43 protein-coding genes are annotated in these 46993 nt (G+C 45.8%); 27 read left to right on the top strand and 16 right to left on the bottom strand.

Going from position 1 to position 46993, the window contains the following annotated elements:
• Window positions 1–413 precede the first annotated feature (413 nt).
• Genes H8706_RS09690 through rsmA form a run of 7 tightly spaced genes read left to right on the top strand, consistent with a single transcriptional unit; the run spans window position 414 to window position 4926 of the window.
• Window positions 414–812: a SoxR reducing system RseC family protein gene (locus tag H8706_RS09690; RefSeq protein WP_262432452.1), complete on the top strand. Its 399-nt coding sequence runs from the start codon at window positions 414–416 to the stop codon at window positions 810–812.
• Window positions 805–1452: an ATP-binding protein gene (locus H8706_RS09685; protein ID WP_178347436.1), complete on the top strand. Its 648-nt coding sequence runs from the start codon at window positions 805–807 to the stop codon at window positions 1450–1452. The genes H8706_RS09690 and H8706_RS09685 overlap by 8 nt, the downstream gene beginning before the upstream one ends.
• A 48-nt stretch (window positions 1453–1500) precedes the next feature.
• On the top strand, window positions 1501–1707 hold the full coding sequence (locus H8706_RS09680) for a 4Fe-4S dicluster domain-containing protein (RefSeq protein ID WP_178347437.1): 207 nt from the start codon (window positions 1501–1503) through the stop codon (window positions 1705–1707).
• Between the two features lie 10 nt (window positions 1708–1717).
• Entirely contained in the window at window positions 1718–2782 is a 1065-nt protein-coding gene (locus H8706_RS09675) for a 3-methyl-2-oxobutanoate dehydrogenase subunit VorB (RefSeq protein ID WP_178347438.1), read from the top strand.
• Complete coding sequence (locus H8706_RS09670) at window positions 2782–3537, top strand: thiamine pyrophosphate-dependent enzyme (protein WP_178347439.1); 756 nt, start codon at window positions 2782–2784, stop codon at window positions 3535–3537. The genes H8706_RS09675 and H8706_RS09670 overlap by 1 nt, the downstream gene beginning before the upstream one ends.
• Before the next feature lies 1 nt (window position 3538).
• Entirely contained in the window at window positions 3539–4069 is a 531-nt protein-coding gene (locus H8706_RS09665) for a 2-oxoacid:acceptor oxidoreductase family protein (RefSeq protein ID WP_178347440.1), read from the top strand.
• Window positions 4066–4926, top strand: a complete 861-nt coding sequence (gene rsmA, locus H8706_RS09660) for a 16S rRNA (adenine(1518)-N(6)/adenine(1519)-N(6))-dimethyltransferase RsmA (RefSeq protein WP_262432451.1) — start codon at window positions 4066–4068, stop codon at window positions 4924–4926. The genes H8706_RS09665 and rsmA overlap by 4 nt, the downstream gene beginning before the upstream one ends.
• Before the next feature lie 45 nt (window positions 4927–4971).
• Here the strand turns inward: rsmA and H8706_RS09655 are convergent, their stop codons facing one another.
• Window positions 4972–5199 carry a hypothetical protein gene (locus H8706_RS09655; RefSeq protein ID WP_178347442.1) on the bottom strand — a complete coding sequence of 76 codons (228 nt, stop codon included), beginning with the start codon at window positions 5197–5199 and terminating at the stop codon, window positions 4972–4974.
• Window positions 5200–5649: 450 nt separating this feature from the next.
• Between H8706_RS09655 and H8706_RS09650 the strand changes: the two genes are divergently transcribed.
• From H8706_RS09650 to H8706_RS09575, 16 genes are all read left to right on the top strand, one after another.
• Window positions 5650–8013, top strand: coding sequence for an endonuclease MutS2 (locus tag H8706_RS09650; RefSeq protein ID WP_262432450.1), 2364 nt, complete (start codon window positions 5650–5652; stop codon window positions 8011–8013).
• A gap of 50 nt (window positions 8014–8063) precedes the next feature.
• Window positions 8064–9056: a helix-turn-helix transcriptional regulator gene (locus H8706_RS09645; protein ID WP_262432449.1), complete on the top strand. Its 993-nt coding sequence runs from the start codon at window positions 8064–8066 to the stop codon at window positions 9054–9056.
• A gap of 18 nt (window positions 9057–9074) precedes the next feature.
• On the top strand, window positions 9075–9743 hold the full coding sequence (locus tag H8706_RS09640) for an HAD family hydrolase (RefSeq protein WP_178347444.1): 669 nt from the start codon (window positions 9075–9077) through the stop codon (window positions 9741–9743).
• A 109-nt stretch (window positions 9744–9852) separates the two neighbouring features.
• Window positions 9853–10557, top strand: a complete 705-nt coding sequence (pyrH, locus tag H8706_RS09635) for a UMP kinase (protein ID WP_178347445.1) — start codon at window positions 9853–9855, stop codon at window positions 10555–10557.
• Window positions 10558–10692: 135 nt separating this feature from the next.
• Window positions 10693–11244, top strand: a complete 552-nt coding sequence (gene frr / locus H8706_RS09630; protein ID WP_262432448.1) for a ribosome recycling factor — start codon at window positions 10693–10695, stop codon at window positions 11242–11244.
• 50 nt (window positions 11245–11294) lie between these two features.
• Window positions 11295–12032 carry an isoprenyl transferase gene (locus H8706_RS09625; protein WP_262432447.1) on the top strand — a complete coding sequence of 246 codons (738 nt, stop codon included), beginning with the start codon at window positions 11295–11297 and terminating at the stop codon, window positions 12030–12032.
• A 3-nt stretch (window positions 12033–12035) separates the two neighbouring features.
• Window positions 12036–12875, top strand: a complete 840-nt coding sequence (locus H8706_RS09620; protein WP_262432446.1) for a phosphatidate cytidylyltransferase — start codon at window positions 12036–12038, stop codon at window positions 12873–12875.
• A gap of 27 nt (window positions 12876–12902) precedes the next feature.
• Window positions 12903–14057 carry a 1-deoxy-D-xylulose-5-phosphate reductoisomerase gene (locus tag H8706_RS09615; RefSeq protein ID WP_262432445.1) on the top strand — a complete coding sequence of 385 codons (1155 nt, stop codon included), beginning with the start codon at window positions 12903–12905 and terminating at the stop codon, window positions 14055–14057.
• Window positions 14051–15082: a M50 family metallopeptidase gene (locus tag H8706_RS09610; RefSeq protein WP_262432444.1), complete on the top strand. Its 1032-nt coding sequence runs from the start codon at window positions 14051–14053 to the stop codon at window positions 15080–15082. Before H8706_RS09615 ends, H8706_RS09610 begins: the two co-directional genes overlap by 7 nt.
• 65 nt (window positions 15083–15147) lie before the next feature.
• Entirely contained in the window at window positions 15148–16044 is an 897-nt protein-coding gene (locus tag H8706_RS09605) for a M14 family metallopeptidase (protein ID WP_262432443.1), read from the top strand.
• On the top strand, window positions 16041–17024 hold the full coding sequence (locus H8706_RS09600; protein WP_262432442.1) for an FAD:protein FMN transferase: 984 nt from the start codon (window positions 16041–16043) through the stop codon (window positions 17022–17024). Before H8706_RS09605 ends, H8706_RS09600 begins: the two co-directional genes overlap by 4 nt.
• A gap of 1 nt (window position 17025) precedes the next feature.
• The gene (trxB, locus tag H8706_RS09595) at window positions 17026–17931 is read left to right on the top strand and encodes a thioredoxin-disulfide reductase (RefSeq protein ID WP_262432441.1); all 906 of its coding nucleotides are present in this window, start codon (window positions 17026–17028) and stop codon (window positions 17929–17931) included.
• Window positions 17932–18166: 235 nt separating this feature from the next.
• A complete protein-coding gene (locus H8706_RS09590) occupies window positions 18167–19222 on the top strand; it encodes a hypothetical protein (RefSeq protein ID WP_262432440.1) in 1056 nt (351 codons plus the stop codon).
• 147 nt (window positions 19223–19369) lie between these two features.
• Complete coding sequence (locus H8706_RS09585) at window positions 19370–22402, top strand: hypothetical protein (protein ID WP_262432439.1); 3033 nt, start codon at window positions 19370–19372, stop codon at window positions 22400–22402.
• Between the two features lie 150 nt (window positions 22403–22552).
• On the top strand, window positions 22553–24112 hold the full coding sequence (locus H8706_RS09580) for an S-layer homology domain-containing protein (RefSeq protein ID WP_262432438.1): 1560 nt from the start codon (window positions 22553–22555) through the stop codon (window positions 24110–24112).
• 90 nt (window positions 24113–24202) lie between these two features.
• The gene (locus H8706_RS09575; protein ID WP_262432437.1) at window positions 24203–25510 is read left to right on the top strand and encodes an S-layer homology domain-containing protein; all 1308 of its coding nucleotides are present in this window, start codon (window positions 24203–24205) and stop codon (window positions 25508–25510) included.
• A gap of 125 nt (window positions 25511–25635) precedes the next feature.
• Here H8706_RS09575 and H8706_RS09570 read toward each other — a convergent pair whose 3' ends face one another.
• From H8706_RS09570 to H8706_RS09560, 3 genes are read right to left on the bottom strand one after another with little or no spacing between them, the layout of a single operon-like run.
• A complete protein-coding gene (locus H8706_RS09570; protein WP_262432436.1) occupies window positions 25636–27027 on the bottom strand; it encodes an FAD-binding oxidoreductase in 1392 nt (463 codons plus the stop codon).
• A gap of 1 nt (window position 27028) precedes the next feature.
• Complete coding sequence (locus H8706_RS09565; protein ID WP_262432435.1) at window positions 27029–28216, bottom strand: electron transfer flavoprotein subunit alpha/FixB family protein; 1188 nt, start codon at window positions 28214–28216, stop codon at window positions 27029–27031.
• Window positions 28217–28228: 12 nt separating this feature from the next.
• Window positions 28229–29017 (bottom strand): electron transfer flavoprotein subunit beta/FixA family protein, encoded by a 789-nt coding sequence (locus tag H8706_RS09560; RefSeq protein WP_262432434.1) that lies wholly within the window; start codon window positions 29015–29017, stop codon window positions 28229–28231.
• Between the two features lie 515 nt (window positions 29018–29532).
• On the opposite strand from H8706_RS09560, the gene yajC reads away from it, so the two are divergent.
• Both yajC and H8706_RS09550 read left to right on the top strand, forming a co-directional pair.
• The gene (gene yajC, locus H8706_RS09555; RefSeq protein ID WP_178347461.1) at window positions 29533–29877 is read left to right on the top strand and encodes a preprotein translocase subunit YajC; all 345 of its coding nucleotides are present in this window, start codon (window positions 29533–29535) and stop codon (window positions 29875–29877) included.
• A 67-nt stretch (window positions 29878–29944) separates the two neighbouring features.
• Window positions 29945–30352 (top strand): TIGR04086 family membrane protein, encoded by a 408-nt coding sequence (locus H8706_RS09550; protein ID WP_262432433.1) that lies wholly within the window; start codon window positions 29945–29947, stop codon window positions 30350–30352.
• A 343-nt stretch (window positions 30353–30695) separates the two neighbouring features.
• Here H8706_RS09550 and H8706_RS09545 read toward each other — a convergent pair whose 3' ends face one another.
• The 7 genes from H8706_RS09545 to H8706_RS09515 form a co-directional block, all read right to left on the bottom strand.
• Window positions 30696–32060: a TrpB-like pyridoxal phosphate-dependent enzyme gene (locus tag H8706_RS09545; RefSeq protein WP_262432432.1), complete on the bottom strand. Its 1365-nt coding sequence runs from the start codon at window positions 32058–32060 to the stop codon at window positions 30696–30698.
• A gap of 236 nt (window positions 32061–32296) precedes the next feature.
• A complete protein-coding gene (locus H8706_RS09540; protein ID WP_178347752.1) occupies window positions 32297–33040 on the bottom strand; it encodes an acyl-[acyl-carrier-protein] thioesterase in 744 nt (247 codons plus the stop codon).
• Window positions 33041–33073: 33 nt separating this feature from the next.
• Complete coding sequence (locus tag H8706_RS09535) at window positions 33074–34330, bottom strand: hypothetical protein (protein WP_262432431.1); 1257 nt, start codon at window positions 34328–34330, stop codon at window positions 33074–33076.
• Window positions 34331–34333: 3 nt separating this feature from the next.
• Window positions 34334–35998 carry an AMP-binding protein gene (locus tag H8706_RS09530; RefSeq protein WP_262432430.1) on the bottom strand — a complete coding sequence of 555 codons (1665 nt, stop codon included), beginning with the start codon at window positions 35996–35998 and terminating at the stop codon, window positions 34334–34336.
• An 18-nt stretch (window positions 35999–36016) separates the two neighbouring features.
• Window positions 36017–36562 (bottom strand): helix-turn-helix domain-containing protein, encoded by a 546-nt coding sequence (locus tag H8706_RS09525; RefSeq protein WP_178347755.1) that lies wholly within the window; start codon window positions 36560–36562, stop codon window positions 36017–36019.
• Window positions 36563–36586: 24 nt separating this feature from the next.
• The gene (locus H8706_RS09520) at window positions 36587–37363 is read right to left on the bottom strand and encodes an MBL fold metallo-hydrolase (RefSeq protein WP_178347756.1); all 777 of its coding nucleotides are present in this window, start codon (window positions 37361–37363) and stop codon (window positions 36587–36589) included.
• Entirely contained in the window at window positions 37356–38612 is a 1257-nt protein-coding gene (locus H8706_RS09515; protein WP_262432429.1) for a UDP-N-acetylglucosamine 1-carboxyvinyltransferase, read from the bottom strand. Before H8706_RS09515 ends, H8706_RS09520 begins: the two co-directional genes overlap by 8 nt.
• 334 nt (window positions 38613–38946) lie before the next feature.
• Here H8706_RS09515 and H8706_RS09510 point away from each other — a divergent pair, with 334 nt between their 5' ends.
• Window positions 38947–39687 carry a YoaK family protein gene (locus H8706_RS09510; RefSeq protein WP_178347759.1) on the top strand — a complete coding sequence of 247 codons (741 nt, stop codon included), beginning with the start codon at window positions 38947–38949 and terminating at the stop codon, window positions 39685–39687.
• Window positions 39688–39870: 183 nt separating this feature from the next.
• Here the strand turns inward: H8706_RS09510 and H8706_RS09505 are convergent, their stop codons facing one another.
• The 5 genes from H8706_RS09505 to H8706_RS09485 all read right to left on the bottom strand — a co-directional run bounded on the left by H8706_RS09505 (window position 39871) and on the right by H8706_RS09485 (window position 44712).
• On the bottom strand, window positions 39871–40578 hold the full coding sequence (locus H8706_RS09505) for an ABC transporter ATP-binding protein (RefSeq protein WP_178347760.1): 708 nt from the start codon (window positions 40576–40578) through the stop codon (window positions 39871–39873).
• A complete protein-coding gene (locus H8706_RS09500) occupies window positions 40571–41413 on the bottom strand; it encodes an ABC transporter ATP-binding protein (RefSeq protein WP_262432428.1) in 843 nt (280 codons plus the stop codon). The genes H8706_RS09505 and H8706_RS09500 overlap by 8 nt, the downstream gene beginning before the upstream one ends.
• The gene (locus tag H8706_RS09495) at window positions 41413–42498 is read right to left on the bottom strand and encodes a branched-chain amino acid ABC transporter permease (RefSeq protein ID WP_178347762.1); all 1086 of its coding nucleotides are present in this window, start codon (window positions 42496–42498) and stop codon (window positions 41413–41415) included. The genes H8706_RS09500 and H8706_RS09495 overlap by 1 nt, the downstream gene beginning before the upstream one ends.
• Before the next feature lie 3 nt (window positions 42499–42501).
• The gene (locus H8706_RS09490) at window positions 42502–43383 is read right to left on the bottom strand and encodes a branched-chain amino acid ABC transporter permease (protein ID WP_449421275.1); all 882 of its coding nucleotides are present in this window, start codon (window positions 43381–43383) and stop codon (window positions 42502–42504) included.
• 135 nt (window positions 43384–43518) lie between these two features.
• Complete coding sequence (locus tag H8706_RS09485) at window positions 43519–44712, bottom strand: ABC transporter substrate-binding protein (RefSeq protein WP_178347763.1); 1194 nt, start codon at window positions 44710–44712, stop codon at window positions 43519–43521.
• Between the two features lie 217 nt (window positions 44713–44929).
• Here H8706_RS09485 and H8706_RS09480 point away from each other — a divergent pair, with 217 nt between their 5' ends.
• Window positions 44930–46648: a hypothetical protein gene (locus H8706_RS09480; RefSeq protein WP_262432427.1), complete on the top strand. Its 1719-nt coding sequence runs from the start codon at window positions 44930–44932 to the stop codon at window positions 46646–46648.
• Window positions 46649–46993: the final 345 nt, after the last annotated feature.

Genomic DNA, 46993 nt, shown 5'->3' with positions numbered 1-46993 from the left:
CAACAGGTTATCGAAATATTTCTCAAACAATAACAGAAAACAAACCGTTCGCTAAAAATTAACATTTACAGAACGGGTCAAGGGCATAGCCCTTGTCGTTTAGGGGTGTGGGGGAATCGAAACCCCCACGTTTTCCCTCTGCTTTTGCGCCAAAAGCAGAGCCTGCGGAGCAACCAAAAAATTACGATAACCTATTTTTGATATAGAAGAAAAAATTTAAAGTTTCAGCAAAATCGAGGGGGCGAGGGGAAACATCACCTTCCTTTTTCCCTCCCTTTTGGTTAAATTTGCATAAACGCTTATTTTTCTGCTTTACAAACTCAAAAAAATTTGCTATACTATACGTTAACAAAAAATATGACAAAAACCGACAGGGCAATGCAAAAACCGGCCGGACGGTTTAAGGTGAAAATATGACGGGTCAGGGACGTGTTACAAAAACAGACGGTAAATTCGCGTACGTTTTATGCGTGCGCAAATCCGCGTGCGGTGAAAGCTGTGTGCACTGCAAAATCTGTGAAAACCGCGGTGTGCAGGTGCTTGCCGAAAACAGTATCGGCGCGTCGGAGGGCGACACGGTGAGCGTCACCGCAAGCACAAAAAGCGTGCTTTTTTCGTCGTTTATTCTCTACATTCTGCCCGTGATTTTGTTTATTGTATCGCTTATCCTCGGCGGTGCGGTGTTTAAAAGCGAAAAATTAAGCCTTATTTTCACCGCGGTTTCGCTCGCGGTGTGGCTTATTGTCATAAAATTTTTGGGTAAAAAAGAAATAACTCACACAATTTCGGAGGTGATATATCACCGTGATTAGCATAGTAACAGGTCACTACGGAAGCGGAAAAACCGAGTTTGCGCTAAATCTTGCGCTGAAGAAAAAAGCGGAGGGAGAGCGCGTCACAATCTGCGACCTTGACATTGTAAATCCGTATTTCCGCACGAGCGACGTTAAAAATTTTCTGTCCGAAAAGGGTATAAACGTTGTCGCGTCGGAGTTTGCAAGCTCAAACGTCGACATTCCCGTTTTGCCGAGCGAAATTTTATCGGTGTTTGCGGACGGCGGAACCGAGGCGGTTTTCGACGTCGGGGGCGACGAGGACGGAGCGGTGGCTCTTGGCGGATTTTTTAACTACATCAAAAACAAGGAATACAAAATGTATTTTGTGATAAACGCAATGCGTCCTATGACGGCAAACGAGGACGATATTCTGGAGCTTGCGCACAAAATCGAAGAAACATCGCGCCTTAAAATCACCGACGTGGTAAATAACACAAATCTTGCGTATCTCACCGAACCGAGCCACATTTTAAACAGCGCGGAGCTGATAGAAAAATGCGCTGAAAAGCTCGGAACGGGTGTGACATATATATCGGGAAAAAAGGAAATTCTCGATAAAATTCCGCAAAAGAACAAGCATTTTGAGCTTGAAACATTTATGAATTTACCGTTTTAATTTAAAAATTTACTAATTTTCGATAAACGTAATAAGGAGGTGCCGTAAATGGCAAAGGTAGTGTTCAACGAGGACAAATGCAAGGGTTGTATGCTTTGCGTGTCCGCCTGTCCGAAAAAAATTGTGGTAATCGCAAAAGACAGGATTAACAAAAAAGGCTTCAATCCGGCAACCGTGATTGAGCAGGACAAATGTATAGGCTGTGCCTTTTGCGCAACAATTTGTCCCGACGTGGTAATTGAGGTAGAAAGGTAGGTTGAGAAAAATGGCAAAAGTATTGGTTAAAGGTAACGAAGCGCTTGCGGAGGCCGCAATAAGGTCGGGCTGCCGTTTGTTTTTCGGATACCCGATAACGCCTCAAACAGAGGTATCGGCTTATATGGCTAAAAAAATGCCGAAAATCGGCGGAACTTTCCTCCAGGCGGAGAGCGAAGTTGCGGCGATAAATATGGTTTACGGCGCAGGCGGTGCCGGAAAAAGGGTTATGACAAGCTCGTCCAGCCCCGGAATAAGCTTAAAACAGGAGGGACTTTCCTACATTGCCGGTGCAAACGTTCCGTGCGTTGTGGTTAATATCGTCCGCGGCGGCCCGGGACTCGGCGGTATTCAGCCGGCGCAGTCCGACTATTTCCAGGCGGTAAAGGGCGGCGGCCACGGTGATTATCACCTTATCGTTTTGGCTCCGTCGTCAATTCAGGAAATGGTAGACTTGACAAGCGAGGCGTTTAATCTTGCGGATGAATACAGAATGCCCGTAATGCTTATGGGCGACGGTATGCTCGGTCAGATGATGGAACCCGTTGAGTTCCCCGAGGAGGACGAAAACGCGGTTTATGCGGAAAAAGGCTGGGCGGCGTGCGGTACGCAGATGAAACGCAAACACAACATTATAAATTCGCTCTACATTAACGCAAAAGACCTTGAAGATACAATTATCGAACGTCAGAAACGCTACGACATTATCGAGCAGAACGAGGTTCGTTTCGAAGAAGAAGGCACGTCCGACGCGGATATAGTCCTTGTTGCATACGGCACAACGGCGCGTATCGCGAAAACCGCAATGGCAAAGGCGCGCGCAAAAGGCATAAAAGTCGGTTTAATCCGTCCGATTACGCTTTGGCCGTTCCCGAAAGACGTTTTTGCACGCGTTGCGGACGGCAAAAAGAAATTTTTGTCGGTTGAAATGAGTACGGGTCAGATGGTCGAGGACGTAAAACTTGCGGTAAACGGCAAGGGCGAGGTTCATTTCTTCGGCAGAACGGGCGGCATTGTGCCCACTCCGACCGAAATTTTGACAAAAATCGAAGAATTAAACGGAGGTGCGTTTTAATGGAAAAGGTTTTCACAAAACCGCACGCTTTGTGCGATGTTAATTTTCACTACTGCCCCGGCTGTACGCACGGCATTGTGCACCGTTTGGTTGCCGAGGTTATAGACGAGCTGGGTATCGAGGGCAAGGCGGTAGGCGTTGCGTCGGTAGGATGCAGTGTTTTTTCGTATAACTATTTTGAGTGCGATATGCAGCAGGCGGCTCACGGCAGAGCGCCGGCGGTTGCAACGGGCATAAAAAGAGCGCTTCCCGAGTCGTTCGTTTTCACCTATCAGGGTGACGGCGACCTTGCCGCTATAGGCACGGCGGAAACCGTTCACGCGGCGGCGCGAGGCGAAAATATTTCGATTATATTTATAAACAACGCAATCTACGGTATGACGGGCGGTCAGATGGCGCCGACAACGCTTGTCGGCCAGGTTACGCAAACCTCGCCGTACGGACGTAATGCGGCAACACAGGGATACCCCATAAGAGTGAGCGAAATGCTTTCAACTCTCGAGGGTCCGGCGTATATCGAGCGTGTTGCGGTAGACAGCGTTGCGCACATCAAAAAAGCAAAAGAAGCTATTAAAAAGTCGTTCCAAACCCAGCTTGACGGCAAGGGATTTTCGCTTGTCGAGGTTGTTTCGACCTGTCCCACAAACTGGGGAATGTCACCGCTTGAGGCTATGGACTGGCTCAGAGATAATATGATTCCTCACTATCCTTTGGGAGTTTATAAGGATATTACGGCAGAAAAGGGGGATAAATAAGATGACACAGGAAATAATTTTTGCAGGCTTCGGCGGTCAGGGTATTCTGTTTGCCGGAAAGGTTGTGGCATATGCCGGAATGAACGAGGGCAAAAACGTTTCGCATCTTCCCTCATACGGCCCCGAAATGCGCGGAGGTACGGCAAACTGCTCGGTTATAGTGTCGGACGAGCCGGTAGCGTCGCCCGTTATCACCGACCCCACAAGCCTTGTGGTTATGAACGGCCCGTCGCTTGACAAATTTGAAAATTCGGTTGTTAAAGGCGGTAAAATTTTTATCGACTCGACTCTTATTTCGCGCGATGTTGAAAGAAATGACGTTGAAGTTTTCAAAATCGACGCAACAAATCTTGCGAATAAAATGGGACTTCCCAAGCTTGCAAACATCATTATGGTGGGCAAGCTTGTAAAAGAAACGGGACTTTTCACGTACGATGAAATCAAAAAGGCAGTTACAAAAATGGTTCCGCCCTCAAAGCCTGAACTTCTGGAAAATAATATGAAAGCGTTTGACACAGGTTACAATTTATGAGAAATTTAGCGTCACCGCGCGTGATTAAAGAAATTTTATCGGAATATGAGTTTAGATTTTCAAAGTCGCTCGGCCAGAATTTTCTGGTAGACGAGGGCGCGCTTGCAGGCATTTTGTCCGGCGCGGATATTTCGGAGGACGACTGCGTTCTTGAAATCGGCCCCGGCTTCGGCACGCTTACACAGCGCCTTTGCGGTGCGGCGAAAAAAGTCGTGTGCGTTGAAATCGACAAAACGGTTATCCCCATTCTTGAGGAAAATTTAAAGGATTTTGACAATTTTGAAATTATAAACGACGACGTTATGAAAATCGGCATAAAAAGCCTTGCCGAGGAAAAATTCGGCACGGAAAACGTGAAAGTTGCGGCAAATCTGCCGTATTACATCACAACGCCGATAATTATGATGCTTTTGGAAAGCAAGGTGAAATTCAAAAGCATAACGGTTATGGTGCAGAAAGAGGTCGCAAAGCGCCTTTGCGCAAGCGAGGGAACGAAAGATTTCGGCGCAATCAGCCTTGCGGTGCAGTATTTTTGCAATGCAAACTATCTTTTCGACGTTCCGAACACCTCGTTTATGCCCCCTCCGAAAGTCACGTCAACGGTGGTACGGCTCGATTTGCTCGATAAACCGCGCGTCAGCGTGAAAAAAGAAGAAATGTTTTTCAAAACGGTGAAAGCGTCGTTCGCACAGCGCAGAAAAACGCTTTTAAACGCACTTTCAAACGCGGGATTTTCGGGATTTTCAAAAGCGGAAATTTCAGAAATTCTTAAAAATATCGGCATAGACGAAAAACGCAGAGGCGAAACACTTTCGATAGACGAATTTGCGCGCCTTGCGGACGCACTTACAAAATAAACAAAATGAGCGGAAGATTTTCTCCTCCGCTCATTTTTTGCGTTTTTACGCGGTTTTGCAGTGCGCGTATTCGCGCAGAACCTTTCTTACCACGCATTTTTTCAAAAATTCAAACGTTCTTTTCAAAATCACTCCGCAAAACACAAGTTTTACCGAGAAAAACGCCTGTGACAAAATCTGCGAAAAGCTTATGCCGTCAAAATCCGACGCGCCTGCCGTTCCGATAAGTGTTATTATTCCCGCGATAATCAAAAGATTAAAAATGTTTTTCATAGTTTTTCTTCCTTTCGTTTTGTTTATTGCTTAGGCATCAGAGGATCGAACCCCGTATGCCTTGCATTTTAAAAATTTCATGCCTTTTCGGCTTGTCGTCCTCGAAAGGCGTCAGCCTATCTTCGTCCTCCGTACCGAAAATTCAAATAATTTTTAAAACGGAAGGTCGAAGAGTTTAAATAGAGCAAATTTTTAAAAAGACAAGGCGAAAAGCTGGGTTAATACTGACGTATAACATAGCTTTTCAACGCAGTATTTTGGAAAATTTGCCTATTTAAGCCACACGGGGTTCGCTCCTCTGATGCCTATAAGTCTATTATAAAGTTTTATCTGTCCAAAAAACCGTACAATAAAACATTTGCAAAATTGAATATTATGTGATATAATGCCTATGAATATATAATAAGCTAAAATTTCAGGATTTTTCGGCAAATTACGGAGGTTTGGCATATGGAAACAAAAGCCTTGAAAACACTTGAATTTGATAAAATATTAAAACGTTTGTCCGACTTTGCGGTTATGGAAAGCACAAAAGACGAAATAATGCGCATAATGCCGGCAAAAACGCTTAAATCGGCGCAGAAAATGCAGGACGAAACCAAAGAGGCGTCGCGTATTCTTACAAAATGCGGAAGTCTGCCCATCACCTGTGCAAGCGACGTCACAGCGTCGTTAAAACGTGCGGATATGGGCGGAACGCTCACAATGTCCGAGCTTTTAAACATTGCAAAGGTGCTTGAAACGGCGCGCAGAATTAAAATGCACACAAAAGACGCGGAATGTGAAATTCTCGCCGAGCATATAGACGCGCTCTATGAGGACAAGCGCCTTGAAACTGACATCACGGGCGCGGTTATCGACGCGGAAACAATGGCGGACGACGCGAGCAGTACGCTTTTGGATATAAGGCGCAAAATCCGCGCGGCGAACAATAAAGTTAAAGATATTCTGCAAAAAATCATCACGTCGCCGTCGCACCAAAAGCACCTTCAGGAACAGCTTATAACGCTTCGCGGCGACCGATACGTTATTCCGCTCAAAAGCGAATACAAAGGCGCAATCCCCGGCGTTGTGCACGATGTTTCCGCCACCGGTTCGACCATATTTTTAGAGCCTATGAGCGTTGTTGAAACAAACAACGAAATCCGCCGTCTTTTGGGCGAGGAAAAAGACGAAATCGAAAAAATTCTTGCAAATCTCACAAACGAAGTTGCGCTTGTTTCAAAGCTTATAAAAATGAGCTATGACACAATTTCGTGCATAGATTTGATTTTCGCAAAGGGCAAATACGCTCTTGCGACCGACGCTTTTGCGCCGAACATCAACGATAAAGGGCACATAAATCTGCGCCGTGCGCGCCACCCGTTAATCGACCCGAAAAAGGTGGTTGCAACCGATATTTATCTTGGAAAAAATTTCGACACGCTGGTTATCACGGGTCCGAACACGGGCGGTAAAACGGTAACGCTTAAAACAATCGGACTTTTGACGGTTATGGCGCTTTCGGGCTTGCATATCACCGCGGAGGAGGGCTCGGAAATCGCGGTGTTTGAGGACGTTTTTGCCGACATCGGCGACGAACAGAGCATTGAGCAGAGTTTGAGCACATTTTCCGCGCATATGGTTAACATCGTGGATATTTTGTCGAAAATCAGCGAAAAAAGTCTTTGCCTTTTCGACGAACTCGGCGCCGGCACAGACCCCACCGAGGGCGCGGCGCTTGCAATCAGCATTTTGGAATATGTGAAAAACACGGGCGCGAAATGCGCCGCAACCACGCATTACAGCGAACTTAAAGTGTATGCGCTTTCAAACAACAGGGTAGAGAACGCGTCGTGTGAATTTGACGTTGAAACCCTTGCGCCGACGTACAGACTTCTTATCGGTATTCCCGGAAAGAGCAACGCGTTTGCAATTTCAAAACGGCTCGGACTTTCGCAGTTTATCATTGACAACGCGAAAAAGCATATCGACACCGAGAGCGTGAAATTTGAGGACGTTATATCCGAGCTTGAAAAGAACAGAATTTTGAGCGAGCGCGAAAAGGACAAAGCGCAGAGCATTAAGCAAGAGGCGGAAAATATCAAAAAGGAAATGGCAAAGCGCAACAAAATTCTGGACGAAAAAACCGAGAAAATCCTTGAAAAAGCGCGCGCCGAGGCGAAGAAAATCATTGAGGACGCAAAGCGCGAAACCGAGGACGCGTTAAAGCAGATTAAAAAAGCGCAGAAAATGAAAGATTTGACCGAGGCGAACCGCGAAATGGAGCGCGCACGCCAGAAGATAAACAAAAAAAGCAAGGAAAATGCCGATAACAAGTACGAGAAACCGAGCGTAAACACCAAAGCGCCCAAGAGCGTAAAGCTGGGCGACAGCGTGGAAATTGTGAGTATGGGGCAGAAAGGCACGGTGGTGACCCTCCCCGACAGGAGCGGTGCGCTGACGGTAAAAGTCGGCATTATGAAATTAAAATCGAATTTGTCGGATTTACGGCTTATTAAAGAGGAAAAACCCAAGCAGAAACAAAAACGCGCGTCCGGCGGAATGGGTGACGGCGCAAAATATATGAACGTTTCGGCCGAGCTTGATTTGCGCGGAGAAAATATCGAAGATTCGATATATATTCTTGAAAAATTCCTTGACGACGCGGTTTTGTCGTCGCTCACACAGGTGAGAATTATCCACGGCAAAGGCACGGGTGCACTGCGTCAGGGCATACATCAGTATCTGCGCAAACAGCCAAGGGTGGAAAGCTTTGCGCTTGCGTCCTACGGCGAGGGCGACAGCGGTGTGACAATCGTTAAGCTTAAATAAGCCTTGCAAAGACGACAATGCGAAGAATATCCGAATAACGGGGGTGCGGTGTGGCAAAAGAGAGCAATCAGAAGTTAAAAATTTTATATCTTTTAAAATTTCTGTACGAGGAAAGCGACGATACGAATTTTGTTTCTATGACGCAAATTCTCGATTATCTCGCGTTGTGCGGAATTTATGCCGAGCGCAAGTCGGTGTATTCCGACATCTGCGAACTGGAGCATTTCGGGCTTGACATTATCAGCCGAAAGGGCAAAAATGCAGGCTACGCGCTTGCGTCGCGTACGTTTGAAACAGCACAGTTAAAGCTATTGTGCGACGCGGTGAATGCGTCGCGGTTTGTCACCGAGAAAAAAAGCCGTGAACTTATCGGCAAAATCGGCGGTCTAACCAGCCGTCACAACGCGCGCGAGCTGAACCGTCAGCTCTATATGACCGAGCGCGTGAAAAGCGGAAACGAAACGATTTATTACAACGTCGACACGCTCCACGGCGCGGTTTTCGCAAAAAAGAAGGTCGCGTTTAAATATTTTGAATATAACGTGCAGAAAAACAAGGTTTACCGAAACGGCGGTGCGGAATACGTCGTGTCGCCCTATGCGCTTACCTTCAGCGACGAAAATTACTACCTTGTTTCGCACTACGAAAAGCACGGAAATCTCACAAATTTCCGCGTTGACAAAATGGAAAACATACGTATTCTTTCGGAGGACGCGGAGGATATTTCAAAAGTTACACCCGAAAATTTCAAGCTTTCAAGTTACACAAAACGGCTTTTCGGAATGTTTGCGGGCGCCGAGGTGAGCGTTAAAATAAGGTGCGAAAATTCGCTTGTAAACGCGGTTATCGACCGTTTCGGGCGCGATATTCCCGTTCTTCCCGACGGCGACAGTCACTTTATCGCAACGGTAAACGTTGCGGACAGTCCGACGTTTTTCGCGTGGGTGTTCACGTTCGGCGGAAAAATGAAAATCGTTTCGCCCGAAAACATAGCGCAAAAGTTTTTGAGCGCGGTTAAAGATGTTGAAAAAATTTACGAATAGATAAAGGGGATTTTTAAAATGTATAAAGCTGCGGTTTTTGACGTTGACGGCACAATCGCCGACACAATCGACACAATCTGCTACTACGGAAACCGTTCGATGAAGAAATTCGGTCTGCCCGAGATTGAGCGCGAACGGTATAAATATCTTGTCGGCAGAGGCTACGAAAACCTTGTAAAAGGTATGCTCTGCGAGAAAAACGCGTATTCCGACGCGCTTTTTAACGAGATGAAAGAGTTTTATCACGACGATTACGAAACCGATTCGATGTATCTTACAAAGCTGTACGACGGAATTTCTGACGTTGTGAAATTTTTGAAAAATTCGGGCTTTAAGCTGGGCGTTTTGTCAAACAAGCCGACCGGCGCGGTGCACGACGTTATCGGCGCGTTTTTCAAAGAAGGCACGTTTGACATTCTTTGCGGCGGCGGTGACGGATTTCCGTTAAAACCCGACCCGTCCGCACTTTTGGATATGCTGAAAAAACTTGACGTTTCGCCCGATGAGTGCATTTACGCCGGCGACACGAAAGTGGACGTCGAAACGGGCAAAAACGCAAAAATTTTCACAATCGGCGCACTGTGGGGGTTCCGCACGCGCGAAGAACTCGAAAATGCCGGCGCGGACGTCATAGCAAGCGAGCCGAGAGAAATTATCGAAATTGTAAAAAACAAAAATAATTTTTGATTTTGACCGTTTAAATTTAGAGGATTTAAGATTTGCGTGTCGAAATATTAAAGTTGAGAAAATTTGCAAAAGTTTAAAATATAAATAATATACGAAAGGAATTTTACTTATGGAACCGAAATACAAAAGAGTATTGCTGAAACTCAGCGGTGAGGCGCTTGCAGGCGAAAAAGGCTTCGGTCTTTGCGAAGACACAATCGGAAGAATTACCGACACGATTAAAGAATGTGCCGAAATGGGCGTTCAGATTGCAATAGTTGTGGGCGGCGGAAACTTCTGGAGAGGCCGTTCCGGTGTTAAAATGGACAGAACGAGAGCCGACCATATGGGTATGCTTGCAACGGTTATAAACGCGCTTGCAATTCAGGACGCGCTCGAACAGAGAGGTGTTCCCACACGCGCGCAGACGGCTATTGAAATGCGTCAGATTGCCGAACCGTACATCAGAAACAAGGCAATAAGACATCTTGAAAAGGGCAGAGTTGTTGTTTTCGGGTGCGGTACGGGAAATCCGTTTTTCTCTACAGATACAACCGCGGCGCTCCGTGCGGCTGAAATAGACGCAGAGGCTATTTTGCTTGCGAAAAAGGTTGACGGCGTTTACGACAGCGACCCGAACATTAACAAAGACGCGGTTAAATTTGACAATCTTTCGTATATTGAAGTTTTAAACAGAGGACTCGGCGTTATGGATTCCACCGCAACATCGCTTTGTATGGATAATTCAATCCCGATCCGCGTGTTCGGTCTTGATGACCCCGACAATATTAAGAAGGTTATCCTCGGCGAAGAAATCGGAACCTTGGTGAAATAGGATTACGGTATTAACCGTCTGAAAAACGGAAAAACATACGACGGCACTCACCGTCCGAAATTTGTACGGGACGATGCCTGCATCGTCCCGTATCAAAAACAATTTTATAAATATTTATAAAAGGAGCAAAAAATTATGGCTAAATACGAACAATTTGAAACCAAAATGAAAAAATGTATATCGGCATTGGAATTTGACTTAAACACAATCAGAGCAGGCAGAGCAAACGCGGCGGTGCTCGACAAAATCAGCGTTGAATATTACGGCGTTGCGTCGCCCCTCGCACAGGTTGCGTCAATCTCGGTTCCCGACGCGCGCACAATCGTTATCGCACCGTGGGATATGAGCCTTGTGGGCGAAATCGAAAAGGCGATTTTGAAATCGGAGCTCGGCATAAACCCGCAGAACGACGGCAAAAGCTTGCGTCTTAACTTCCCGCCTCTTACCGAGGAAAGACGAAAAGAACTCGTTAAAGAAGTGAGCAAAAAAGGCGAAAATTCCAAAGTTGCCGTACGCGGTGTGCGCCGTGACGCTATGGAATTTTACAAAAACGAGAAGAAAAACGGCGATGTTACCGAGGACGAACTCAAAACGATAGAAAAAGATATTCAGAACCTCACCGATAAATACGTTAAAACGGTTGACGATACCGTTGCGGCAAAGGAAAAAGAGATTTTGTCGGTTTGATGTTAAATTTTTTATGCATTTGACGCATTTTATTTTTGAGGGGTAAAAATATGTTTTTTAAAAAGCATAAATCGGTGCGCGTTGACAAAATGTCGTTTCCGAAACATATTGCCATAATTCTGGACGGAAACGGCAGATGGGCGAAAAAAAGAGGACTTCCGAGAAGTGCCGGTCACTCTATGGGGGCGAAAAATCTTGAAAACGTGGTAAGATACCTTAAAGACACAAGCGTGCGCTATCTTACCGTTTACGCGTTTTCCACCGAAAACTGGAAACGTCCCAAAGACGAGGTTGACGACCTTATGGCTCTGCTCGAAAAGTATCTGCGAAACTACGACGAGCTTCTCGGCGGAGAGGACGTGCGCCTTAAAATAATCGGCAGAAAAGAGGGGCTGTCCGACACGCTTATCGACCTTATAAACGAGGTTGAGGAAAAGTCGAAAAACCGAAAACAGCTCACCGTGAGCATCGCGCTCAACTACGGCGGACGGCAGGAAATCTGCGACGCGGCGAAAAAAATCGCAGAGGACGTAAAATCGGGCAAAATAGACGTTTCGGATATTGACGAAAATCTTTTTAACGATTATATTTACACAAAAAACATTCCCGACCCCGACCTTATTATCCGCCCGAGCGGAGAGGAGCGGCTGAGCAATTTTCTGCTTTGGCAGTGCGCTTATTCGGAATTTTGGTTTTCAAACGTTTGCTGGCCAGATTTCACGCCCGACAAGCTTGAGGGCGCGGTCGCGGATTTTCAAAAAAGAAACAGACGTTTCGGAGGTGTGTGATTTATGCTGAAAGAGAGAGTTATATACGGCACGCTCGGCTTTGCGGCGGCGGTTGCGGTGATTTTGCAGGGCAGTGTTGCGTTAAGCATTGCCGTGTTTGCGCTTGTGGTCATGGCGCTTTTTGAAATGTATAAATCGACGGGGCTTTTGAAAAAATATAAAAGTCTTACCGCAGTCGGATTTATGTTCGCCGCGGCGGCTATGATTTTTCTTCTCACCGCGGCAATTCAGGACAGAATAAATTATTCCGTCTTTTCAAAAGGCGTTTTGCAGGCAACGCTCGCGTTCGGATTTGTGCTTATGCTTTTTATGATTTTTATGCACGAAACCGTGCGTTTTTCCACCGTTTCAATGCTCTTTTTGGAAACGGTGTATATAACCGTGACATTTGCGCATATAATTTTAATCAGCGGAGAGAAAAACGGCGCGTTTACCGTGTGGCTGGTGTTTTTCGGCGCGTGGGGCGCGGATACGTTCGCGTACTTTGCCGGAAAAACTTTCGGCAGACACAAGCTTATTGAAAAGGTATCGCCCAAAAAGACCGTTGAGGGCGCGCTCGGCGGAGTTTTGGGAAGCGTTTTGGTATACATTCTCTACGGTGTAATTCTTGCGAAAAACGGAGTCGGCATAAACTACATAAATCTTGCGGTGACAGGCGTTCTCGCGGCGGTTATCTCGCAGGTGGGCGACCTTATTATGTCGTGTATAAAACGTGAAAATCACATAAAAGACTACGGCGATATTATCCCGGGCCACGGCGGAATTTTAGACAGATTCGACTCTGTTCTGACCGTTGCGCCCCTCATTTTCTATCTTAACATTTATTTGCCGTCCATATTGTAAAATTTGGGTATTCAAAAGGAAAAACATATGAAAAATATTGCAGTTTTAGGTTCAACAGGTTCAATCGGCACGCAGACTTTGCAGATTGCCGGGAATGATAAAAATATTAACATCTGCGCACTTGCGGCTAAAAGCAACGTTAAGCTTTTGGCAGAGCAGGTGCGCAAATTTAAACCCGTAATTGCGTGCATTGCCGATGAGGAAAAGTATTCGGAACTTGCGCGCGAAACCCGTGATTTAAGCACAAAAATCGTGTGCGGTGCGGACGGAATGGCGGAAACCGCGTCGGTTAAGGAAGCCGACAGCGTGCTAAATTCGGTTGTGGGAATTGCGGGACTTATCCCTACAATCTGCGCGGTTAAGGCAAAAAAACGTCTGCTTTTGGCAAACAAGGAAACGCTCGTGTGCGCAGGCGAAATTGTGATGAGCCTTGCGCGCGGAAACGGTGTTGACGTTATCCCCGTCGACAGTGAACACAGCGCGATTTTTCAGTGTCTTAACGGCGAGAAAAGGGAAAAAATCAAAAAAATCTGGCTCACCGCGTCGGGAGGTCCGTTTTTCGGCAAAACGCGCGCGGAGCTTGAAAACAAAACGAAAGAGGACGCTTTAAAGCACCCGAACTGGAGTATGGGCGCGAAAATCACAATCGACAGCGCAACGCTTATGAACAAGGGGCTTGAAATTATCGAGGCGTGCCACCTTTTCGGCGTGGATATTGACAAAATCACCCCCGTAATCCACCGTCAGAGCATTGTTCATTCTATGGTGGAGTTTTGCGACGGCTCGTATATGGCACAGCTCGGCTCGCCCGATATGCGTCTGCCCATAAGCTATGCAATAAACTATCCCGAAAGAAAACCGTCGTTTGCGGACGAACTGGACATTTTTCAAAAATCGTGCTTAACATTCGATAAGCCTGATTACGACACGTTTAAATGCCTTAACCTCGCGGTGTCGGCATACAAAAAAGGCGGTGTTCTGCCTGCCGTTTTAAACGGCGCGAACGAGGCGGCGGTGGATTTGTTTTTGCAGGGTAAAATTAAATTTTTGGATATTGCGGATTTGGTTGAAAATGCGCTTGAAAAATTTGACGGCGGCGGAAAAATCACTCTTGACGCAGTGCTTGACGCCGACAAAGAGGCGCGAAAAATTGTATATGAGAGGGGATTAAGCCTATGCTGACGGCGGTTTGGACAATTTTAATTTTCTGTACCTTAATTTTTATACACGAACTGGGGCATTTTATTGCTGCAAAGTCGGTGGGAGTAACCGTTCACGAATTTTCAATCGGAATGGGTCCCAAGCTTTTTTCGCGCACCAAGGGCGAAACCGCGTACAGCGTACGCCTTTTGCCTCTGGGCGGATTTGTGCGACTTGAGGGCGAGGACGACGACAGCGAAAGCGACGGCGCGCTGTGCAACAAAAAGCCGTGGCAGAAATTCGTTGTGCTTTTCGCCGGCGGATTTATGAATTTCGTTCTCGGATTTTTGGTTTTCATCTTCCTTGCCGCAAACACATATCTTACGTCCAATATCATCGGCGCGGTTACCGACGGTTTTTCTATGCAGGAGCAGGGTTTTGCCGAGGGCGACAAAATCGTTGCAATGGAGGCAAACGGCAAATCGCACCGAATTTCAAGCTATAACGACATTATGCTTTTTAACCTCACAAATCCCAGCGCGGACGCGGACATAACCGTTGTGCGAAACGGCGGAAAAATCACAAAACACGTATCGCTCAAAGCGGACGAAAGCGGACGCAAAATTTACGGATTTTCGCCGAAAATTCTGCCCAACACACCGCTGAACGTTATAAAAGCGGCATACGATAATTCGGTTTATATGACAAAAATGGCCGGAATTTCGCTTTGGTGGCTGATTACGGGAAAAGTGCCCGTCACCGAAGTGTCGGGACCTGTGGGAATTGTGAGCGAAATAAACACCGCCGTTTCGGAAACCGGCGGATTTGAGGGACTTTTGCGCGCACTCTCGCTTGCAGGACTAATCTCGATAAACCTCGGCGTGATGAACCTTCTTCCTTTGCCGGCGCTTGACGGCGGACGGATTGTGTTTGTAATCGCCGAAAAAATTCTCGGTCACAGAGTAAGCCCCGGCAAAGAGGGACTCGTTCACTTTATCGGCTTTGCGATTTTGATGGCGTTTATGCTGTTTATCACTTTTTCGGACATACGCAAGCTTTTCGGGTAATTAAACCGAAAATTTCAACATAAAATTATACCAAACTTATGTTTACTTTTTACGGGAGGTTTGGTATGGATTTTAATAATTTCGACTATGAAAAACTTACGAAAACACTGTCGGCGCTGGTGAAAAAATACGCTTTTGCAAGCGTATTTTCGTGCGGAAAATCGGTGCTCGGGCGTGACATTCTGTGCATACGCATCGGCAAGGGAAAACGAAAAATTTTCTTAAACGGCGCGCACCATTCGCTCGAGTGGATAACCTCGTCGCTGCTTGCGTCCTACGCGTGCGATTATGCCGCGGCGCTCAAGGACGAAACCGAGTTTTGCGGTGAAAACATTTTAAAACTTTATCAAAGCGCGGCGTTTTACATCGTGCCTATGGTCAATCCCGACGGCGTGAATTTCGTGATTAACGGAATTAAGAAAAATTCGCCTGCGTACGGCGTTGTGAAAGGTGCGCTCGGAGGCAGAAACGTCAAAAAAGTGTGGCAGGCAAACGCGAACGGCGTCGACCTCAACCACAATTATGACGCGTCTTTTGCCGAGGGCAAAAAAATGGAGCGCGAAATGGGCATTTTCGGTGCGAATTACACGCGCTATTCGGGCGAAGAACCGTTTTCCGAACCTGAAACACAAGCGGTGAAAGCGCTTTTTGAAAAGGAAAAATTCGATATTTCGGTCGCTTTTCATTCGCAGGGTGAGGAAATTTACTACGACTTTGCAGGCAATACAAAATACAAACGCACCGCCGAGGCACTCGCAAAGGTGAGCGGATACACGGCGGCAAAACCCGGCGGAATTGCCTCGGTTACGGGATTTAAAGACTGGGTAATCGACAAATTTTCGCTTCCTGCGTTCACGGTTGAGGCGGGAAAAGGGCAAAATCCGCTTCCGTTTTCGCAGTTTGAAAAAATACGAAAGGATAATTACGCGCTCATCACCGAGTGTGCGTTTTTACGTTTATGAAAAAGAAAATTCTGCTTTTTTGCATTGTGCCGGCGCTTATTTTAACAGGCGCCGTTTTTTCTCAAAATGTTTCGTGCAGTGAAACAAAATTTATGCTCGATACATACGTCACCCTCACCGCTCGCGGATTTAACGCGAAAAAAGCGGTGTCCGAGTGCTTTGACGAGATAAAAAACTTTGAGCAAAAAAGCAGTGTCTATATATCGGACAGCGAAATTTCGCGCCTTAACGAAACGGGCGAAAACACCCTTTCGGACGAGCTTTTGCGCCTTGTTTCAAACGCGAAAATTTACACGTCCGAAACCGACGGCGCGTTTGACATCACGGTGAAACCGCTCGCCGATTTGTGGAATATCAAAAATTTCACGCGCGTTCCGACGGAGGCTGAAATTGCCGAAACAATGCCGAAAATCGGCGCGGATAACATTGAAATTTCCGAAAATTCCGTCCGCCTCAAAAACGGCGCGCAAATCGATCTCGGCGGTGCCGCGAAAGGTTACCTCGCCGATAAATGCGCCCAAATTATGCAAAAACACCGCGTGAAAAGCGCAATCTGCGACCTCGGCGGAAATATCTATGCGCTTGGCGAAAAAAACATAAAAATCGGACTGCAAAACCCGAACGGCGCGCGCGGTGAATATTTCGGTTATATCGAGGGCAAAAATATATCGGTTGTCACAAGCGGAGGATACGAGCGTTTTGCCGAGCTTGACGGCAAAAAATACATTCACATCATCAGTCCGCTCAACGGAAAATGCGCCGAAAGCGACGTCGCAAGCGCGAGCATAATCGGCAAATCGAGCGAAAAATGCGACGCTTTCGCTACTGCGGTCTGCGTTCTCGGCGTTGAAAAAGGTCTTGAAATTGTCCGCGCCGAGGACGGCATTGAGTGCGTAATCGCGGATAAAAACGGGTGTGTTTACACGTCCGGCAACGTAAATTTTAAAATTACCGACGAAAATTTCACAAGGGGAAATTGATATGGAAAAATATGATATAATCATCATCGGAGCCGGTCCGGCAGGGCTTAACGCGGCGCTTTATTCCGCGCGCGCCGGGCTGAAAACGCTTGTTCTCGAGCGCCTTTTTGCCGGCGGACAAGCGGCGACCACAAGCGAGGTCGAAAACTTTATCGGCACAGGCAAAATCGGCGGTGCGGCGCTTTGTATGCAAATGGAAAAACAGGCGAAAGATTTCGGCGCGGTGATAAAATTTGAGGACGTCGTAAGCCTTGACACCGCGAAAAAAGAAGTCACCACCAAAAAGAATGTTTACAGCGCGCGTGCGGTAATCGTCGCGACGGGCGCAAAACCGCGTAATCTCGGCATAGACGGCGAAGAAAAATTCCGCGGACGGGGTGTTTCGTACTGCGCGACGTGCGACGGCGGATTTTTCCGTGACAAAACCGCGTGCGTAATCGGCGGAGGCGACACCGCGGTTGAGGACGCGCTCTACCTTGCGAATTTGTGCAAAAAAGTTTATGTCATTCACCGCCGTGACACGTTCCGCGCGGCGCGTTCCAATGCGGAAAAACTCCGCAAAAACGATAAAATCGAAATAATTTTCGACACCGTTCCCGAAAAGATTTCGGGCGGTGATTTTGTGGAAAATCTGCGCGTCAAAAACGTGAAAACGGGCAAAGTGCGCGATATTTTAACCGACGCGGTGTTTGTTGCGGTCGGCACCGTGCCGACAAATTCTCTTACCGCCGGCACGCTCAAAACCGACGAAAACGGATATATCATAGTCGACCGCAATATGCGCACGTCACAGCGCGGAATTTACGCGGCGGGCGACATCTGCCAAAAACCGCTCAGACAGATAATTACGGCGTGTGCGGACGGTGCGGTGGCGGCGACTGCGGCGGCGGAGGACATTATGGAGTAAATGCACAAAAACACGGTGATTATTTGTGTAAACTCACAAAAATACAAAATTATTTTAATTAGCTATTGAAAAATCGCGCTGCTGGCTTTATAATTAACTTGTATAATTGGAAAAATGGCTTTAAATCCTTATAAAGCTGTTTTGCAAAAAGGAGGGATTTTGAAAAATAACTATTTTTTGCAGTGTCTTTTATACGAAAAGTTTTAAAAATTAAAAAAGGAGATGGAGAAAGATTATGAAACACATTTTCAAAAGAGCCTTGGCTCTCACAATGATTGCGGTACTCTTTGCCGTTTCGGCATTTGCCGCACCGACATTCTCGAATGTTGCTTATGACAAAACTTCGGGAAATTTAACAGTTAACGTAGACGGTTACACAGGCGGAAAGGATGCTACAATCCTTGTTCTCAAAGCAGGTGTTACACCGGCAAAAGCAACAAACAATGACATTATTTTTATTGACCAGGTTACAATCGGCGCAGGCGAAACTGTTGCTGACTATGTTGCTCCCATTAAAGTAAGAGCAAATGCGGTAGGCGCTGCCGGCGTTAACGTTTGGGTAGGCGGTGACGAAATCACAACTGCTGTTCCTTATACAAAAGCAGGCGAAACCGGCGCAACGGAAATCAGCCTTGCTGACGATCCTGCACCTTCGGAACCTACATATGCTGTAGAATTTGACAAAACTGCTGTATACAAAACACTTGAGGCTGCTAAAGGCGCGGTTAAAGTTAAGAAAACTTTAGACGGCACAGTTTCGTACCTCACAGCAGGCGAGTTCACAGTAACAGAGACAGAAACAGCGACAAATGTTTATACATTCACTGTTAAAGTAGGCGACAAAGTTGTTGGTACTGTTGAAGGCGTTACAATCACTCCCGATGTTACACCGGGCGGAAAAACAGGTATCACAGGTGTTGTAAGATATCGTAGAGCGGTTGGTAATGCGTACGATCTTGCTCCCGGTGCGCTTGTATTGATTACAAGTGGCAAAGATATCGTTGGAAGTGCAGTTACAGGTAGTGACGGTAAATTCGAAATAGAAGTTCCTGCTGGCACATATAGAGTGGTTGTAAGATTTGCATTGTTAAGTGCTGATAAAGTTACAAACTATGCTAATACCATTATTACAGATGTTGCAGTTTCCGATTCTATGGTTAGCCTCGTAACAGAGGGACGGGAATATATAGCTATTGAAAAGAGACTTGCAGGTGACGCTAATGATGACGGCGTTGTAAATAGTAATGACCTTAATGCAGTAAAGAAAGCCATTTCGGCTCTGTCCAAATAATCTTGAAGTTAAGGTATATTGAGTTGCAAAATAAGATTGAGTTTTCTCAATCTTATTTTGCGCATAAACATTGCATAATATTTTGCATTAGAGCTTAGAAATTGCTCCGATGCATGATATAATAACATTTTATAGGAGGAAAACTTAATGAAAACTTTTAACAAGGTTATCAGTTTAGTAACGGTAATAGTTTTTGTTTTCTCTATGATGGCTGTTCCTGCTTTTGCGACTGGGCGCGAGGGATTCCCTACGGTTACTGGAAATGAAAATTTGACTGTTACATACTATTCTGATAGTGCGCTTACTAATGAAATTAAGAACGCAGAACCTAACAGCGTTGTATACGCAAAGGTGACTGCAAATGTTCCGAGCGGAACTTTTGCTTCGCTTGATGTTAACCTTGCAGTTGAAAATGCAACGATTGATGAGGATATTAGTAGCTTTTCAATAGCGGGTTTGGCTAGAGACACATCAGTCGGCAATACTATAAATTCCGCACGAAATGGTGCAAATATTTACATAGGATTAGATAGTGAAGGTGGTGGATCTTACAATTCACCAACGAATTACGAAGAGTTAAGTGTTGATCCTTCGTATATGGATTTGGCAGGTAGTACGAGTTTTGCAGTTACGACTTATAAATTGACAGTCGGTGCAAGCGGAACTGTTAAATTTACAAATTCTGGTGAATCCGCTGGAATGGGTTGCGGTATAGATATAGGTGGTATTGATTTTGACTTTGAAACAGGCGAAGGCAGTGGTGACCCGATAGTTGAACAGGTGACTGTTGTAGACACCGGACTTGCTATCGGCGGTTCTACACCAGCTGAAAAACAGGTATCGTTTAAGGCTACATTTGACGAAACAAAAGAATACAGTCACAAGCTTTCGGCAGCTGACCTCGAAGATGCAATCGCGAAAGACATTACAGTTGTCAAAACAGTTGACGGTACACAGGGCACTGACAATATTATTGCTGATTTGAAAGTTGATTTTGATCACGAAAATCACAAGTTTACAATCAACTTTGCAAATGGTGTAGGCGAGGGCGAAGTGCTTGCAACCGGCGCGGCTGCAACTGCTACATTCACTTATAAGCTTACCGAAGCTGTGGTAGATTACACATATGATCACGTTGAATTTAACGGTGCCAAGGTAGAAGGCGGAAGAGTTGAAACTGCTTATGACGCAAAATATCTTGATGATACAACTTTGAAAAATGCTTTCGTAGTTTACGGCAAAAAGACAGTTGACGGTGTTGCGACCGAGGAAGTTGTAGCTGTTCCGGCTGATAAAGGACATGTTAACATTGGCAGATCTGCGACCTCTAATGAAGTTTCCATTTTTGTTTACTTCAAAGGTGCGAATATAGAATCTATCACATTAGGATTTACAGACGTTCCTGTTGATTATTCTAATGTAAAGGCTGAACTTACAACTACTGAATTTGCAAACAATACCGACGCAGCAACAGTAAAAGCGGCTGTTAAGGTTACTGCAACAAAAACACAGGGCGTTATTAAAACAGATAACATTACTTTGACTCTCGGCACGGATTACGACGTTGAAATCTACGGCAATCCGGCAAATGTTACTGAAAACGGTTACGTTACAGTTACACTCAAAGGCGAATTTGCAGAAAAAGAGCTTACTCCTTTAGACGGTAAACTTATCTTTGGTGTAACTCCCGACACAATCGAATATAAAGATTATGTTATCGAGTTTGAAGGCGGAAACACAACATTTTTAGCAACTGCAACCGATGAGGACATCAAAGGTAAAATGACAGTTAAGGCTGACAAATATGTAAACAGTTCTAAAATCGGAACTGAAGAAGTTGCTCCTGCTAACTTCGAGAGCGTTGTTATCGAAAGATCAACAGGTCTTGTTACTGTTACACTCAAAGCCGGCGAACCGTACAAAGGTGAAACTGTTACTGCAACAATTACACTCAAAGATGTTATCGAATACAGAAATGTTAGAGCGACAATGTCTACAAGAATGTTCCCTGCAGGCGCGACTGACGAAACTATCAAAGGCGCGCTCACAATCGTTGCTGACAAATATGTAAACAACGTTTTGGACGGCGCTGAACAGAGTGCATTGCCGGCAGACGAATACACTGTTGCTATTGATACAGTTGACGCGAACAACAAAACAGTCAAAATCACATATTCGGAAAAATGCATAAGTGTTGCTGACGCATACAAAGAATTTGCTGTTGCAGTAGGTATAAGCGCTAACGCTAAAATTACACTTTCTCCTGCAGGTACAGTAAACAAAGGCGAAGACTTTAATGCTGCAATCAGCGTTGAAGGTCTTGGCACAAACAAAGTTTACGCGGCTGTGATTAAAATCTCTGCTAACACGGGTACAGGTACAGGTACACTTGTAAGCTTTACACCGGCGGCAGGTTACGATAAGCATAGTGAAGATATGGAAAACGGCACTGTTACTGTTATAAGAAATGCCGGCGGAACAGCTGCAGACGTACTCGGTACGTTTACAATTAAAGCTGCTGCTGATAAAGATGCTGAAATTGTAGTTAAGGTTGAGACGCTTAAACTTACAACCGTTGAGGGCGACGACATTGCAAATCTTCCGTCATTCACAGGCGATGAGGAGAGAATCATCGTAACGGAGGTTGTTGTTCCCACAACTGCAAAAATCAATGCATCGTTCGACATTAAGACACTTGGTGACGTTACATCTGCAAAAGACAAATTTAAAGCAGGCTTGAAAGTTACAAAAGGCACAGATGTTGTAACGGTTCCTGCAGAAAACATTGTTGTTACCGAAAAGAAAGTTGAGCTTAAAGACCTCGAAGTTGAGGCAGGTGTATACAAGGTTTCGGTAGACGTTCCGGGTTATACAAAAGCTGAAGTTGAAATTAAAGTTATATACGACAGCGAAACAAACACTATGAATGTTACAAGCAGTGCAACAGGCAGAGAAGCTATCTATGCAGGCGATGTGGACGGAAACGGATCCATCAATGCAAAAGATTACGCTGACCTCGTTGCAAAAATCGGTCAGGCTGCTGCAGAAAATGTAAACTGCGACCTCTACACAAAAGACGGCGAAGCAAACATCAGCGTTAACGATATTATCACAATGGTTTACGAATTTGAAACATACTTCGGCGCAACAATCACATCGGCAGGTCTTATCGTTGAATAATTTCTGCTGATTAAACGGCAAAATTTCAGTACAATTTTTAAAGTAATTAAGCTTGGAAATCAAAGCTGAATATCTTAAAGCGAGGGCAGTTTTGCTCTCGCTTTAAGGACTATTAAGAGTATATCAATCGGTAAAAGCGAGGACACACATATGATAAATACTAAAAAAGTTATATCTTTAACTTTGATATTTGCAGTGCTTATTTCTGCTTTTTCGTTCAGCGTATTTGCGGAAAATTCCTATTCGAAATACACCCTTTTGGGCAGTTTCGGCACGCTCGACGAGGCAGGAAGTACACTTTCAAATGCATCAAAAGGCATTATGAAAGGCGACATTATAAAGGTTTACATAGGCGCGAGCTTGAAAGGCGTTTCAAAGGACAAGGTTACTGCGTTCCACCTTCTCGGCACAACGTCGGACAACCTTAAAATTGTTGGTTCGGGTTTTGCGGCTGATGAGGCAATCACCGAAATCGGCGGAACTGCGCCTGCAATTCAGGACGGTATTCCCGACGGCTACAAAAACCTTAACAAAATGATACACAACAGCAAAACTGCGGATCAGAACATTGATTTTACCGCGGTTGTTATGCCCAACACAGAGGGCAACGCGATTAAAGCTGACGAAAACAGCAATGCAACCCTTATTTGGCTTGAACTTGAAGTTGTCGGCACGGGTTTGCTCACAATCAAGCTTGATAATTCGTATGTGAGAACTGCGTTTGACGCAGCAGACAGCGACAATTTCACAATAACGGGTGATGTATTCTCGCAGAGAACATATCAGGTTAACGACGACGGCGGAAAACGTGTTCCGACCGGCACAGTCCGCAACCCCGGCAAGGCAGGATCGATTGACAAAGTAACCGTTGCAAACGTTGACGGCGCAGAAACTGCAATCGACCAGGGTACGAAGAAAATCAGCATTACGCTCCCCGAGGGCACAGATGCTTCGGATATTGAGCTTAACGTAAGTATCACAGGTGTTTCGGTTTCGTACAAAAAAGGCGACAAACTCGACCTTACCGAGCCGAAAGAAATCACTGTTAAAGGTACAGACGGCAAAGAGGTTGTTTACACAATCGAGGCGACTGTTAACGGCAGTGAGCCGGTTAAACCCGACCAGCCGACCGCTGACAGCGAATACAGCGACGTTGAAAAGAACCGCTGGTCGCACGATATGATTGACGCGCTCGTTAAATCGGGTCTTGTTGACGGCTACGGCAAAGACGAAAACGGCAAACTTATCATTCGCCCGACAGGTCTTATCACAAGAGAAGAAGCGGCAAAACTCTCTGTTTCGGCTTACGGTTTAGATGTTGACGCATCGGCAACGCTCAACTTTGCAGACGCGTCTGACGTTGCAGACTGGGCTGTTCCGTACGTTGCGGCAGGTGCAAACCACCCCAACAAAATGGTTAGAGGCTACGAGGACAACACGTTCAGAGCGAAAGGCAATGTTACGCGTGAAGAGCTTGTTGCTATGATTATCAACACATTCGGTTTCGGCGTTGACGAAAATCCCGAAATCAAATATGCTGACGCTGACGAAATCAGCTGGTCGGCAGGTTATATCTCGAAAGCGGTTAGCCTCGGCATTGTTTTGGGCTACGAGGACAACACGTTTAAACCTGCGCAGTCGGTTACAAGAGAAGAAGCGTTTGCTATGTTTGAGCGCGCACTTAAAATTTACAAAAGCTTAACCGAATAATTTTGGTTTAATGTGATTGACAAAACCCGCTTTTGCGGGTTTTGTTTTTCAAACGGAAGTTTTAAAATAAACATCAACAGGGAGGATATTATGAAAAAATTTTTGTCGGTAATTCTCGCTTTGGTTTTGGTTTTGTCGGCGTTCGGCACGGTTTTTGCCGATAATTCGTACGGCACTTACACCAAAATTTCGGGAAAAATCGAGCGTGACGGCGACGGCGATATTAAAGTAGGCGACAAATTTAAGGTGAATATTGCGGTAAATTTTAATGACTCAACACCAATTGAAAAAGTTACCGCGTTCCATATTGTGGGAAATTGCAGTGACAATCTCAAAATTACGGGATTTGATTTTTACGATACGAGCAAAAAACCGTCCAATATTTCTACAAAAGATATGGAAAATCAGAAAATAAACTACACGTCGGTTGCCGGAGCACAGGACCCGTTCGTTGAGGCGGACGCGGACGGTTACGGCAGACTTATCTGGATTGAATTTGAGGCTGTAAAAAGCGGTTCGGCAACAATTCATCTCGAAGATTCGTACATCAGAAGTGCGGTTGAGGTCGATCCGCAGAACAACAGATGTCTTGCCGCGGACGATTTGACAGTTACGGTTGCGTCGGACGGCTCGGACAGTTCAGACGAGTCGGACAACTCCGATAATTCGGGCAACAACGGAAACAACGGCGGTTCAACTTCGGGCGGTTCGTCAAGACCGTCCAAAGGCGGAAGTACGGGCACAGCATCGGGCGGTGACAGCAAAAATGACACGAACACCGACGTAAAAACCGACGAAAACACAGACACAAAGACCGACGACGGAAAGACCGAGGAGATTTTGCACAATTTTGCCGATGTTGACAAAAACCACTGGGGATACGCGTTTGCAAACGATTTGTTTGAAAAGAAAATCATTTCGGGCGCAGGCACAAACGAAAACGGCGAGGTTATGCTCAATCCCGACACGGCGCTCACTCGTGAAGAAGCGGTGAAAATTGCGGTTTCGGCGGCGAGTATCGCATTGAGCGACAGTTTCGAGCTTACGTTTGCCGATAAAGATGAGATTTCCGACTGGGCGGCGGCGTACGTTTTTGCAGGCTTTGAAAAAGGCATTTTGAAAGGTTATGAGGACGGTACGTTTAAACCGAAAGGCGCGATTACGCGTGAGGAGCTTGTGAAGGTTCTGCTCGGCGCGTTCGGCATTGAGGTTGACGAAAACGCGGATGTTTCGGCATTTACCGACGCCGATAAAATTGAATGGTCCGCGCCGTACATTGCAAAAGCGGTTGAAAAAGGCATTATAAAAGGCTATGACGACGGCTCGGTTAAACCGCAGAACACGGTTACGCGCATTGAGGCAATTACAATGTTCGGCAGAGCAATGTCGGCGAAATAATGTTTTTGAAATATTTTTGAAATAACAAAACGCACTTCGGCTAACTGAAGTGCGTTTTTATTATGCAAAAACCCCTGCAAATCATTAGAAATGCAGGGTTTTTGTTATGAGGTAAAATTTGTTTTCTAAAACAGTTTATTCGGATTTAAAATATTTTTCGGGTCGAAAACCTTTTTAATTCCGCGCATAAGCTCAATGTTTGCACTGTCAAGCGAACGCGCAAGATACGCTTTTTTTGCAAAGCCTATGCCGTGCTCGCCCGACACCTCGCCGTTTAACTCTTTCGCTTTTTTATACATCTCGTTCATTGCGGAATTGAGTTTTTCCACCCATTCGCGTTCGCCCAAATCGTCTTTTAAAACGTAAATGTGCAAATTGCCGTCGCCCGCGTGACCGAAACATTTAATTCTCGCGCCGACCTGTTTTTGCAGTGCGTGCGAAAATTCCACCATTTCGTTGACCGAACTTCGCGGAACAACCACGTCCACCTCGTCCATATCGGTAGTAGAATTTTTGATTGCCTCCAAAAACGCTCCGCGCGCTTTCCAAATCGTTTCGTCGCGCTCGTCGGTGTCGGATATAAATATGTCGATTGCGCCGTTTTCAAGGCAGATTTTCGCGGTGTCGTCATAGTAATTTTCAATTTCCTCCTTGCTGTTTCCGTCGAATTTCAGCAAAAGATACGCGTCGGAGGTGGAGTCGGGGAACTTACTTCCGAGATAGCTTTCCGCGTCTTCAATAACCTCTTTTTGCATAAATTCCACTGCGGTGGGGATACATTTCGCCTTGATAATCTTCGGCACGGTGCCGATTGCCTTTGAAATGTTTTTAAACGGAATGAGCAGACTCACCGTTTTTTTCGGCAGAGGAAGAAGTTTGAGCGTCGCTTTTGTGATAATTCCGAGCGTGCCCTCACTGCCGACCATAAGGTCTTTGAGCGCGTAACCCGAACTGTTTTTCACGATTTTTCCGCCGAAATTCACAATCCGTCCGTCGGGCAGAACAACCTCAAGATGACGTACGTAGTCGCGTGTCACGCCGTATTTTACCGCGCGCATACCGCCCGCGTTTGTGCTGATGTTTCCGCCGATTGTCGCGGTTTTCTCGCCCGGGTCGGGCGGATAAAACAGGTCGTGCTCGGTGACAAACTGCGCAAGCTCCATTAAAAGAACGCCCGGTTCAACCGTGATTGTGAGGTTTTCCTCGTCAAGCTCCAAAATTTTGTTCATCTGCGAAACGTCCAGCACAATGCCTCCGCAAACAGGCACGCACGCGCCGACAAGTCCCGTTCCGCTTCCGCGCACGGTGAGCGGAATTTCATTTTCGTACGCATAGCGCGCGATGCTCGAAACCTCCTCGGTTGTGAGCGCTTTAACAACGATGTCGGGCGCGCTGTGAGCGTTGCCGAGCTCGTCGTGCGAATATTCCTCGTTGATGTTCTCTTTGTATAACACTCTCTCGCCGTCGCGGATAATTTTTTCTATGTCAAGATAATTTTTTTTGTCAAACTTTGCCACTTTATCTGCCCTCCTCAATGCGTTTTATAAGCGCCGGCACAATCTCGTAAATGTCGCCCGTGATGCCGTAGTGCGCAGTCTTGAAAATGGGCGCTTTTTCGTCTTTGTTAATCGCGAAAATGTATTCGGAATTGTTCATTCCGGCGGTAAACTGCACCGCGCCCGAAATTCCACACGCAATGATAAGGCGCGGACGAACCGTTCTTCCGCTGAGACCGATTTGATGTTTTGCGTCCAGCCAGCCTGCCTCGATAAGCGGTCTGGTACAGGCAATTTCGCCGTCGAGAAGATTTGCAAGCTTTTCAAAAATCTTGATGTCGTCTTTCGACTTCACACCTCTGCCCAACGCCACGATAACGTCGGCGCTCTCAATGGTTTTAACCTTTTCTTTGGGCGAAATTTCAAGAACCTCTGTCGCGGTTTCAAGCTTTCTGCCGTCAATTTTGCAGATGATTTTTTCGCCGTGGATTTCGTCCGACCGCTCGGGTGAATTCATCACCTTGTAGCGCACCGTCGCAAGCTGGGGACGGTTGTTCGGCGTCACAATCTGCGCCATAATGTTTCCGCCGAACGCCGGGCGTATTTGGATAAGGTCGGTTTCGCCGTTTATGTCCAAAATGGTGCAGTCCGCGGTAAGGCCTGTTTTAAACCTCGCCGCCACACGCGGTGCAAGCTCGCGTCCGACGGTGGTTGCGCCGACCAAAATCACCGACGGCTTAACCTTGTTTATAAAATCTTCAAACACCGCGGTGTACGTTTCGGATATGTAATTTTTAAGCTTTTCGTCGTCGTAAACAAAAACCTTGTCAGCGCCGTAATGCAAAAGTTCGTCGGCGGAATTTGTTATTCCGCTTCCCATAAACACGCAGTAAACCTCGTGTCCGATTTTAGACGCAAGTTCGCGCGCCTTGCCGATGAGCTCAAACGTCACGGGGTGAATGTTTCCGTCCTCGTGGTCAACGTAAACCGCAATTCCGTTCCACTTGCTTTTGTCTACAATTTCGACGGGTTCTTCCTCAACAAGCGCCGCACCGCCAAGGCCTTTTTTAACGCAGATTTTGCACATTTTACAGCCCGCGTCGGCAGAAATTTCTCCGCTCGCCTCAACTTTGAGCGCGCCGAACGGACACAGCCTTACAAAAGCCTCAACGTCGGTGATTTTATCTTTATGAAAAACAATTTTTGCCATTTTTTTCTCTCCTTATATGAACTTCAGCTCTTTGAGTTTGCCGGCGAATTTGCTTACAATTTCACCGCTTTCGCCCTGCCACATTTCGCGCTTGTCGTTCACTTCGGGCGGAAAAATGCGCTGAACCTGTGTCGGCGAGCCGTTCAAACCGTAGTGCATAGGGTCGGTGTCATCAAAATCACCGAGCGTAAACAATGTGATTTTCCTGTCCTTGGTTGCCTGCTTTTTGAGATACGACGGCAGACGCGGAATGTAGATGTCTTTTTCCACGCTGATGAGGCACGGAAAGGCGAGTTTCACTGTTTCGACCGCGAGGGGAAGGGTCCGTTTCACAGTTATGCTTTTCGCGTCGGCAGATATAATTTCGGTAACGTTCGTCACCGACGAAAGGGATAAATATTCCGAAATTTCGGGTCCGACCTGCGCGGTGTCGCCGTCTGTGCTCTGCTTTCCGCAGATGATTATGTCAAATTCACCGCTTTTTTTGAGACCCTGCGAAATTGCACGGCTTGTCGCGAGAACGTCCGCACCGGCAAAAGCACGGTCGGTTATGAGATACCCGTCGTCAACGCCCATTGAAAACGCCTCGTATATCACCGCCTCCGCCTGCGGAGGGCCCATTGTGATAACGCGCACCTCACCGCCGTACTGTTCTTTTAAGCGGAGCGCGGTTTCGAGTGCGTACAGGTCGTACGGGTTCATTTTTGAATCGACGCCATTTCGCTTCAGCACGCCCGTCACGGGGTCAACTTCGACTTTGTTTGTGTCGGGCACCTGTTTTATACATACTGCAATTTTCATTTTGTTAGTCCTTTCATTAAAAATTGAAGATTTATGTTATTTTTTTAATTTAATCATATCACGAATAATATAATAACATATTTAATTTGATATATCAAGAATTGATAATTTTTTATCAAGCCATATTAAAATGTTTGTATGATAGTCACAAAAATGTACGATTTTTTTGTGGAAAAGGGAAAGAGGGGCGAGGGGACGGTTCCCCTGTTACCCCTCTTTTGCAGTTTGTAAGGTTTGAATTGTCTTTTCATATCAAAAATAGGTTATCGTTATTTTTTCTTTTGCTCCGCAGGCACCGCTTTTACGCTAAAAGCGGGGAAAAGCGGAGCAAACCTAAAAAATAACAAATTTTATGTTTTTGATATGACAAGATAATTTAAAAATTAAAATCGGGATTGCAAATGCGCCCCTTTACATAAAACCTAAAAATTACGGATAATTTTGTCAAAACTATTGCAAAAAATAAAAATATACTGTATAATATTTACTACCAATAAAAAAACGAGGTGCTATAAATGTTATTTGAAACAGTATTCGCAGAACCGGCCGCAACAGCGGCAAACGGCGCGGCGGCAACAGGCGGAAGCCTTATTTCCGCATTCGCTCTGCCCGTTATTATGCTTGTGGTATTATATTTTATTATGATAAGACCGCAGAGAAAAAAGGACAAGCTTGTTAAAGAAATGCTTTCCCAGCTCACCGTCGGCGATAAAATTCTTACAATCGGCGGTATTCACGGCAAAATCACCGCGATAAAAGACGACAAGCTCATCATCGAGTCGGGTATGGGCGCGGACGTGTCCCACATCAAAATCGAAAAATGGGCGGTTAAAGAGGTTATCAAACCTTACGAAGCGTAAAAATTTGTAATTAAAATGCAAAACCCCGAATAAGCTTGTAATATAAAGGTTATTCGGGGTGATTTTTTTGAAAAAAATTGAATTTGCATCTGCGGAGGGAAACGGCGGAGCGCGCCTTAAAACCGTACTTTTCGCGGTGGGATTTTCGTATCTTCTGGCGCTTGTTGTGCTGTTTATTCTTGCGCTGATTGTTACATATACGCCGTTTAACGAGGACTTTTCAAAAACCGCAGTGGGGGTTGTAAACGCAATATGCGCCTTTGTATGCGGTGTGCTTTCGGCAAAAAACGCACAGTCGCGCGGATATTTGCACGGCGGAATTTGCGCGGTCATCTACCGCGCGCTTTTAACGGTCATCGGCGAGCTTGTATACACCGGTGCGGATTTCGGTCTGCGTTTTGCGCTGTCGCTCGTTTCGGCGTTCGTTTTCGGTGCAATCGGCGGTATTGTCGGCATAAATATCGGAAAAAGGTAAAAAAGAAAAAGGCGGCTAAAGCCACTCCTCGATAAGACAACATTGCCTTAAAAACATATTTTTCGCGCCTTTCTGCGTTAAAAAAGCCCGCAATCCGTCAGGATTACTCACTTTTTTGCCTTGAAATTCATCAAAAAATCTTGTTTTTAAGGTGCAGAGCAGTTTTGAATATCGGATTTTACAATTCAGACAAGAAATAAAACCTGCCGTTATGCTGACGCATATGGCAGGTTTTTGACGTAGTATGAATTTAAAATACGGCTTCAAAACCAATGCTTTCTTATTGAGGAGTGGCTAAAACCGCCTTTTGTATTGCAAATTGTTAAAAATTAGTCGCCTTTTTTTACATCTCGGGAAGAGTGTCGAAGCCTTTCTGAAGTTCCTCATCGGTGGGAATATAATCGGTCATTGTGCCGTTTAAATACGACTGATATGCGCTCATATCAAAATATCCCGTGCCGGTAAGACCGAACAAAATTGTCTTTTTCTCGCCCGTTTTTTTGCACTTTAATGCCTCGTCAACCGCGGCTCTTATCGCGTGCGACGACTCGGGCGCCGGGAGCGTGCCCTCGGTTTTTGCAAACATAACCGCCGCGTCGAAAACTTTGGTCTGCTCAACCGACACCGCGTCGATATATCCTTCGTCGTAAAGCTTTGAAATGACGGTGGACATTCCGTGATACCTCAAACCGCCTGCGTGGTTGGGCGACGGCATAAATCCGCTGCCGAGCGTATACATCTTCATAAGCGGTGTCTGCTTGCCGGTGTCGCCGAAATCGTACGCGTATTTTCCGCGCGTGAGCGACGGGCAGGACGCAGGCTCAACCGCGATAAATTTAATGTCATTTTTTTCCTCGATTTTTTCCGCCATAAACGGTGCAATAAGTCCGCCGAGGTTTGAACCTCCTCCGGCACAGCCTATGATAATATCAGGTTTTATGCCGTATTTGTCCAGCGCGGTTTTGCTCTCAAGACCGATAACCGACTGGTGCATCAAAACGTGATTGAGCACACTGCCGAGAACATAACGGCAGTTTTCGGTTTTCATTGCAACTTCGGTAGCCTCCGAAATTGCACAGCCGAGCGAACCGCCCGTTTCGGGATTTTCCGCAAGAATTTTGCGTCCAACCTCGGTGGTGTCGGACGGCGAGGGGATAACTTTCGCGCCGTAGGTTTCGATAACCGCCTTGCGGTACGGCTTTTGCTGCGACGAAACTTTAACCATATAAACGCTCAAATCCACGCCGTAAAACGCGCACGCCATAGAGAGCGCCGTGCCCCACTGACCTGCTCCCGTTTCGGTGGTGAGCTTGGTGATGCCCTGTTCTTTCGCGTAGTAAACCTGTGCCGCCGCGGAATTTAACTTGTGCGAGCCTGACGTGTTTGTGCCCTCGAATTTGTAGTAAATTTCGGCAGGCGTGCCGAGTGCTTTTTCAAGATTGTACGCACGCACCAGAGGCGAGGGGCGGTACATTTTGTAAAAGGACTGAATTTCTTCGGGAATTTCGATATATTTGTCGGTTACGTTAAGCTCCTGTTTTGCAAGCTCGGTGCAGAAAATGTGCGACAATTCGTCCAATGTGCACGGCTGTTTTGTCCCGGGATTGATAATCGGTTCGGGTTTGTTTTTCATAAACGCCCTCAAATTCAGCCATTTTTTAGGCATTTCGTCCTCTGTCAAATAGATTTTGTAGGGAATTTTTGTCATTTTGATTTCTCCTTTAAAATTTATTTGAGAAGATAAGAAAAAACCGAACGAAAAGTCACCGTTCGGTTTTAGTTTTTGGAAATAATAAATAACAAGGCATACAATTTGCCTGTAACTGTGCGGATTTTCCGCCTAAACTAAACTCTTTTAAACTAAAACTAAACTTTTCTAATCTATCTCGTTGACGATATTATAAACGCAAAATTTGCGTTTGTCAATACTTTTTTTAAAATTTTTTAAACTTCGGCAACTTCAACTGCCGCGTCAAAGCAAATTCCGCGCTCGTGTTCGCCTTTGAAATAATAAATTCCGTCCTTTTCGGCGCAGAAAATTTTGAGTCTGTCACCCATAAGCGCCTCGGAATGAAAATAAATATCCAGCTTGTCAACGCGCTTTTTTGCCATATCGCACGGGATAAAATCCAGCACAAAATCGGCATACGCGCAGTTGTTCGCGTGGTTGTTGTAGTCAATGTCGGAATACCTGATTTCGCGCTCTCCCGCAAGCTTCATTTCCTTTGGCAGCGGGATTTTCCTGTCGCGCAGGTCGTATTTTTCACCGCACAAAACAACGTTAAAATCGCCGACCTCATTCGGCTTTAAAATATGGCGCGTTTCGGTGTTCACAAGCACCCACTTGGACGAATAAATGCACAAAGTCTGCCTGTTTTTGTCCGCAATTCTGCCGGGACGGGTGAAAAGCACGCCTTTTTGACCGCAGCTCCAGGTTTCCACAAAAATATTGTCGTTCAAAAAAGGCATTTTTTCAAAATTTATGCTCACCGAAATGAGGATAAACATTTTTTTGTCGTCATATAAAACGCGCGTGCCGTAACCGAATTTATCGGTGTGCTCTGCCGCCGCCTCCTGCATAAAACGCAGTGCGTAAGACGGTTTGAGCAGTGCGTTTCGGTCGGTTTGATACGACAGAACGCGCGCGTCCATTGATAATTTTTCTTTGTTTTGTATAAGTTCGGACATTGTAATTCCTTCTGTATTCAAAATTGTTTTATGTCAAAATGTGTCATTTTGGTTGTTGTATTCGGCATCTGCCGGACATTTTAGCGTCACCGCGCGTTTATACAGCGGTTCGATGAGTTTTTCTTCGCCTAAACCGCGCTTTTCAAGCGCCTCGGCGGCGATTTCCACAAGATCGTAAACAAAGTCGGACAAAATATCTTCATCGCAGATTTTGTTGAGTTTTTTTCCGCTGACAACAATATTCCGCAGTTCGGTGTTGGACATCGCAATGGAATTTTCATCGAAAAATCCGTCAACGTCGGAGATTGCCGCGTCAAGATTGCACAAAATCCCGAGGTTGAACGCACACGGTGCAAACGACGAATTAAGCGGCTGTGTGCAGTCACTGCGCACCTCAAGCGTTCCGCGCGCGGTAATTTCAACGTTTTTAAACGATAAGTAGCAGTCAATGTCGTCACCTTTTGCGCCGTACTTTTCGTTTTCAAAATATTCTTTTATGTTGACGGGCGCAAAAATCTCATATTTTCCGTCCCGTTTGCGGTTGAACATATCTTTTTCAAGAAAATATCCGACAAGCGCATCCACGGTTTCAAACTCCGCGTCTACCTTGCCCGTGATGTTGCTGCACTTTGAAAATGCGCTCTGTTCCCACAAAAAATCGCGGTAACAGCGGTAACCTTTTTTGTCAAAATCGGGCGAATTTGAAAACAAAATTGCGCGCACAAAATCAAGCTTTGCAAAATATGTGTACGCCGTCGGGAGAGTTTGCAAATCAACGTCGAGATGCGTCTGCACCGACGAGAGATATGCCGGAAAATCGGGGAATTTTGTGTCTTTTCCGTAGGTTTTCAAAAAATCGTCCACCATATTGTATGTGGAAAATTCTGCTCTGTTTTGCGAAATTGTGCTTTTGTTCGGGTTTGTTCCGCGCCCGATAAGTTCATAATTTTCGCGCGAAAAATAGTTTTGCGCCTCGGCAAAATATTCGTCGAAACGCTTTTTGATTTCGCACAGATTGTTGCCGTAGCAAAGCGAAAATTCAAAATTATTGTATGAATTGTCAAACGAAATCACGTCGCCGTGCGCGTTTTCAAAAAAGTATCCCTCGTCCTCGGCACGCTTGAAACCGCGGTTGGAAAAATAGTCGAAAATACCGCGCGCAAAGGCTTTGTCAACGTCGCTTCCCGACTTGTTAACAAGCGGAAATTCAAGTTCACAGCCAACGTTTCCGATTTTTCGGTTTTCAAATTTTTTAAAAAAATGATTGTAAATCAAATTTTTTGCGCTCATTTTTTATGCCTCGTGATTTTTCTTTCTTATTTCCGCTCTTTTGATTTTTCCGCCGAGAGTTTTGGGAAGAACGTCCACAAACTCGATAATCCGCGGATACTTGTAAGGCGCGGTGACCTTTTTAACGTGATTTTGAAGTTCTTTCACAAGCTCGTCCGACGGGATATATCCCTTTGCCAGAACGACGGTTGCCTTAACGACCTGACCTCTTATCGGGTCGGGCGCGCCGGTGATGGCACATTCCACAACCGCGGGGTGCTCAATCAGCGCCGACTCAACCTCGAAAGGTCCTATGCGGTAGCCCGAGCATTTTATAACGTCGTCGCTTCTGCCGACAAACCAGTAATATCCCTTGGAGTCGCGCCACGCAACGTCACCGCTGTCGTAAAACTTACCGCCGAGCGCCTCTTTTGTAAGCTCCTCGTCCATAAAATAACCTTTAAAAAGTCCGACGGGCATTTTTTTGTCGATATTGTCAACCACAATTCTGCCCTCTTCGCCGTCGCCGAGCTCATTTCCGTCGTTGTCGACAAGTTTTATGTCATAGAGCGGTGACGGCTTGCCCATTGAACCGGGAATGGGGTCGAACCATTCAAAGCTTGCGAGCATAACGCTCGATTCGCTCTGTCCGAAACCCTCGGCAAGCTTCAGTCCCGTGAGGTTGTACCACTGTCTGAAAACCTCGGGATTAAGCGGTTCGCCGGCAATACAACAGCGTTTTATGCTGGATAAATCAAATTTTGTAACGTCCTCCTGGAGCATAAATCTGAACATTGTCGGGGGCGCGCAGAAGGTGGTGATTTTGTATTTTGAAATAACCTCCAAAAGCTTCAACGGCACGAATTTGTCCATATCATAGGCAAAAATAACCGCACCGCAAATCCACTGACCGTAAATTTTACCCCAGCCGAATTTTGCCCAGCCCGAGTCGGAAACGCTCATATGTAACTTGTTTTCCTGCACCTGCTGCCAGTATTTTGCGGTCACGATATGTCCGAGCGGATAGGAAAAATCGTGCGCAACCATTTTCGGCTCTTTGGTTGTGCCCGACGTGAAATATACCAGCATTTTATCGGTAACTTTCGTCGCGTCCGCGCCTGTCGGACGGTCGAAAACGTCGGAAAATTTCTCGATTTCTTCGTTTAAGAAAAGGTATCCGTCACGTTTTTCGCCAGCAACAATTTTATGTTTCAAGCTCTCCGCAAGAGGCTGTGCCTCGTTTACCTGATTTATAACAAAATCGTCGTTAACGCAGATAACGGCGCTGATTTTCGCCGCATTTGCGCGGTAAACTATGTCTTTTTTTGTGAGCTGGAGCGAACCGGGGATAAGAATTGCGCCGATTTTGTGCAGTGCCGACGCGCAAATCCAATATTCCCATCTGCGCCTTAAAATAAGCATAACCACCGAGCCTTTTTTTATGCCGAGGCTTTTTAAAAAGTTGGCGGTTTTATTTGAAAGTTTTTTAATATCGGTAAAGGTAAATGTTTTTTCCTCGCCGTGGTCGTTGCACCAAACGAGCGCCTTTTTGCCGGGTTCTTCGTTTGCCCACGCGTCCACGATGTCAAACCCGAAATTAAAATCTTCGGGCACGTTGACCGTGTAGTTTTCTTTAAAATCCTTGTATGAATTAAATTCTATTCTCGGTAAAAATCTTGTAAGAAGCATTATTTAACACGTCCTTTTCTATTCGGCAATTATTGTAAGAAAAACAGCTTTTTTGTCGCCGACACATCTTTGTCCGTGCATTAAGTTCGGGTTAAAATAGATTGTGTCGCCTTTTTTCAGGATGAGTTCCTCATCCTCAATGACGACTGCAATCGAGCCTTCAACCACCATATTAAACTCCTGACCTGCGTGCGAAACAAGCGCGGCAGGCTTATCCGACGGGTCGAGAGTAACCAGAAGGGGCTGCATAATTTTACGGCTGAATTTATACGCAAGGTCGGAAAAACGGTAGCCCGGATAACGGTCAACGTCGCGTCCCTCGCCGTTTCGCACAAGGTGATAAGTGTCGAGCTTTGCGCTCACACCCGTGACGATTTCGGTGAAATCCACCTTAAATTTATTCGCGATTTCGTAAATCACACTTATCGGAATGTTGTCGCCCGTTTTTTCATAGTCTTTATATGTTTCGGCGTCAACTCCAAGTTCTTCTGCGAGTTGTTCCTCGGTGTACCCGCACACTTCGCGAAGTTCCCTTATTCTTTGTGCAATTTCGTATGTACTCATTTTAAAACCCCTTTCCGTGTTTTGTTATATTTCCAAAATTCCGCTCCTCGGCGCGACTTTTAATATCACGTCGCCCCCGATTTGCGCGCCGTTTTTGCACAGCATACTGTGCGACGCCTCGTATGCAAGGCTCGGCGTATTATTTTCGTTTGATAGATGTCCCAAAATGATTTTGCCCGTTCCCCACATTGCAAGCTGTGTCGCCGTCCACGCCGCGTTTTCGTTTGAAAGATGCCCGGAATCGGACAGAATACGCTTTTTCAAAGGGTAGGAATAACGACCGTTTTTCAGCATTTCCACGTCGTGATTTGACTCAAGCAAAACAACCTCGCTTTTGCAAAGGCATTTTAAAAGCCGTTCGTTTATGTGTCCGAGGTCGGTCGCGACGGTATACCGTTTGTTTTCGGCAAGAACGCTGTATCCCACGGGGTCCGCCGCGTCGTGCGGAATGGAGAAAGGAAAAATTTCAAATTCGCGTATTTCAAACCGCTCGCCCGATTTCACCGCGCGCTGATTGTGCGCGTAAACGTCGTACAAATTCATTGCGCCAAGCGTTTTTTCTGTTGCGTAAACGGGAATGTTAAACTTTTTTGAAAGCACGCGCACTCCGTTTACGTGGTCGCTGTGCTCGTGGGTTATAAGTACTGCGTCAAGCTCGTTCGGCGAAATTCCGAGTTCCGAGAGCGACGCGCATATTTTCGCACAGCTTACTCCGGCGTCTATTAAAATGTTTGTTTCTCTGCCTGAAATCAGCGTTGCGTTTCCGCTGCTGCCGCTGAATAATGTTATAAACCTAATCATCTGTTCTTTTAATATCCGCTCCCAAGCTTGTGAGTTTTTCTATAATATTTTCATATCCTCTGTCGATATGATAAACGTTTAAAATCTCGGTTGTGCCGTTTGCGCAAAGCGCCGCGATAACCATTCCCGCGCCTGCGCGAAGGTCGGTCGATTTAACGTCCGCACCGGTGAGCGCGTGACCGCCCTCGATAACCGCAACCGAGCCGTTAACCGTGATTTTCGCGCCCATTTTTTCAAGTTCCGCAACATACTGAAAACGCGAATCCCACACGCTTTCGGTGACAATGCTCGTGCCGTTTACGGTGGTCAAAAGCGCAACCATCGGAGGCTGGAGGTCGGTGGGAAATCCCGGATAGGGCAGGGTTTTAACGTTGATTTTGTTGAGATTTCCTTTTGCGCACACGCGTATTTCGTCGTCGCCCTCGGTAACGTCCACGCCCATTTCGATAAATTTCGACGTAATCGCCTCAAGATGCTTGGGAATTACGTTTCTTATTGTGACATCTCCGCGCGTTGCCGCCGCCGCGAACATATACGTTCCCGCCTCGATTTGGTCGGGAATTACGCCGTATGTTCCGCCGTGAAGTTTTTCAACGCCCGTGATTTTGATAACGTCTGTTCCGGCGCTTTTTATGTTTGCGCCCATTGAATTTAAAAAGTTTGCAACGTCAACAATGTGCGGTTCTTTCGCCGCGTTTTCCATAACGGTGACGCCGGGTGCGCGCACCGCCGCGAGCATAAGGTTGATTGTCGCGCCGACGCTCACAACGTCGAAATAAACCTGACCGCCTTTTATGTTTTCACCGTCAACGTTGATACTGCCGTGCTTTATTTCAACTTTGCAGTTTAATGCCTCAAAGCCTTTTATATGCTGGTCTATCGGACGTATGCCGAAATTACAGCCTCCCGGAGGAGGAACGGCTGCTTTTTTGAAACGTCCGCAAAGCGCGCCGAGAAGATAGTACGACGCACGCATTTTTGACGCCATTTCCTTTTCCGCAATGTATGTATTCAAGGTTGAAGCGTCGATTTTTACGGTGTTTGCGCTGATTTTTTCAACTTTTGCGCCCAGTGAAGAAAGAATATCCAAAATAATGCGGACGTCCTGAATATCGGGAACGTTCTCGATAATACACTCGTCCTCAATTAAAATAGTCGCCGGAATGATTGCAACGGCTGCGTTTTTTGCGCCCGAAATATCAACGGTTCCGCAAAGCGCGTTTCCGCCGTTTATTACAAATTTTTCCAAGGTATTTTCACCCACCCTTTATTTTGCCTGCAAAATGCCTGATAATATCATATTTATTTATTATATCACTATATCGGAAAAAATAAAAGAGTTTTTTATAAAATTTTTACATTTTGTGCTATTTGACGATTGTTTTGTTTTTCTTCCGGTTTTTCACCGTTTTTGCGCAGATGATAAGTCCGATACCGCCCGAAAGCGTTTCGGAAACGGGGAAAGAGATCCGCGTGAAGTTAAGACCGATGATTATATCACAAAATTTTGTACGGTGCAAGGGTTGATTTTGCAAAAAAATTATGATACAATATCGTAGAAAAAGACAGTCGGGAGGGTGCATATGCAAAACGAAGGCTTGGAATACGAAAAAGAACTGGTATATTTAACGTGCGAGAGAAACTGGGTTTTTTACACGCTTATGACCGTTGCGGGATTTTTCGGCGCGTATACATATTTGCTTCGCGGAAACGTTTTCTGCAACGCGCAGACGGGCAACGTGGTGCTGATGGGACTTGCGCTCGGCGCAGGGCACTGGAGCAAAGCGCTTTATTATTTAATCCCGATTTCGGCGTATCTTTTCGGCGCGTTTGTGTCGGAGCTTTTGCCGAATTTGGTAAAGCACAATTTTCTGATACGCTGGGATACACTCCTTATCGCGATTGAAATTCTGGCGGTTTTGGTGCTGGGATTTATCCCCGATTCGTATCCCGTGCAGATTTCGCAGATTATGATAAATTTTATCGCGTCAATGCAGTATAACACGTTCCGTCAGGCGGAGGGCGTGCCTATGGCAACGACGTTTGCGACAAATCATATACGTCAAATCGGCGTGGGACTCGCGAAAGAATTGAAACATCTTAAAACGAAGAATAAATCGCACCGCGAGAGATTGTCGAAACATTCAAAAATGCTGGTTTTCTTTATAGCCGGTGCGGTTATCGGCACGGTTTTCTGCAACATTTTTTCGGGACGCGCAATTTGGGTGACGGTTATTCCGTTCGCCGTGGTGTTCGGGGTGCTTTTACACGCCGACCTCACAGTAGAGAAAGAATTTATGGAGAAAAAACCGCTCGGACATTAGAAAATTTTTGCTCCGCAGAAGGCAGCGCTCTCGCCTGCCGGCTCGGTCGGCGACAAACGTTTGCCGTAGGCTGAACGGCAATATACACAAGACGGTTTGACGCGGTAAATGTTTGTTTTATAATTTGTTTAATTTTGTATATAAAAAATCGGGACGGCTTTACCGTCCCGATAATTTTTTTACTTATTTTGCGGATTTTCCGAGGTATGCTTTTCTTATTCCCTCGTCGGCGAGAAGTTCCGCGCCGGTACCGCTCATTGTGATTTTTCCCGTTTCCATAACGTATGCTCTGTCGGCAATTTTCAGCGCCATATTCGCGTTCTGCTCAATCAAAAGCACCGTTACTCCCTGTTTGTTAATTTCCTTTATAATGTCGAAAATATCGCGCACTATAAGCGGTGCAAGACCGAGCGACGGTTCGTCCATCATAATGATTTTCGGTTTGCTCATCAGCGCGCGCGCAACGGCGAGCATTTGCTGTTCACCGCCCGAAAGCGTACCTGCGAGCTGCCAGTTTCTTTCTTTCAAAATCGGGAAAAGGCTGTACATTTTTTCAATGTCCTCATCAAGGCTGTCTTTGCGCAGATAACCGCCGATTTTGATGTTTTCAAGCACGGTGAGGTTTGCAAAAACGCGTCTGCCCTCGGGAACGAGCGCAATTCCGTGCGTGATTATTTCGTTGGGGCTTTTGCCGACAAGCTCTTTGCCGTCCAGCTCAATAGAACCCGAATCGGGTTTTACAAGACCGGCAACCGAGCGCAGTGTTGTCGATTTTCCCGCACCGTTCGCGCCGATAAGCGTAACGATTTCTTTGTCGGGAATTTCAAGGCTCACACCGCGGATTGCACGTATTCCGCCGTACGAAACGTGTAAATCGTTAATTTTAAGCATCGTCGCTCACCCCCAAATATGCCTCGATAACTTTCGGATTGTTCTGCACCTCGTCGGGCGTGCCCTGTGCGATGAGTTTTCCAAAATCGAGAACGTAAATTCTGTCCGAAATATCCATAACCAAGTCCATATGATGCTCAATCATAAGAATTGTAAGCCCGAATTCCGAGCGGATTTTGCCGATAAACGCGGTAAGTTCCTCGGTTTCCTGCGGATTCATACCTGCCGCCGGTTCGTCGAGAAGCAAAAGTTTCGGTTCGGTTGCGAGCGCGCGTGCAATTTCAAGATGGCGCTGTTTTCCGTAGGGAAGATTTGTCGCTTTTTCGTCCTTAACCGACGAAAGACCGAGAATGTCCAAAAGCTTCATAACTTCTTTGCGCTGACGCGCCTCTTCTTTAGCGTTTAAGCGGAACGTTGCCGAAAAGATGTTTGACGTACGCTTTAAATGCTTTGCGATAAGAACGTTTTCAAAAACCGTCATATTTTTGAAAAGGCGGATATTCTGGAACGTTCGCGCAATGCCCAGATGCGTGATTTTGTCGGGCGTCGGCTCGATTACCGACTTGTATTTTCCCAAATTTCCGCCCTTGTAAAGCTTTTTCATTTTGCCGTGAGGGTGGTTTTCGATAATGCGCTTGCCGTTAAAATACACCGCGCCGTTTGTGGGAGCGTAAACGCCCGTGATAACGTTGAAAGCGGTGGTTTTGCCTGCGCCGTTGGGGCCGATAAGCGCCACGATTTCGCCTTTGTTAATGTCCAGCGTGAAGTCGTTTACCGCAACGACACCGCCGAACTGCATTACTATATTTTCTATGTGAAGTACATTTTCTGCCATTATTTCTGTACCTCCTCAAGTTTGTTTGCTTTTTTCTTTCGTTTGAAAAGCGACTTTATAAAGTCCGGCGTCAGCTCGTTGTCGCCCATAAGCCCTTGCCTGAAGAACAGAACGACAATCATCAAAATGAGCGAGAATATAACCATTCTGAAGCCCGAACGCAAAAGAGGAATCTGCACGCCCGAAATGATGAGCGGTTTGTCGAGTCCTCTGAGCCACCATTCTTTTGCGAAGATAACCAGAAACGCCGCTATGATACTGCCCGAATAACTTCCCATACCGCCGATTACAACCATAAGGAGAATGTAATAGGTTGCGGTTGCGAGGGTAAACGTTGTTGCGGAAATCGCCTTAAGATACATAGCGAGGAGCGCACCGCCGATACCTGCGAAAAACGAGCTTATTACAAACGATAAAATTTTGTGTTTCTGCAAATTTATTCCCATTGCCTCGGCTGCGATTTCGTCGTCGCGTATTGCTTTAAACGCTCTGCCGTAGGTGGAATTTTTGATTAAAAACATTATCGCGATACAGATAATCGCAACAATGAAAATTGCGTAATACGAATTGAATTTCGGTATGCTGTTAAGACCGAGCGAGCCGTTTGTCACCTTGTTGAGCCACGAGCTTGCGGTGACGATACGCACAACCTCGGCAAATCCGAGCGTTGCGATTGCAAAATAGTCGCTTTTAAGCCTTAATACGGGCATACCTATCAAAAACGCAAAGAATGCCGCGACAAGTCCTGCGATGATAAGCGCCGGAATTATCGGAAGCTGAACGTTTTTGAGGCAGTTTGCCACGCCGTAGAGGTAATAAACGTTGTCTTTAACCGACACGGGAATTGTGAGCACCGCGTAGGTATATGCGCCGAGCGTCATAAAACCTGCAAGTCCCAGCGAAAACTGTCCCGTTACGCCGTTGAGCATATTCATAGACACTGCGAGCAGTGCGTATATAACGCCCATTTGGAGCGATGTGCGGAGCATAGAGGTTGTAGGCAGCTGACCCGCATAAAGCACAAAGCCCGAAATTACAACCGCCAAAATTAGTGCGGCAATAATATTTTTTGTTTGTTTTGTCATATTCTACACCTTCTCCGTTACTTTTTCGCCAAACAGTCCCGTCGGCTTAAACAAAAGCACGACAATCAAAATTACAAATGTGAATGCGTCGGAAAATTCCGAGAAAATTCCTGCCTTGATAAAGGTTTCGCAAAGTCCGATTAAAAATCCGCCGACAAGCGCGCCGGGAATTGAACCGATGCCGCCGAAAACCGCCGCAACAAAGCATTTTAAGCCCGGGAGCGAACCCGAAAGCGGATAAACCTGCGGACGGGGCGTGAAGTACAAAATCGAGCCGATTGCCGCGAGCGCACATCCGATTACAAACGTTATGCTGATAACGCTGTTGATTTTTACGCCCATAAGCTGTGCCGTTTCAAAATCTTTCGATACCGCTCTCATTGCCATACCGATTTTGGTTTTGTTGATAAGCGCAACCAGCGCGATAACAAGCACTATTGTTAAAATCGGCGTTATGAACGTAACCAGCGAGGTTGAAATTGTGCCGATTGTAATTTTCCTGTCAAGCACGGCGATTGAAGGATACGATTTCGGGAGCGCCGAAAAAAGGTATGTTGCAAAGTTCTGCAAAAAATACGAAACTCCGATTGCCGAAATCATTATAGACATTCTCGGCGCACTGCGGAGCGGTTTATACGCTATTTTTTCGGTTAAAACGCCCAAGAGAATTGTTGCGATAATCACTATCGCTATTGAAATCTGCCACGGAATTAAAAGGTCGGTCATTGCGATAATCATAAAATAGCCTGCCATCATAAAAATATCGCCGTGAGCAAAGTTTATGAGGCGCAAAATTCCGTACACCATAGTGTAGCCTATGGCGATTAAGGCATAAATACTTCCGATTGATAAGCCGTTAAGGCAATTTTGCAAAAATGCGTTCATCGGGATTTTTCCCCCTTAAAATTAAAAAGTACCAAAAGCCTTTTTTTGTTTATGTAAGTAAAAAAACAAATATCGGCGAGGCAAGAAACCTCGCCGATGTTATTTAAAAATTGATAAATTTACGTAATCTTAAAATTACTCAACCGGTGTGAATTTACCGTCTGTAAGCTGTGTTCCGATGAATTTGAACGCGCCGTTTTCGATAACTTTGATGTAAGCTTTATCTTTCTTAGCGTCGCCGTTTTCGTCGAATGCGAGCGAGCCTGTAACACCTGTTGTGTCAAGTGTTGTAAGAGCGTCGCGGATTGCCTGCGAATCGGTGGATTTTGCAGCCTCGATAGCGTCAAGAATTACGTTGTACGAATCAAAGCCGAGCGCCGAAACCGCCGCAACACCGTCGCTGCCGCCGTTGAGTTTGAGGTTTTCAGCCGAGCTGTTGAGGTATTTAACAAAGCCGTCAACAAATTCTTTCGCAGACGAGTCTTTCTCGTCGAAGAATGTCGAGAATGTTACGCCCTCGCAGTTTTCCGCGCCTGCGTTTTTGATGATTGTTTCGTTTTCCCAGGTGTCGCCTGCCATAATGGGAGCGGTTACACCGAGCTCACGCGCCTGTTTGATGAAAAGTCCTGCCGTTGCGATAGACGACGGAACAAAGTATACATCGGGATTTGTTGCTTTAGCCGCTGTGAGAATAGCGTTAAAGTCCGACTCATTTGTGTTGTATGTGCCTTCGTAAACGATTTCGCCGGGGAATGCTTTTTTGAAGTAAGAAGCAAGACCGGTCGAATAGTCGTCGCCGTTCTGGCAGATTACAGCCGCTTTTTTAAGACCTTTTGTAACGCCTGCGTAGTTTGCCATAACCGTGCCCTGGAACGGGTCGAGGAAGCAAACTCTGAAGTAGTAGTCGTTTCCGAGAGTAACCTGCGGATTTGTGCATGAGCATCCTACCGCGGGGATTTTAGCTTCTGCGAAAGTGGAACCTGCCGCAATGGAAACGCCCGAACCGTAAGAGCCGATAACCGCTTTTACGCCCGACGAAACGAGCGACTGTGCAGCGGTAACCGCCGCGGTTTTATCAGACTGGTTGTCAACTTCAACCAATTCAATTTTATATTCTTTTCCGTCAATCGTAACCGAAGGTCTGATTGAATTTGCATAGCGAACGCCGAGAACCTCCTGAACTCCGCCGCCGCCGTTTTCGCCTGTTGTAGGCTCGAACACACCGATTTTGATTGTGTCGCCGTCCGTACCGCCGTTTGACGAGCCGCCGCAAGCCGCAAGCGACAAAACGAGAGTAAGTGCGAGTACAACCGATAGAAGTTTTTTCATAAATACCCCTCCAAAATTAAAATATATAAATATATAATAATACAATTATTGCTTTTTGTCCATACTTTTGTAAAAATTTTGCGAAAATCACCAAAAAATTTTTTCATATTTACAGCGCGGTTGGCGCGTTTTTGTTTAATTTTATGTTTCAAATGCGTAAAAACGGTTGACAGTACAATTCGATGTGCGTTAGCATAATGGTGAGGGGGGATATAATATGAAAAAATTTTTTTGTGTTTTGTTGGTTTTGTGCGCTGTGATGCTGATGTTTTGCACCGCGTATGCCGAGGATTTGGGGTATGTGAAAGAAACCGACATTGTGACGTTTATTGATTACTGCCCGATTGAGTCGTTCAACTACAAGGGAAAAACTTTTGTAATTGCCGAGGCTTTGTCAAAATACGGCTTTAATGTTTTGTGGAACGGGGATAAGCGTACGCTTGAAATTACGCGCCCCGAAAGGAATTTTACACCTTATGCAACCGACGTTATCAACGCAAAAAAGGAAAATGTGACCTTTAAAGACCTTTTTAAAGTATATCCCACAGATATAAAAACCTACATAAACGGAAATCTTTCGGAAAGCTATAACATTTTCGGCACGACGATGGTCAGCGTCGACGCGGTGGGCGAGTACGGCGGAGGATATGTGAAATATGACGACGGAAAACGCCGTCTTGATGTGTGCATTATTGAAAAGGAAATTGAAAACTGTGAGGAAAAGACCGAAAACAGCGAAAATTCGGTGTCGGGCGAAAAAGGGTTTTTCGGCAGTGACGGAAACCTTTTGTACGGCGTGAAAAAATACGATAACCAAAGCCGTTACGGCGAGTCGTATTACTATGTTTACGGTGATTTTTCAAACGATAAAACCGTCAGCGTGAACGGGTCGTATATCTATTCAAATTTGGAAAAGTACGAATATAAAAACGTTGAAAATTATCAGGTCAACGTGTTCCCGAGCGACCTTGAAAATCCGTCGTTTACTATGAATTTTGACGAAAAAGCGACGGTTTATATTGAGCAGGACGGCAGGTTTAAATACGGCGTGAGGGTGCGCAGTGCCAAGTTTGAAAACGGAGGCGAGGCGCGCTATCTTCCCGAAACGGGCGAAATTTATCTTATTCACGAAAAGGAAAATTCGCCGTATGATGAGGGCGTCGGCGCGGTGTATGACGATGACGGAAACGAAATTTACAATTCGGAAACGTATCCGAGAAAATTCAACGGTATGCTGTTTAAAAACGGGCGGAAAATTTATGACGGCGAAATTCATCTCGACCGTTTTGAAGTTGTAATCGGAAGTGCGTCAAACGAGGACGTTAAGCGAATTACCGCGCTTTGGGCGCCCGGGTATACCGACACCGACGGCGTGATTTATTATTATTCCGATTCAAACGATATTTATAACGAAAAAGCGGACAGCATTTTGTACCGCGGAAACGTCGTGAACGGCGTAATGCACGGAAACGGAACAATGTATTATATCAATTACGGTATGTATTCGGAAAATATGAAAGAGGTCAGGAAAATTTTGGTTTACGGCGAGGGCCGTGAGCCGGGTGTGATGTATTCGGTTGACGAGTTCGTTATGTATGAGGGCGAGTTTAAGGACGGACGGATTGACGGCAAGGGAAAAATGTACCGCAACGGCGCGCTCACAAGCGAAGGCGAGTGGAAGAGAGGCAAAAAAGACGGATTTATGACCGAGTATAACGCGTATTTTGACGAAATTTACCTTATTTATGAGGGAAATTATAAGGACGGCGAGAAAAACGGCGAGGGTGTTGAGTATTCGCCGAAGGGAAATCCGCAGTTTGAGGGAATGTATAAAAGTTTTGCCGGTACATTTGAAAACGGTATACAAAAGGACGGCAAACATTACGGCTTGAAGTATAACGCGGAGAAAAATTGCCACGAGGTATACGAGGAGTAACAAATGTAGGGGAAAAGGGGCGCCTTTTCAATCCCGATTTTAGATTTTAAATTATCTTATCATATCAAAAACAGGTTATCGTAATTTCTTGGTTGCTCCGCAGGCTCTGCTTTTGGCGCAAAAGCAGAGGGAAAACGTGGGGGTTTCGATTCCCCCACACCCCTAAACGACAAGGGCTATGCCCTTGACCCGTTCTGTAAACGTTACTTTTTCGGCGAACGGTTTGTTTTCGGTTTTTGTTTGAAAAATATTTCGATAATCTGTTGTTTGAATGATTTGATTGTTTTAAGGGGTCTTGGGGTGGAACCCCAAGCCGTTTAGGGGTGCGGGGGAATCGGAACCCCC

The organism is Qingrenia yutianensis (assembly GCF_014385105.1).
Lineage (GTDB): Bacteria > Bacillota > Clostridia > UMGS1810 > UMGS1810 > Qingrenia > Qingrenia yutianensis.
Note: the sequence above shows the minus strand (reverse complement) of the source record. Positions and strands in the feature narration are given on the sequence as shown.

Bases quoted from the DNA above. Each gene is read 5' to 3' on its own strand.
- H8706_RS09690 (WP_262432452.1), top strand. From the start codon at position 414: ATGACGGGTCAGGGACGTGTTACAAAAACAGACGGTAAATTCGCGTAC.
- H8706_RS09680 (WP_178347437.1), top strand. From the start codon at position 1,501: ATGGCAAAGGTAGTGTTCAACGAGGACAAATGCAAGGGTTGTATGCTT.
- H8706_RS09675 (WP_178347438.1), top strand. From the start codon at position 1,718: ATGGCAAAAGTATTGGTTAAAGGTAACGAAGCGCTTGCGGAGGCCGCA.
- H8706_RS09670 (WP_178347439.1), top strand. From the start codon at position 2,782: ATGGAAAAGGTTTTCACAAAACCGCACGCTTTGTGCGATGTTAATTTT.
- H8706_RS09665 (WP_178347440.1), top strand. From the start codon at position 3,539: ATGACACAGGAAATAATTTTTGCAGGCTTCGGCGGTCAGGGTATTCTG.
- rsmA (WP_262432451.1), top strand. From the start codon at position 4,066: ATGAGAAATTTAGCGTCACCGCGCGTGATTAAAGAAATTTTATCGGAA.
- H8706_RS09655 (WP_178347442.1), bottom strand. From the start codon at position 5,199: ATGAAAAACATTTTTAATCTTTTGATTATCGCGGGAATAATAACACTT.
- H8706_RS09650 (WP_262432450.1), top strand. From the start codon at position 5,650: ATGGAAACAAAAGCCTTGAAAACACTTGAATTTGATAAAATATTAAAA.
- H8706_RS09640 (WP_178347444.1), top strand. From the start codon at position 9,075: ATGTATAAAGCTGCGGTTTTTGACGTTGACGGCACAATCGCCGACACA.
- pyrH (WP_178347445.1), top strand. From the start codon at position 9,853: ATGGAACCGAAATACAAAAGAGTATTGCTGAAACTCAGCGGTGAGGCG.
- frr (WP_262432448.1), top strand. From the start codon at position 10,693: ATGGCTAAATACGAACAATTTGAAACCAAAATGAAAAAATGTATATCG.
- H8706_RS09625 (WP_262432447.1), top strand. From the start codon at position 11,295: ATGTTTTTTAAAAAGCATAAATCGGTGCGCGTTGACAAAATGTCGTTT.
- H8706_RS09620 (WP_262432446.1), top strand. From the start codon at position 12,036: ATGCTGAAAGAGAGAGTTATATACGGCACGCTCGGCTTTGCGGCGGCG.
- H8706_RS09615 (WP_262432445.1), top strand. From the start codon at position 12,903: ATGAAAAATATTGCAGTTTTAGGTTCAACAGGTTCAATCGGCACGCAG.
- H8706_RS09610 (WP_262432444.1), top strand. From the start codon at position 14,051: ATGCTGACGGCGGTTTGGACAATTTTAATTTTCTGTACCTTAATTTTT.
- H8706_RS09605 (WP_262432443.1), top strand. From the start codon at position 15,148: ATGGATTTTAATAATTTCGACTATGAAAAACTTACGAAAACACTGTCG.
- H8706_RS09600 (WP_262432442.1), top strand. From the start codon at position 16,041: ATGAAAAAGAAAATTCTGCTTTTTTGCATTGTGCCGGCGCTTATTTTA.
- trxB (WP_262432441.1), top strand. From the start codon at position 17,026: ATGGAAAAATATGATATAATCATCATCGGAGCCGGTCCGGCAGGGCTT.
- H8706_RS09590 (WP_262432440.1), top strand. From the start codon at position 18,167: ATGAAACACATTTTCAAAAGAGCCTTGGCTCTCACAATGATTGCGGTA.
- H8706_RS09585 (WP_262432439.1), top strand. From the start codon at position 19,370: ATGAAAACTTTTAACAAGGTTATCAGTTTAGTAACGGTAATAGTTTTT.
- H8706_RS09580 (WP_262432438.1), top strand. From the start codon at position 22,553: ATGATAAATACTAAAAAAGTTATATCTTTAACTTTGATATTTGCAGTG.
- H8706_RS09575 (WP_262432437.1), top strand. From the start codon at position 24,203: ATGAAAAAATTTTTGTCGGTAATTCTCGCTTTGGTTTTGGTTTTGTCG.
- H8706_RS09565 (WP_262432435.1), bottom strand. From the start codon at position 28,216: ATGGCAAAAATTGTTTTTCATAAAGATAAAATCACCGACGTTGAGGCT.
- H8706_RS09560 (WP_262432434.1), bottom strand. From the start codon at position 29,017: ATGAAAATTGCAGTATGTATAAAACAGGTGCCCGACACAAACAAAGTC.
- yajC (WP_178347461.1), top strand. From the start codon at position 29,533: ATGTTATTTGAAACAGTATTCGCAGAACCGGCCGCAACAGCGGCAAAC.
- H8706_RS09545 (WP_262432432.1), bottom strand. From the start codon at position 32,060: ATGACAAAAATTCCCTACAAAATCTATTTGACAGAGGACGAAATGCCT.
- H8706_RS09540 (WP_178347752.1), bottom strand. From the start codon at position 33,040: ATGTCCGAACTTATACAAAACAAAGAAAAATTATCAATGGACGCGCGC.
- H8706_RS09535 (WP_262432431.1), bottom strand. From the start codon at position 34,330: ATGAGCGCAAAAAATTTGATTTACAATCATTTTTTTAAAAAATTTGAA.
- H8706_RS09530 (WP_262432430.1), bottom strand. From the start codon at position 35,998: ATGCTTCTTACAAGATTTTTACCGAGAATAGAATTTAATTCATACAAG.
- H8706_RS09525 (WP_178347755.1), bottom strand. From the start codon at position 36,562: ATGAGTACATACGAAATTGCACAAAGAATAAGGGAACTTCGCGAAGTG.
- H8706_RS09520 (WP_178347756.1), bottom strand. From the start codon at position 37,363: ATGATTAGGTTTATAACATTATTCAGCGGCAGCAGCGGAAACGCAACG.
- H8706_RS09510 (WP_178347759.1), top strand. From the start codon at position 38,947: ATGCAAAACGAAGGCTTGGAATACGAAAAAGAACTGGTATATTTAACG.
- H8706_RS09505 (WP_178347760.1), bottom strand. From the start codon at position 40,578: ATGCTTAAAATTAACGATTTACACGTTTCGTACGGCGGAATACGTGCA.
- H8706_RS09500 (WP_262432428.1), bottom strand. From the start codon at position 41,413: ATGGCAGAAAATGTACTTCACATAGAAAATATAGTAATGCAGTTCGGC.
- H8706_RS09495 (WP_178347762.1), bottom strand. From the start codon at position 42,498: ATGACAAAACAAACAAAAAATATTATTGCCGCACTAATTTTGGCGGTT.
- H8706_RS09490 (WP_449421275.1), bottom strand. From the start codon at position 43,383: ATGAACGCATTTTTGCAAAATTGCCTTAACGGCTTATCAATCGGAAGT.
- H8706_RS09485 (WP_178347763.1), bottom strand. From the start codon at position 44,712: ATGAAAAAACTTCTATCGGTTGTACTCGCACTTACTCTCGTTTTGTCG.
- H8706_RS09480 (WP_262432427.1), top strand. From the start codon at position 44,930: ATGAAAAAATTTTTTTGTGTTTTGTTGGTTTTGTGCGCTGTGATGCTG.